Below are 57,671 nucleotides of genomic sequence, written 5' to 3' on the forward strand. Positions count from 1 at the left end.
TATTCGCTGGCCATGGAGGCCGCGCGCACCGGCACAGGCCTCGAGGCATTGATCGAGCGCAAGGGCTATGGCGAGACGGTCGATCTCGATGCCGTCTATAAGAGGGGCAGGCTGGTCTCGCCGATCAACCATCCGGATCCCGCGCACCTGCATCTCACCGGCACGGGGCTGACGCATCTCGGCTCCGCGGCAACGCGCGATTCCATGCACAAGAAGCTCAGCGAGGGCGGCGAGGCGGAACTCACCGATTCCATGAAGATGTTCCGCATGGGTCTCGAAGGTGGCAAGCCGGCCAAAGGCCAGGTCGGCGTGCAGCCGGAATGGTTCTACAAGGGCAACGGCACGATGGCGGTGGCGCCGGGCGCGCCGCTGATGTCTCCGGCCTTCGCGCAAGACGGCGGCGAGGAGCCCGAGATCGCCGGCATCTATGTGATCGGCGATGACGGCGCGCCGTTCCGCGTCGGCTTCACGCTGTCGAACGAGTTCTCCGATCACGTCACCGAGCGGGTGAATTATCTGTTCCTCGCCCATTCCAAGCTGCGCAATGCCTCGTTCGGCCCTGAAATCTTGATCGGCGACCTGCCCGCCGACATCCGCGGCGCCTCGCGCATCTGGCGCGACGGCAAGCTGCTCTGGGAAAAGCCGTTCCTGTCGGGCGAGGCGAACATGTCGCACACCATTGCCAATCTCGAGCACCACCATTTCAAATATTCGGCGTTCCGGCAGCCGGGCGACGTGCATGTGCATATGTTCGGCACCGCGACGCTCTCCTTCGCTGACGGCATCAAGACGGAGGCCGGCGATACGTTCGAGATCGAGGCGCCGGATTTCGGCCTGCCGCTGCGCAATCCGCTGGAGATCGAGAAGCCGGTGAAGGTGGCGGTGAAGGCGCTGTAGCGCCAAGGCCTGGGAGGAAATGGACCGGAAGCGGATCGGCGCTGTGTTGGTGGGCTTGATGCTTGCCCTCGCCTGCATGTCTTCCACGGCTCACAGCGCCGCCAAATGCAGCCCGAAGTCCTACAGCCAAGCCCGATCGGGGATGACGAGCCAGCTTCTCGCCACCGGCTATTCGAAACCGCAAGTGACCTTTTTGATGCGCAATGCGGATCGGATAACGTCCGCGCTGCGCGCCGACAAACTGAACGACAAGGCCAAGGCCTGCGGCATAGACTCCGCGCGAGCCTATGTCCTCGGATGCCTCGACAAGCAGTTGTTCCCCCTGCGGGCGGGCTCAAGCTCCCAGCTTGATGAGACCAAGCAAACCGAAGGGTTTTGGGGCAGGAAGCGCCTGGCTGAGCGCGAGCTGCTCTACATCGGCCACTTTCACGCCTGTCTGGGCGCAGCTCAACGATTTCTGTTTCGCGGCTGACTGCCAACCGAACTCAGCGGCGCTCACCGCGCTGCCCTGAAATGCTTGGAAAGCTTCAGGCCCTGCGCCTGATAGTTCGAGCCGAGATCGGTGCCGTAAAGCGCCTGCGGGCGCTTCAGCATATGCTCGTAGACTAGGCGGCCGACGATCTGGCCGTGATCGAGGATAAAAGGCACCTCGTGGCTGCGCACTTCGAGCACCGCGCGGCTGCCGCTGCCGCCGGCGGCGGAATGGCCGAAGCCCGGATCGAAGAAGCCGGCATAGTGGACGCGGAACTCGCCGACCAGCGGATCGAACGGCGTCATCTCGGCAGCGTAGAGCGGCGGTACATGCACTGCTTCGCGTGAGACCAGGATGTAGAATTCGTCGGGATCGAGCACCAGTTCGCCGGCGCCGCTCTTGTAGATCGGCTCCCAGAAATCGACGACATCCTGGGCGGCGCGCTTGTCGACGTCGACCAGGCCGGTGTGGTGCTTGCCGCGATAACCGACGAGACCGTCCTTGTCGCCGTCGAGATCGATCGACAGCGCGATGCCGCCGCCGGAAATATTGGGAGGCTCGGTGGCGACCAGCATCTCGGCGCGGTGAAGGTCGCGCAGCTCACTCTCCGACAGCACCGCATTGCCGGTGCGGAAGCGTATCTGCGAAAGGCGAGAGCCGGCGCGCACGACGATCGGGAAGGTGCGCGGGCTGACCTCGAGATAGAGTGGCCCGTGATAGCCGGCGGCGATCTTGTCGAACTCGTGGCCGCGATCGGTCATCACCCGGGTGAAAATGTCGAGACGCCCGGTCGAGCTCTTCGGATTGGCCGAGGCCGACACGTTCGAAGGCAGCGCCAGGCTTTCGAGCAGCGGCACGATGTAGACGCAGCCTGTTTCCAGCACCGCCCCCTCGGCGAGGCCGATCTCATGCAGCTTCAACCGGTCGAGCTTGTCGGCGACCAGATGATCAGGCCCCGGCAGAAAGGAAGCGCGCACGCGAAACGCCTTGTCGCCGAGCCTCAGATCAAGGCTGGCCGGCTGTATCTGGTCCGAGTCCAGCGCGCGCGGCGACTTCAGCGCGCCGGATTGAAACAGCGCCGCGATGTCCTGATCCGGAAGAATGCCTGTCTGCCGCAAAGGCTGGCTCCGTTCACAAGGCCGGGCGAGGATCTAAGCTGGCTCTTGCCGCCCGGCTGGTACAAACCTCTTAATGAAGCCGGCAATTGACGCAAGCACGGCGCGGGTCTAAAGGGTCGTTATCCCGTGGTGATTTGGCCGGTCGGCTTGCAGCCACGTTAAACAAGTCGCTAAAGGACCGTCGAGCCGCAAGGCTATATGGACCCGGTTGCGACTTCGCGGCCGGTTTTTTTGTGTCTGAAAGCAGGGCTATGAGCATCAAGAAGCGCAATTGGAAACCTCAGACGGCACTCGTGCATGGCGGAACGTTGCGTTCCGGCTTCGGCGAGACCTCCGAGGCGATGTATCTCACCCAAGGCTATGTCTATGAGACGGCGCAGGCTGCGGAGGCTCGCTTCAAGGGCGAGGAGCCGGGCTTCATCTATTCGCGCTACGCCAACCCGACCGTCGACATGTTCGAAAAGCGCATGTGCGCTCTGGAAGACGCCGAGGATGCCCGCGCCACCGCCTCCGGCATGGCCGCCGTTTCCGCCGCGCTGCTGTGCAGCGTGAAGGCCGGCGACCACATCGTTGCGGCGCGGGCGCTGTTCGGTTCCTGTCGCTGGGTGGTCGAGACGCTGGCACCGCGCTACGGCATCCAGGCGACGCTGGTCGACGGCACCGACATCGCCAATTGGGAAAAAGCGGTAAGGCCGAACACCAAGCTGTTCTTCCTGGAAAGCCCCACCAATCCGACGCTGGAGGTGGTCGACATCGCCGCGGTCGCCAAGCTCGCCAATTCGATCGGGGCGCGGGTGATCGTCGACAATGTCTTCGCCACGCCGCTGCAGCAGAAGCCCTTGCTGCTCGGCGCCCATATCGTCGTCTATTCGGCGACCAAGCATATAGACGGCCAGGGCCGCTGCCTGGGCGGCGTCATTCTGTCGGACAAGAAGTGGATCGACGAGAACCTGCACGACTATTTCCGCCACACCGGCCCGAGCCTGTCGCCCTTCAACGCCTGGACGCTGCTCAAAGGCCTGGAGACGCTGCCGCTGCGCGTGCGCCAGCAGACGGAGAGCGCCGGCAAGATCGCCGATTTCCTGGCCGAGCGGCCGGAGATTGCCCGCGTCATCTACCCGGGCCGGGCGGATCACCCGCAGGCGGACGTCGTCAAGAAGCAGATGTCTGGCGGCTCGACGTTGATCTGCCTCGACGTCAAGGGTGGCAAGCAGGCGGCCTTCGCCTTCCAGAACGCGCTCGACATCGTGCTGATCTCGAACAATCTCGGCGACGCCAAGAGCCTGATCACTCATCCGGCGACGACGACGCACAAGAACCTCAGCGACGAGGCGCGCGCCGAGCTCGGCATCGGCCCCGGCACGCTCAGGCTCTCCGTCGGTCTGGAGGACACGGACGATCTGCTGGAAGACGTCGAACAGGCGCTCAAGGCGGCAAAATAGAAGGCTGAGACCGCCGCGGCCGGAGCTTCAGGCGAGCTCCTCCAGCTCGGTCATCGCCTTGGTGCGGATGGTCATGGCATTGCCGCGCCATTCGACGGCACCGCCGAACCAGGCGCGCGCCCAGATGGCGGGCAGCATGAAGTCGCGCACGATCATCGCGGTGATGCTGCGCGGCGACAGGTACCAACCCTTGGCGGAGGCCAGCAGGCACTCCGGCAGGTAGGCGACCGCCAGCACGCACAAGGCCGTTGTGGGCAGGCTGACGCCGGCGCCTGCCGCGGCAAGCAGCGCCAGCAGCAGCGGCATCGCCGCGCCGGTCAGAATCTCCGGCGCGAAGAACAGTGCGAATGTAACCCGCCGAAGCCGCGCCCAGCGCGTCTGGCGCGACCAGATCTCGGCGAGCTTGCGCTGGCCGAGCGGCTGAGGCGACGAGATTGACGCGAAGGCCAAGCCCATTGACCAGCTTGGTGGCCGCCGCATCCTCGGCGATCTCGGCGGCCAAAGCCTGGATGCCGCCATTGGCGTCGAGCATCGGCTTGTTCCACAGCATGCTCTTGCCTTGGGCGAAGCCGAGGCCGAGCGCCTCGCCGGCATACTGCCAGCGCGCCTGCAGCGTGTTGAGGAAGGCGCACTCGACTTCCGCCCAAAAACCGTCCGGCCGCGAGCCGATCGGCGTCGAGCAGACGAGGCCGTTGTCCGGCCGCCATGCCGCCATCAGGTGCTGGACATAGTCCCGCGGCATCAGCACGTTGGAATCGGCGAGGATCACCCAATCGTGCCGCGCCGCCTGCCAGCCCTTGACGCAATTGTTGAGCTTGGGATTGGCGCTGATGCGGTCATCGCCGATCAGGAGCCGCGCCGGAACCGTGGGGTGGCGCGCGATCGCCGCATTGATGAGCCTCACTACCGGGTCGTCGGCATGCGCGACACAGAAGATCAGCTCATAACGCGGCCAGTCGAGCGAGAAGGCGCGCTGCAGGGTCTCCTGCGTGAACGGCTCGGCGCCGCGCGAAGGAACAATGATCGAGACCGGCTCCGCGCCAACGGGCGACGCAATGACATGCCGCCGTTTCAGCCGCGACGACGCGAGCAGGATGCTGGCGAGATTGAAGAGAAGAAGGGCTGACGAAGCCAGGCCGGCTGCGATAGTCAGTTCCATCGAGATCTGGTCACTCCCGATAGAGAGTTTCACCGTTTCACGGAAACGGCGAACCACTCTATCTCTTTGTTTTCACGCAATTCCGGACGGAAAACCGCTCACACTCTTTCTGGAATTCCTCTAGGCCGCATGCCGCCGTTTCATCAGTTGCAGAGCGCCCGAGTCGTCCGGCACGGTCTGTGCACACCAACATTGTCGTATGTCACTTAAATGACATTGTTTTTTGGCACCTGCGCTTACAAGGCTGGCAGGATGGTCGGCGCTACGTCTATAGGAGCGGAGCGTGACATATATTCCGCGGCGGCAACCGGAGTGGCCCATGTATCGCGCAGTGACGCGCAACATCGAAGTGCTGGTCAGGCCCTTCTATCTGGAGGACCGTTCCGATCCGTCCGAGAACCGCTATGTCTGGGGCTATCAGGTGACGATCGACAACCGCTCCGACGAATTCGTGCAGCTTCTGTCGCGCTATTGGCACATCACGGACGGCCAGGGCCGGGTCGAGGAGGTCCGCGGCGCCGGCGTCGTCGGCGATCAGCCGGAACTCAATCCCGGCGACAGCTATCAATACACTTCAGGCTGCCCGCTCTCGACGCCGTCGGGCATCATGGTCGGCCATTACACGATGCGCAACGGCCGCGGCGAGACGTTCGACATCGCCATTCCGGCGTTTTCGCTGGATATGCCGGGGACAAGGCGGACGGTGAATTAGCGTTTTTCTTCCCGTCTCTATACGGGGAGAAATGCCCGGCAGGGCAATGAGGGGCAGCGCCGGGCTTCTGAGATTTCCTTGAGGCGGAGAACAGCTTCGCCACGGCGGACGTATCACCGCCAACCTTGGCGCCGCCCCTCGTCCGCCCTTCGGGCACCTTCTCCCCGTAGAACGGGGAGAAAGTAAAGACGCTACTTCGCGAACTCGGCCGGATCGAAGTCGTATTGCGTCGAGCAGAACTCGCAGGCGACGTGGATGCCGCCGTCCTCGGTCGAGTCCTTGATCTCCTCGGCCGAAAACCCTTCCAGAATGCCGCGGATCTTTTCGCGCGAGCAGGAGCACTGATCGGCGACCGGCACACTGCTGAAAACGCGCACGCCATGCTCATGGAACAGCCGGTAGAGCAGCCGCTCGGCGCCCACCGTCGGGTCGATCAGCTCCGTCGGCTCGATGGTGCCGAGCAGCGCCAGCAATTCCTGCCAGGAATTGTCGGCCGGATGATCCGTCAGCTCACGGTCGTCGCCGTCGCCGCCCGAAATATCGGGAACGCGCATGCGCTCCGGCGCCTGCGGCAGGAACTGCGCAAGGATGCCGCCGGCGCGCCACTGCTCGCGCGCGCCGGCCGGTCCGGGCGTCACCAGCTTGGCGACCGACATCTTGATCTCCGTCGGGATCTGCTCCGACTGGCGGAAATAGGTGCGCGCGGCGTCCTCCAGCGAGGTGCCGTCGAGCTGGACGATACCCTGGTAGCGCTGCATATGCGCGCCCTGGTCGATGGTCAGAGCCAGCACGCCATTGCCAAGCAGCGTCTGCTGCGAGGTCTCGCCGGCGGCGGTCAGCGCCTGCAGCCGGTCAGCGTCGAAGCGCGCATAGGCGCGCAGCGCATGCGGCGTGGCGAAATCGGCCACCAGCATGTCGACCGGACCGTCGGTGCGGGTCTGCAGGATGAACTTGCCTTCGAACTTCAGCGAGGTGCCGAGCAGCACGGTGAGCACGCAGGCCTCCGCCAGCAGGCGGGCGACCGGCTCAGGATAATTATGGCGGCTCAAGATGGCGTCGAGCATCGGCCCAAGCTGCACGGTGCGGCCGCGCACATCGAGCGGCGCGACCTCGTAAGGCACGACGTGATCGTCGCCGGCGAAGCCGAATTCACCGAGTTGGGGTTTGTGCTCAACCAAGGTATGGGTTTCCAACATGACAAAACTCCGGGGCGCAGCCATGCCGCCCGATGAGCCGCATGCGTCGAAGCGCGTTCAATTTACGTGATGGCCCGCAGATAGGCATCACATATTCCCAGATCAAGTTGACCCCGATCGGACCGGAAGCTTTCAGGTCCGCCTCTATCAAGCGCCCAGACACCAGGCCAGTACCGCTTTCTGGGCGTGCAGCCGGTTCTCGGCCTCGTCGAAGACCACCGAATGCGGCCCGTCGATCACCTCGTCGGTGACTTCCTCACCGCGATGCGCCGGCAGGCAGTGCATGAACAACGCATCGGGCTTAGCCTTTGCCATCAGCGCCGCATTCACCTGATAGGGCAGGAAGACGTTGTGGCCACGGGCGCGGTGCTCCTGGCCCATCGACACCCAGCTGTCGGTGACGACGCAGTCGGCTTGGTCGACGGCTTCCTCGGCCGACTTGGCAAACCGGACCTTGCCGCCATTGGCTTTCGACCAGTCAACATATTTCTCGAAAGGCTCGCTGCCCTCCGGCACCGCGACATTGAGGTTGAAGCGGAACCGCGCCGAGGCTTCGAGCAGCGAATGCAGCACATTGTTGCCGTCGCCGGTCCAGGCAAAGGTCTTGCCGGCCACCGGACCGCGATGCTCCTCATAGGTCATGATGTCGGCCATGAGCTGGCAGGGATGTGTGTCGTCGGTCAGCCCGTTGATGACCGGAACGGTGGCGTGCTCGGTGAGCTCCAGCAGCCGGTCATGCGAGGTGGTGCGGATCATGATGGCGTCGACATAGCGCGACAGCACTTTTGCCGTGTCGGCAATGGTCTCCGAGCGGCCGAGCTGCATCTCGGTGCCGGTCAGCATGATGGTTTCGCCGCCGAGCTGGCGCATGCCGACATCGAAGGACACGCGCGTGCGCGTCGACGGCTTGTCAAAGATCATGGCCAGCACCTTGCCGTCGAGCGGTTTTGAACGCTCGCCCGCCTTCAGCCTGGTCTTTCGCGCCACCGCGTCATCCAGCATGATGCGCAGGTCGCCCGCCGAAACGGCGGACAGATCGGTGAAGTGGCGAACACTCATCGGCAGGTTCCAGAAATTATTTCGCGGCTTCGGCGACAATCGCGTCGGTCAGGCCCTTGGCGCCGGCGCGAATGCGCTCCAGCGCTTCGCCGATCTCCTCGTCGGTGACGGTGAGGGGCGGCAGGAGGCGGATGACGTTGTCGCCCGCCGGCACGGCAAGCAGGTGCTGGTCGCGCAGCGCCATGTTCACCTTGGTGTTGGGCATAGCGCATTTCAGGCCGAGCATCAGGCCGGTTCCCCTGATGCCCTCGATGACCTCGGGAAATTCATCCGCGACGCCGGCCAGCCCCTGCTTCAGAAGCAGCGCCTTGCGCTGCACGTCCTCGAGGAAGCCGTCGGCCAGCACCACGTCGAGCACGGCGTTGCCGACGGCCATCGCCAGCGGATTGCCGCCGAAGGTGGTGCCGTGCACGCCGGCCGTCATGCCGGTCGCCGCCTCGTCGGTGGCAAGGCAGGCACCCATCGGAAAGCCGCCGCCGATGCCCTTGGCGATCGCCATCAGATCGGGCGTGACGCCTGACCATTCATGCGCGAACAGCTTGCCGGTGCGACCGATGCCGCACTGGACCTCGTCGAAGATCAAAAGCAGGCCGTGCTTGTCGCAGAGCTGACGCAGCCGCTTCAGCGATTGCGTCGGCACCGGGCGTATGCCGCCCTCGCCTTGCACCGGCTCGATCAGGATCGCCGCGGTCTCCGGCGTGATCGCCTTTTCAGCGGCGTCGATATCGTCGAAAGCCACCTGGTCGAATCCCTCGACCTTCGGGCCGAAGCCTTCGAGGTATTTGTACTGGCCGCCGGCGGCGATCGTCGCCAGCGTGCGGCCGTGAAAGGCACCCTCGAAGGTGATGATGCGGAAGCGCTCGGGACGGCCCTTGACGAATTGATAGCGCCTGGCCGTCTTGATGGCGCATTCCAGTGCCTCGGCACCGGAATTGGTGAAGAACACCTTGTCTGCAAAGGTCGCCTCAGTCAGCCGCTCGCCCAGCCGGCGCTGTTCCGGGATCTCATAGAGGTTGGAGACGTGCCACAGCTTGGCGGCCTGCCCGGTGAGCGCCGCGACCAGATGCGGATGGCTGTGGCCCAGCGAATTCACCGCGATGCCGCCGGCGAAGTCGAGATATCGCTCGCCCTTGTCGGTGACCAGCCAGGTCCCCTCCCCACGGTCGAACGCCAGGGGTGCGCGGGCAAAGGTCTCGTAAAGCGCCGAACCGCTCATTATATGCGTCTCCGGAACCGGAAATCAAAAAAGCCGCCAATGCGGCGGCCTTTGCGGCTTATCATGTTTTTCGGCCATGAAGTCAACGAAAACGTCACGCAGAAGCGCGTGGCAAGCCCCTGACGCCACGCCGGTTCATAAGTAGGCCGGCAAGTTGGGGAAAACCGAAAAAACCGAATCGTGTTGCCCTGGGGACTCTTGTCACCGAGTCAGCGCATAAGGTATTTGTAGTCGAGAAATAACTAGATTTCGTGCGGCGGACCTAATCACCCGGTATATGTGGTGTTGTTTGCCCGGCGAGAGCCGGGGGCGGGAAAGGATTCTGACTGCCGTACGCCTCAGCAGGAGCGCGGTCTCATGAACTGGACTGACGAGCGGGTCGAACTTCTCAGGAAATTGTGGTCGGAGGGTCTGAGCGCCAGCCAGATCGCCGCACAGCTCGGCGGGGTGAGCCGCAACGCCGTCATCGGCAAGGTGCATCGCCTGAAGCTGTCGGGCCGCGGCCGCGCAACGGCCGCTCCGGCGCGCCAGAAGAAGGCGACGCAAGGCGCCTCGATGCAGAAATCGGTGACCCGCGCCGCGAGTGCCACGCGTCACGTGACCACCACCATCGGCGCCACCGCGCTGCAGGTGCAGTTCGACGCCGAGCCGGTCGCGCGCCACTACATCCGACCGGTCGAGAACGTGGTCGTGCCGATCTCGCGGCATCTGCAGCTCGTCGAGCTGACCGAACGCACCTGCAAATGGCCGAACGGCGATCCGCTGTCGGAAGACTTCAACTTCTGCGGCAACGACGCCGCCGAAACGGGACCCTATTGCAAGTATCATTCCCGGGTGGCGTTCCAGCCGGCAGGGGAGCGGCGCAGGGCGCGTTGAGCGAATAGCGAATAGCGAATAGCGAATAGCGAATAGCGAATAGAACTGGATAGAGTTTCGCGAAAAGGGCAACTTATTTCCCCTACTCGCTACTCCCTATTCGCTACTCGCTCCCTATTCCCTTACTGCCCTACTTCCCTATTTCACAGCCATCCATTCTTCTTGAACCGCCAGTACAGGAACGCGCAGATGAGCGCGATCGCCACCAGGACGGCCGGATAGCCGTATTCCATCTTCAGTTCCGGCATGTCGGAGAAGTTCATGCCGTAGATGCCGGCGAAGGCCGTGGGCACCGCCAGGATGGCGGCCCATGAGGCGAGCTTCTTGGATATTGCGGTTTCCTGGCTCTGCCCGACCAGCAGACTGGCTTCGAAAGCGAAGGCCAGAACCTCGCGCAGCGAGTCGATCTTTTCCTGCACGGTGCGGATGTGGTCGGTCACGTCGCGAAACAGCGGATGCATGGCGGCATGTATCTGCGGCAGGTCGGCGCTTGTCAGCCGACGGCAGACCTCGACCAGCGGCAGCGCCGCATTGCGCAGCCGCAGCAGATCGCGGCGCAGCATGTAAAGCCGCTCGATATCGGAACCGGTCATCGGCTTCAGAAGCACCTTGTCCTCGATCGCCTCGACCTCGTCCTCGATCTGCTCCAGCACCGGCATGTAGTTGTCGACGATGAAGTCGAGGATGGCGTAGAGGACGAAATCCTCGCCTTTGGCGAGCGAATGCGGGCAGCTCTCCCAGTGCTGGCGCACGGCGGCGTAAGAGGTCGACGGGCCGTGCCGGACGCTGACAATATAGCCGGCGCCGACGAACAGATGCGTCTCGCCGAAAGTGACACGGCCGTCGATCAATTGCGCGGTGCGGGCAACGATGAAGAGGGCGTCGCCATATTGCTCGATCTTCGGGCGCGCATGCGGATGCTCGGCATCCTCGATCGCCAAATCATGCAAGTGAAATTGCGCCTGCACCCGGAGCAGCAGGTTGCGATCGGGCTCGAGCAGGCCGATCCAGACGACATGACCGGGTTTTGCCGCCCATTCGCCGGCCTGTTCGATGGCGATGTCGGCGATGCGCTTGCCGCCCGAATAGACGCTGGATGCAATGATGCCCGACATAGGGGCCGGGGTCAGGTTTCGAACTTGTTCCATCGCAAACCTCCCGAGACTGCGACTGACAAAATCGCTGTCCCTGGAGGAGCTTATCCTAAATCAGGAAGCCATTCGAGAGGCGCCGGTTCACTTAGCCGGCACCGGGCCGGGAAGCACGACCTTGTCGGTCTTGTCGCCTTTCGGCCGGTCGGCTGGCATCTGGTCGCCCGTGACGATGTAATAGATCGTCTCGGCGATATTGGTCGCGTGGTCGCCGATGCGCTCGATGTTCTTGGCGCAGAACAGAAGATGCGTGCAGGGCGTGATGTTGCGCGGATCTTCCATCATGTAGGTCAAGAGCTCGCGGAACAGCGAGGTGTACATGGCGTCGATCTGGTCATCCCGGTCGCGCACGAGACCAATCCTCTCGACCGAGCGCGAGGCGTAGACGTCGAGCACTTCCTTGAGCTGCGTCAGCGCCAGATTGGCAAGCGCCTCGATACCGCGGAAAAGGCTATTCGGCTGGCGGCCGTCCACCGAGGCCACGCGCTTGGCGACGTTCTTGCCCAAGTCGCCGACACGCTCGATATCGGCCGAGATACGGATCGCGCCGACGATCTCGCGAAGATCCGTCGCCATCGGCTGGCGCCTGGCGATGATGATGATGGCCTTGTCGTCGATCTCGCGCTGTCCTTCGTCGAGGACGAGATCGTCCTGGATGACCTTCTGCGCGAGGCCATGGTCGACATTCACCAGGGCCGCGACCGCCTGTTCGACCATGCGCTCGGCATGGCCGCCCATCGCGGCGATGCGCTTCGACAGGAACTTCAGCTCTTCATCATAGGCACTGGCGATATGAACGGACTGCATGGATATGCCTTCCCGGCTTGTGCCGGCTGGTGCGTTCCCTCAATCCGTCGCTGATACGTGAACCGCATGACAGAAAGAAGAAAATCCCGGTTGGTAACCGATATACGATCAGCGAGCCGGCAAATGAACCGTGAACGCCGCGCCCTTGCCGACTTCCGACTTGATGGACAATCTTGCGTTATGACGGGTCAATATATGCTTGACGATCGAAAGGCCAAGCCCGGTGCCTTTCTGGGCGCGGCTGTTTTCAACATCGACGCGGTAGAAGCGCTCGGTGATGCGCGGGATGTGCTCTTCGGCAATGCCCGGACCATAATCCCTTATCGTGACGTCGAAGCCCGGCTGTTGGCCATCCTCGCCGCCGGCGACCGATACGGTGACGCGCCCGCCTGACTGGCCGTATTTGCAGGCATTCTCGAGGAGATTCTCGAAGACCTGGAACAGCTCGTCGCGATCGCCGGGGACGACAAGCGGCGCGTTGGCGAACTCCCGCTCGATGACGACGCCGTTCTCACTGGCCAGCGGCCCCAGCGAATCGATGACGCTGTCGATCGTCTGGCGAAGATCGACTTCCGTGCCCGGTCCCAGATAGGGTTTCATCTCCAACCGCGACAGTGAGAGCAGATCGTCGATCAGGCGGGCCATCCGGCCGGTCTGGTTCTGCATGATCTGCAGGAACTGGTCGCGCGCCGCCGGATCGTTGCGGGCCGGCCCGCGCAGCGTCTCGATGAAGCCGGCGATCGAGGCAAGCGGCGTGCGCAGCTCATGGCTGGCATTGGCGATGAAGTCGGCGCGCATGCGATCGATGCGACGCGTCTCGCTTTGATCCTTGAACACCAGCACGTAAAGGCCTGTAGCATGACCGACCGTGGACGCGCTGACCCGATATGTGCGTTCCACCGGCAGCTTTTCGGTGTAGTCGACCGCATCGGAAGCGACTTCCCCGGCAAGGATGCCGTCGAGCAGCGCCTGCATTTCCGGGGCGCGGAACTTGAGCGACAGCGACATACCGGGCGCCAGTCCGCCAAAGGCGGCGAAGGCGGCAGCGTTGGCGTGAACGATGGTGGCGGAATGGTCGAAGATGATCAGCGGGTCGGCGACCGCGGCGGCCAGATATTCGCCGGAGAGCCTCTGCAGCCCGCTGGCCTCGATCGCTGCCCCCGCATCGGCCGGCTGGCGTTCGGCATCTGCCGGCAGCATCGCCGCGGCCGCCAGCGCGGCCAGGGCCAGCAGCAGCACATAGGCGGATGAGCCGGCGAAAAAATAAACGGCAAGGACCGCGAGAACGCCTGCGCCAAGCAGCCAGCGGTTGCGCGCCAGCCGCCCGGCCAAGGCTTGCCCCTTGTTGTCTTGTCCCGCGCCCGTCTCTGCCATAGGCCCGCGCCACCCCGCATCCCGTTCGACCGGTCAGCCGGCTCGCTGGACCGGCCTGACGCATGGGCCCCTGGAAATCAGGATCGATTTTCGCGAAGGTTCATGCGCAAGATCAAAATGCTGCAGCGTCTTTGCGCTGCACAGGCTCCATAGCATGAGTCCGCAAACTGGAAAGGTTCGTCCGGATGAAAAAAGCCAAGGAAACGGCCGAAGCGGTGCCGGCCACGGCGCCGATCAAGATCAAGATCGGCGGCAAGGAGCGCGAGTTCGACATCGACAATCCGGTGCTGCCCGACTGGATCGAGGACAACAAGCTTACCGCAGGCGGCTATCCTTACGACAAGAAGATGAAAAGCGAGGACTACGAAAAGGAGCTCGAGGAGCTGCAGATCGAACTGGTCAAGGCGCAGGCTTGGCTGCAAGCCACCGGCAAGCGGGTGATGGCGCTTTTCGAGGGTAGAGACGCGGCCGGCAAGGGAGGCACGATCTTCGTGCTGCGGCAATATATGAACCCGCGCACGGCCCGCAACGTCGCGCTGCCCAAGCCGACGCCGACCGAGGCGGGGCAATGGTATTATCAGCGCTATGTCGACCATTTCCCGACTTCGGGCGAATTCGTCACCTTCGACCGCTCCTGGTACAACCGCGCCGGCGTCGAGCCGGTCATGGGGTTCTGCACGCCGGAGCAGCATGAGAAATTCCTCGACGAGACGCCGCATTTCGAGCGGATGATCTGCAACGAAGGTATGCATTTCTTCAAATTCTGGCTGAATATCGGCCGCGAAACGCAGCTCGAACGGTTCCATGACCGCCGCTGGTCGCCGCTGAAGAACTGGAAGTTCTCGCCGATCGACATCGCCGGCGTCGGCAAGTGGGACGACTACACCAGGGCGCGCGACCAGATGATCGAGCGCACACATAAGGAGTTCTCGCCCTGGGTCGTCGTGCGGGCCAATGACAAGCGACGCGCCCGGCTCGCGGTGATCCAGCGTATCCTGCTTTCCCTGCCTTATGACGGAAGGGACCTCGACGCCGTCGGCAAGCCCGACAAGAAGATCATCGGCGAGGGGCCGGAATTCCTTAAAGACTAGTTGTTGTTCTTCGTCTGGAACCGCTGGCCTGCCCTACCCGCGGGGGTAACGCGGTTCCGGACGAGTTACAGCGCCGCGCGCCTTTCGGCTCGCGCGGCGCTGAGGTTTCATGCCGGGCGCTCAGGCGGCCAGGCGAGCAATCCGCTGCAGCCGCTTCAGCGTGGTGTCATCCTGAAGCGCCTGCTGGAACAGCGTGATCTCGTGGTCGATGCGGTCGCACAACACGTCCGTATCTCCCTTGAGCAGGCTGCGCGTCTGCAGCAATGCCGCAACAGGCTTCTTGGCCAGCTGTTTGGCCCTCGCCAGCGTTGCTTCCTCGGCGCTGCCTTGCGTCACGATCTCGCCGACCAGGCCCAGCGCCTTGGCGTCTTCGACGCCCAGCGTATCGCCCAGGCAGAAGAAGCGGAATGCACCGGCATAGCCAAGCTTCTGGGGCGCCAGAATGCTGGTCGCCGCGTCCGGCACCAGGCCAAAATCGACGAACGGCACCCTGAAGGTGCTGCCCCTGGAAGCGATCACCATGTCGCAATGGAACAGGATGGTGCAGCCAACGCCGACGGCATCGCCGTCGACGCAGGCAAGGACCGGCTTGGGGAAGGTCGCCAACATGCGGAACATGTCGGTGACGGCGGCGATCAGCTCTCGGTGCTTGGTGGCGTCGAGGAACTCCGAGAAGTCGCCGCCAAGGCAGAAGCATCCGGCAAGGCCGCGCAGCATGACGACGCGGACCTCGTCGTTGACCGCCGCATCGCGCAAGGTCCTGGCAAGGCTCGCATAGGCGTGCCTGTCGAGCACCGGCCGGCCGTCATGCGAGGACACGGTGACGACCAGCGTATGGCCGCGCAGTTCCGGTTCGGGATGGAAACTCATGACCGCCTCCATCACGAAGCCTGCTTGAGGCCGAGCAGACCGGGATAGCCCCTATTCAGCACCGGCAGGTGGTGGTTGCGGCGGGCCCGCACGACATCGAGCGTATGCTCGGTGAAGGTGAGCAGCGTCGCCACGACCTGCTGGTTGCCATAGGTGCGCTGGTAACCGAGCGGCGTCGCCAGGAAGTGCAGTTGCAGGGCGCGCAGCACCCACATCGGCTCGAACTCGATGATGACCTGGTTGACGTTGCGCTTCAGGCCCCATTCGACGAAGCCGGCGATCAGCTCGGTGCCGACTGTCGAGACGCCGCGTTTGCCGTCGCGAAAACCCGGAGCCACCGCGTAGCGGGTCAGTTCCCAGACATTCGGCCCCGAAGGGGACGGTCCTTCGCAGAGATCCGACAGAACGTCCGTCAGAAGATGCGGCCGTGTGGTCGGCAGCATGCGCTGGTAACCAGCCAGTTCGCCGTTGCGGATGACGAGGTGGTGTTCGGCCTCGTCATGATCGAACTGGTCGATCTCGAGCTGGTCCGGACGGTCGAGATCGGTCCAACCCATCTCCTCGACGAAGATCTTGTAGCGCAAGCGATGGACCGCCTCCCAAAGGTCGGGGCGTTCCATCAGTTCCTGAGTGGTAAGGGCAAAGAGCATTAGCCGTCTCCTGGGCTTAAGAGGAAGATACGGCCGTGATGTCCCTTAAAATATTGCGCGAAGGCGCAGGCAAGAATTTCCAGGTCGGCACGGCCGACCTAGCTAATATAACCGCGCCTAATCGCCTCCGCGACCGCCTGCACCCGGTTGGCTGCGCCGAGTTTGCTCTTGGCGTTAAGAAGGTGTTTCTCGGAAGTGTGTTCCGAGATGCCGAGGATTTGCGAGATCTCCCATTCGGACTTGCCGACGGCGGCCCATTGCAGGCACTCCCGCTCACGCGCCGTCAATTCTATGTGATCGATGACGCTGTCGGCCTTGGTGTGCAGTTGCATGGCGCGGCCTATCGCATAGGTCGACGCGAGCGAGACCATTCCGAATTCCGCATCCGACAGTTCAACGGATTCGCCGCCCAGCGAGACCATCACGATCTGGCCGTCGAGCGTGACCAGCGGAAACGCCAGGCCGTCGCGCAGCTTGAACTCGCGCGCGTCGCCCATGACTTCGTCGCTGTTCTTGTCGATCAGGGCGTTCTTGGAAGCGTCCCGCCATTGGAACGGCGCCTGAAGCTGCTTCATGTGGCTGACGACCGGGTCGTGGTCGACATAGTTGCGCGCCACATAGCGCTCCAGCCATTCGCCGGGCCAATCGCAAAGCATCACATGCTGTTTCTGCCGGCCGCGCGGCGTGCCCGGCTGCGGCACGGTTCCCGCCATCAGTGCGGTCAGGCCGAAGCTCGAGGTGATGCCGAGCAGCCTCTCGCAGACCGCGGCCGCGGTGCCAGCATGCTGCAACTGGTCTATGTATTCCAGAGTTCTGTCGAACAGGCCCATCGCAACATCTACCCCATGTTGCTTCTGCTTTTTCATTACCGACGGTAGATGCCCGAACCCCCCTTCGTCATCAACCCCCGCGTCGCAATCTCCTCAGCAAAACCGGCAGTTCCCCCCTTCCGGCACGCAAGGTCACTTGCACACGTGCTAAAGCATACGCTGAATTTGGCGGCTTGAAATCAAAAACCGTTGTGCCTGCCCCCTTTTCATACGAAAAGCCAAGAAAGCTGTCTGGGCGGAGCCTTATCGTGAAATTGCGGTGGATATTTCTGGCCCTGATATCGGCACTGACCGGCGCGCAGCCCCTTGCCGGACCGACTCAGGCGGCGGAGCCGCAGGTGCCGGTGCTGTGGGACGCCAAGGAACGGCTGCCGAAGCCTGATCTTTCTGCGCTGCCGCGGCTCAGATTCCTCACCACCACCGATTTTCCGCCGTTCAACTTCCTCGACGGCGCCGGCCGCCTGTCGGGTTTCCACATCGATCTGGCGCGGGCGATCTGCGCGGAACTGGGCGTCGCCGAAAAATGCCAGGTCCAGGCTTTGCCGTGGAACGAACTGGACGATGCTCTGCAGAAAGGCGAAGGCGAGGCGATCATCGCCGGCATCGCCGCGACGCCGGACAGCCGCGAGAAATACGCCTTCTCGCGCTCCTACATGCAATTTCCGGCGCGCTTCATCATGCCCAAGGCGAAGGCCTTCGCCGAGCCGATCCTCGACAAGCTGCGAAGCAAGCGGGTCGGCGTCGTCGCCGGCTCGGCGCATGAGAAAATGCTGCGGGACTACTTCAACACCGTGCAGGTGGTGACCTTCGACACACCGGAAGACCTCTATGCCGACCTCAAGGCCGGCAAGGTCGACGCCGCCTTCGGCGATGGCATGCGCTTTGCTTTCTGGCTGGGCGGCTCGGACGCCGCCGGCTGCTGCCGCTTCGCCGGCGGTCCGTATCTGGCGCCGGAATATCTGGGCTCGGGCATGGCGATCGCCACCCGCAAGAACGACACAGCGCTTGCCGCCGCCTTCGACTACGCGCTGCAGGAAATCTCGATCAAGGGCACCTTCGCCGAGTTCTATCTGCGCTATTTCCCGGTGAGTTTTTTCTAACTGGTTATCCAGCAATTCCGAACAGAAGGCTGCGGCGAAGTCGCCGAGCCTAACCGCTCACACTTTTCCCGGATTGCTTCATGTCAGCGAGCGCAAGCGCGCCTTGGCCGCGCGGGCGATCGCGGCGACGGTCAGCGTGTCGAGGTCGAGCTTGAGGCGGATGAGCTGCAGGACGCGCACTTCCTCCATGCGCATTTCGAGATCGACTGCGGCAACCTCGAAAGCAGCCGCATAAGCCGTGTCGCGCAGCCGCTCCGGCAGCGCCTCGGCGACGCGCGCCAGCACGCCTTCCAGCCCGTCCTTCTCATGCAGCGCCTTCTGGCAGGCCTGTGCCACCGCAACCAGCCTGTCCTGGTTGAAGTCGACGAACACCGGCCAGGAGCGGACGACGTCGCCGATCCGCTGCAGCTCGACATCGGTCATGTCGCGATCGGAGGCCGATGTGATGACCATCAGGTGGATCAGGGCTTCGTGCGGCGTCAATGAAGGCATTCAAAACTCCTGAAGGCGGCGCGCATGTCATCTTTCCAAAACCGTGACACACTTTTGGATGACATGCACTGGATGATGGGCCCGAACGTAGGAGCGCTATCGCGGCGTCGCAAGGAAAAGCGCCGCAAATCGTTGACGCTCCAGCCTGTCACGCCTAGAGACCGGTCGACAAAACCTTATCCGCCGCGAAGACGGCCATGACTGGAACTTTGACATGACGGGATCAAACATCATCGATCTCACTCCCGAGATGCTTGCCGCGGCGGCCGAGAGCAAGGCCTGGCCGTTCGAGGAAGCGAAAAAAGTCATCGCCCGCTACAAGGGCAAGGACTTTCCCGAGACCGTCCTGTTCGAGACCGGCTATGGCCCGTCCGGCCTGCCGCATATCGGCACCTTCGGCGAGGTGGCGCGCACGACCATGGTGCGGCATGCCTTCCGGGTGCTGACGCAAGATAAGGTCAAGACCAAGCTTCTGTGCTTCTCCGACGACATGGACGGCATGCGCAAGATCCCGGAGAGCGTGCCGGACCGCGCCGCGCTTGAGCCCTATCTGCATATGCCGCTTACCTCGGTGCCCAATCCGTTCGGCGGCGACTATGCGAGCTTCGCCGACCACAATAATGCGATGCTGTGCCGCTTCCTCGATACGTTCGGCTTCGACTACGAGTTCGCCAGCGCGACGCAGTACTACAAGGCCGGCCGTTTCGACGAGGTGCTGCTGCGCGCCGCCGAACGCTATGACGAGATCATGGGCGTGATGCTGCCGACGCTCGGGCCGGAGCGCCAGGCGACCTATAGCCCGTTCCTGCCGATCTCGCCGAAGAGCGGCCGCGTGCTCTACGTGCCGATGATAAATGTCGACGCAAAGGCCGGCACCATCACCTTCGACGACGAAGGCACCGAGACGACGCTGCCTGTCACCGGCGGCCGTGTGAAGCTGCAATGGAAGCCGGATTTCGGCATGCGCTGGGCGGCGCTCGGCGTCGATTTCGAGATGTTCGGCAAGGACCACCAGACCAACGCGGCGATCTACGACCGCATCTGCAACATCCTCGGCGGACGCGCGCCGGAGCATTTCGTCTACGAGCTGTTCCTCGACGAGGAAGGCCAGAAGATTTCGAAGTCGAAGGGCAACGGCCTGACCATCGACGAATGGCTGACCTACGCGCCGACGGAGAGCCTCGGCCTCTACATGTACCAGCGGCCGCGGCAGGCGAAGAAGCTCTATTTCGACGTCATCCCGAAGGCGGTGGACGAGTATTACGCATTCCTTGGCGCCTATCCGCGCCAGGACTGGAAGGAGCGGCTCGGCAACCCGGTCTGGCACATGCATGACGGCAACCCGCCGGCCATCGACCTGCCTGTGCCTTTCGCGCTGCTGCTCAATCTGGTCAGCGCCTCCAACGCGCACGACAAGGCGGTGCTGTGGGGCTTCATCTCGCGGCATGCGCCGGGCGTGACGCCGAAGACGCATCCGGAGCTCGACCGCCTGACCGGCTACGCGATCCGCTATTTCGACGACTTCGTGAAGCCGACCAAGGTCTACCGCGCCGCCGACGAGGTGGAGCGCGAGGCGCTGGCCAAGCTCTCCGACGCGCTCGGCGCGCTGCCGCAGGGCGCCGATGGCGAGGCGATCCAGAACGCCGCGCTCAATGTCGCGCGTAAGATCGAGCGCTACCAGGATCATTCCAAGCAGAGCCCGGAAGGCGGACCCGGCGTGTCGGTCGCCTTCTTCCAGATGATCTACCAGGTGCTGATCGGCCAGGAACGCGGGCCGCGCTTCGGTTCCTTCGCGGCGCTTTACGGCATCGCCGAGACGCGCGCGCTCATTGAGCGGGCGCTGGCTGGTCAACTGGCGGCGTAACCGCGCCGCCATCAGCCGGCAGGATCGAATCCGGCGCGACCGGCGCCGGCCCTGACGCGGCCGGCAGCGCCGGCAGGCCGTCAAGCTTCGGCGCCGGGCCGAAAATACCTTTCCTTGCGGCGCGGGCCTTGTCCCCGGCCTCGACATAGGGACCGCCTTGCGCCGCGCGCGCCCAGCCATTCTCGACCAACCACTGGCCGATGTCCTGGTTGCCGATATGGCATTCGGCGGTAATGATGTCGCGGCCGCCGTCCGGCGGCACCGTGCAGGCGACCGCACGGCCACGCAGGAAGGCGCGGAAGGCTGTTCTGGCACGCGTGCCGCAGGCCCAGCTCTTGCCCGCGTCGCTACAGGTTTCGTCGGCCTTGACGACATCCACGCCGGACACGGCGACCGCGTAGCCCTTCGACTCGATGAGCCCGGCGGCGGTGGCGACCGGCTGGAACAATTTTGTGCCGTTCCAGTCGCCCGGCATCTTCGTTTTGGGCGGCTTGGGCGGCCCGGCCAGCGCCAGATCACTGAGCGGTGCGCGCGGTTCCACCCGTTCGAGTTCCTGGTCAGACAGGTCCGGCGGCGCCACGACGTCGGGATCGATGGCCCTCGAACGAGCGGCGGGCTTCGGCGGGCGCGGAGCGGCCGGCGCCGGGATGGCCGAGGTCGCGGGCTCTTGCGCGGCATCAGAAGCGGAAGGGGTGTCGCCGCCGGTGGGAAGCGCATCGGCGATGGGATCGATCTGATCGACCGTGATGCCGCTTTCGTGGCCCTTGACCGTGCGTCCGCCGGCAACAACGAGAGCCGCCATCACGGGAAGTGCCAGAATCGTCAGGGCTGTTTGAAGAAGCCGCACCGGCCCCTGCCCTACTGGCTCGCCCAGACGATGCGCGCCATCCATTCGATGTCGCGCGTCGGAATGTCACGGTCCGGATGGGCAGGGTTGAGCGAAACCAGCACGATCGATTTCACCGTTTGCCGGTCGAGCACCTTGGCCATCACCTCGCCGGCGGTGGTCTTGACGACGACACGGTCGCCCTTGCGCGTCGGCGCGCCCGGTTCGACGATCAGCACATCGCCATTGCGGTAGAGCGGCAGCATGGAATCGCCCTGCACCTGCAGCGCGTAGGACGTCTCGGTCGCCCGCGCCGGAAGCTCGACCAGATCCCAGCCCTGCCCTGCCGGATAGCCGGCATCGTCGAAGAAGCCTCCCGCGCCGGCCTGGGCGAAACCAAGCAACGGAACGGCGCTGCGCTGTTGGGCTATGGCGGCGCCGCCGCGCCCTTCGACCAGTCCAGTGAATTCCTCGAGCGACGCACCGGTGGCCTCGATGATCTTGGCCAGCGATTCGGTCGAGGGCCAGCGCGGCCGGCCGTCGGAAGACAGGCGCTTCGACTTGTTGAAGGCAGTCGAATCGAGGCCCGCGCGCCGGGCAAGACCGGAAGCCGATAGCGAATAGCGCTCGGCGAGAGCGTCAATGGCGGCCCATACGCGGTCGTGTGAGAGCACGCGCGCACTCCTTCAAACAGGAAAAAATGCCTCAAGTCTGTCTAGCGCGCGACCACACCATTGTCCACCGGTAGCGGTGGACCGGGATGGAAAGTGATACGCAGGCACGGATGTGCCTGGTTCCGCACACTAATCGAGCCGGCTTTCGTCGCCGACCCTGTAGGGGCCACGGCTGGACGCCGTGGCCATGGTGCGGGCCATTCGCCCCCAGACATACATCTTGGGTTGATCAGGCCGCCTCTCGGACCTCGCCCTTCCGGTAAGGGTCGAAGCGCTCGTAGAAGGTCTCGCCCTTCTCGGCCATGTCGAGCAGAAGCTTCGGCGCCTTGAACTCGGCGCCATACTTCTTCTGCAGCCCCTTGGCGATCTTGACGAAACGCTTGGCGCCGATGCCATCGATGTAGGACAGCGCGCCGCCGGTGAAGGGCGCGAAGCCGAAGGCAAGGATCGAGCCGACATCGGCCTCGCGCGGATCGGTGACGATGCCCTCTTCCATCACCCGCGCCGCTTCCAGCGCGATGGTGACCAGCAGGCGCTGCTTCAGCTCCTCATAGTCGACTTTTTCGGCCTTCAGTTGCGGATAGAGGTCCTTCAGGCCCGGCCACAGCTTCTTCTTGGCGGGCTTTGCCGGATAGTCGTAGAAACCCTTGCCGTTCTTGCGGCCGAAGCGGCCATGCGTGTCGACCATGGTGTTGATCAGCGCCATCTGTCTGGGGTCGACAGCCTTCTCGCCCAGATCCCTGATGGTCTGCTTCATGATTTTCTGGGCAAGGTCGACGGCCGTCTCATCGGTCAGCGCCAGCGGGCCAACTGGCATGCCGGCAGCCTTGGCGGCGTTCTCGATCATCGGTGCAGGCACACCTTCGATCAGCATCTTATAGGCTTCCGACATGTAGCGCAGCACGCAGCGGTTGACGTAGAAGCCGCGCGTGTCGTTGACGACGATCGGCGTCTTCTTGATGGCGCGCACGAAGTCGAAGGCGACGGCCAAGGCCTTGTCGCCCGTCTTCTTGCCGAGGATGATCTCGACCAGCATCATCTTGTCGACCGGCGAGAAGAAGTGGATGCCAATGAAGTTCTTCGGCCGCGCCGAATTCTTCGCCAGCGCCGTGATCGGGATGGTGGACGTGTTGGAAGCGAAGATCGCGGACGATTTCAGCACCGCTTCCGCCTTCTCCGTGGCTTCCTTTTTGACGCTCGAATCTTCGAAGACCGCTTCGACGACGAGATCGCAGCCGGCAAGGTCGGCATAGTCCGCCGTCGGGGTGATCAACGACAGAAGCTTGTCCTTGTCCTCGGGTTTGGCGCGGCCCTTCTTGACCTGATCGGCCATCAGGCTGTCGGAATGCGCCTTGCCCTTCTCGGCCGACGGCAGATCGCGGTCGAGCAGCACCACGGGAATGCCGGCTCGTGCGGTGACATAGGCGATGCCGGCGCCCATGAAGCCGGCGCCGAGAATGCCGATCTTCTTGAATTTGGTCTCCGGCAGGCCGGCCGGCCGGCGCGCGCCCTTGTTCAGTTCCTGCAGCGAGACGAACAGCGAGCGGATCATCGCCGCCGCTTCCTTCGACTGCATGATTTCGGTGAAATAGCGCTGCTCGATCCTGAGCGCCGTGTCGAAGGGCACCAGCAGGCCTTCGTAGACACATTTCAGGATCGCGGCCGCGGCCGGATAGTTGCCGTAGGTCTCGCGACGCAGGATGGCGATCGCCGGCGGCCAGAGATTGGCGCCGGCCGCCGAATAGATCGGCCCGCCCGGCAGCTTGAAACCCTTCTCGTCCCAGGGCGCGACCGGTTTCAGGCCGTTCCTGATCATCGCCTTGGCGGTCTCGACCAGTTTCGAAGGCTCGGCGATCTCGTGGATCAGGCCCATCTGCTTCGCCTTCTGCGGCGATAGGTTCTGGCCGGTGGTCAGCATCTGCAATGCCTGCTGCTGGTCGGTCAGCCGCGGCACGCGCTGGGTGCCGCCGGCGCCGGGAAAGATACCGATCTTCACCTCGGGAAGCGCCATCTTCACCTTGTCGCTGTCGGCGGCGACGCGGCCGTGGCAGGCGAGCGACATCTCGAAGGCGCCGCCCATGCAGGTGCCGTTGATCGCCGACACCCAAGGCTTGCCGGAAGTCTCGATCTTGCGGAACAGGCCGGTCATATAGCCGGCATTCTCGAACAGCGCCTTGGTCGCCTTCTCGAGATCCTTCTCCTTGTCGGCGGCGAAGGTGGCGAGCATCTTCTGCAGCATGCTGATGTCGGCGCCGCCGGAGAAGGTGTCCTTGCCCGAGGTGATGACGACGCCCTTGACAGCTGCATCGCCGGTCACCTTCTCGACGATGGCGTTCAACTCGCGCATCACCTCCTCGGTGAAGACGTTCATCGAGCGGTCCGGCATGTCCCAGGTGACCAGCGCAATGCCGTCGGCGTCGACGTCGAGGGTGAAATTGGTGTAGCTCATCGTCTCTCTCCCTCAGACGCGTTCGATGATGGTTGCGGTGCCCATGCCGGCGCCGATGCAGAGCGTGACCAGCGCGGTGTTCAAGTCGCGGCGCTCCAGCTCGTCCAGCACCGTGCCCAGGATCATCGCGCCGGTGGCGCCGAGCGGATGACCCATGGCGATCGCGCCGCCATTGACGTTGATCTGGTCATGCGGGATGTCGAAAGCCTGCATGTAGCGCAGCACGACCGAAGCGAAGGCCTCGTTGAGCTCGAACAGGTCGATGTCCGACTGCTTCATCTTGGCGCGCTTCAGAAGCTTCCCAGTGACGTCGACCGGACCGGTCAGCATCAGCACCGGTTCGGAACCGATATTGGCGAAGGCGCGGATGCGGGCGCGCGGCTTCAGCCCCATCGCCTTGCCGGCCTTCTTGGAGCCGAGCAGCACGGCGGCGGCGCCGTCGACGATGCCGGAGGAATTGCCGGCATGGTGGACGTGGTTGACCTCCTCGACTTCGGGATGCTTCTGCACGGCGACCGCGTCGAAGCCGCCCATTTCGCCGGGCATGACGAAGGATGGATTGAGCGAAGCCAGCGACTGCATGTCGGTCGTGGGCCGCATGTGCTCGTCATGATCGAGGATGGTGAGACCATTCTGGTCCTTGATCGGGATGACCGAATTCTTGAAACGGCCCTCACTCCAGGCCTTGGCGGCGCGCTTCTGGCTCTCGACGGCGTAGGCATCGACGTCATCGCGGGAAAACCCGTATTTGGTGGCGATCAGGTCGGCCGAGATGCCCTGCGGCACGAACCAGCCGGGCAGGCCAACGGAGGGGTCCATGAACCAGGCGCCGCCCGACATGCCCATGCCGACGCGCGACATGGATTCGACGCCGCCGGCAATCACGATCTCGTCCGCCCCTTGCGCGATCTTGGCGGCGCCGAAATTGATGGCGTCGAGACCCGAGGCGCAGAAGCGCGAGATCTGCATGCCGGGCGCCTTGGTGTCGTAGCCGGCCTCGAAGGCGGCGGCGCGCGGAATGACGGAGCCAGCCTCGCCGACCGGATCGACGCAACCGAAGATGATGTCGTCGACATTGCCGGTGTCGAGCCCGTTGCGGTCGCGCAGCGCTTCGAGCGTCCTTGCGGCGAGCCGCACCGCCGGCACCTCATGCAGCGAGCCATCCTTCTTGCCCCTGCCGCGCGGCGTGCGCACGGCGTCATAGACGTAAGCCTCAGTCATTTTCGTGCTCCTTGGCTTTGCCGGCCGCCGCGCTCAGAGAGAGCGCCCGATCAGCAATTTCATGATTTCGTTGGTGCCGCCGTAGATGCGCTGGACGCGGGCGTCGCGGTACATGCGGGCGATCGGGTATTCATTCATGTAGCCATAGCCGCCATGCAGTTGAAGGCATTCGTCGACGACTTTGCCCTGCAGGTCGCTGAGCCAGTATTTGGCCATCGAGGCGGTGACCGGATCGAGGCCGCCGTCGATATGGCGGGCGACGCAATCATTGTAGAAGACGCGGCCGATCGTGGCCTCGGTCTTCAATTCGGCCAGCTTGAACTGGGTGTTCTGGAAATCGATGACCGCCTTGCCGAAGGCCTTGCGTTCCTTGACGTAGTCGATGGTCAGCGCCAGCGCCCGCTCGATCATGGCGATCGCCCCGGTGCCGATCTGCAGCCGCTCCTGCGGCAGTTGCTGCATCAGCTGGACGAAGCCCTTGCCTTCCTCGTCGCCGAGCAGATTGGAGGTCGGCACGCGCACGTCGTTGAAGAACAGCTCCGAGGTGTCGTTCGACTTCAGACCTATCTTGTCGAGGTTGCGGCCGCGTTCGAAGCCCTCGACCTCGTCGGTCTCGACGACGATCAGCGAGGTGCCCTTGGCGCCCTTGTCGGGATCGGTCTTGGTGACGACGATGATCAGATTGGCAAGCTGGCCGTTGGTGATGAAGGTCTTCGAGCCGCTGATCTTGTAATGGTTGCCGTCCTTCTCGGCGCGGGTCTTGACGCCCTGCAGGTCGGAACCGGCGCCGGGCTCGGTCATGGCGATGGCGCCGATCAGCTCGCCGGTCGCGAGCTTGGGGAGCCATTTCTGTTTCTGCTCTTCCGAACCGTAATGCAGGATGTAGGGTGCTACGATCGAATTGTGCAGGCCGATGCCGAAGCCGTCGACGCCGACGTGGCCGATTGCCTCGATGATGGCGCTCTCATGCGCGAAGGTGCCGCCCGAGCCGCCATATTCCTCCGGCATGGAAGCACAGAGCAGTCCGGCAGCACCCGCCTTCAGCCAGCTCTCGCGGTCGAACATCTCGTTCTTCTCGAACTCGTCGTAACGTGGCGCGATCTCCTCTGCCATGAAGCGGGACGCCATGTCGTAGAGCATGCCAACCTCGTCCGCCGCCCAGGCGGGCTTCGGAAGACCAAGAATTTCGGCTGGATTTGTCGCCACGATTTCCTCCGCGTTCCGACATTTGTGGGCCGGCGAAGCCGGCCCGCCAAACCTAGAACGCTTCCGCCGGCAGCGCCATTAGCGTGTCCGCGCCACTCGAAATGCGGGCGAGACGCGTCGCCGTTTCCGGCATGACCCGCTCCATGAAAAAGCGGGCCGTCGTGAGTTTGGCTTCATAGAACGCGCCGGCGCCATTGGCGCCTTCCGCGAGCTTCGCCTGCGCGCACTCCGCCATCTGCGCCCACATATAGCCCAGCGCCACCAGGCCGAAGAGATGCATGTAGTCGGTCGAGGCAGCACCCGCATTGTCGGGTTTGGCCATGGCGTTCTGCACCAGCCACATGGTGGCCGCCTGCAGGTCGTTGAGGCCTTTCTTCAGCGCCTTGGTGAAGGGCGCCATCTTCTCGTCGGCGCGGTTTTCTTCGCAGAACTCGCCGACCTCCTTGAAGAAGGCCTGCACGGCGCGGCCGCCATTCTGCGCCAGCTTGCGGCCGACGAGGTCGAGCGCCTGGATGCCGTTGGCGCCCTCATAGATCATGGCGATGCGGGCATCGCGCACGAACTGGCTCATGCCGTGCTCCTCGATATAGCCGTGGCCGCCGAACACCTGCTGGGCCATGACCGCATGGTCGAAACCCTTGTCGGTGAGCACGCCCTTGACCACCGGCGTCATCAGCCCGGTGTAGTCGTCGGCCGCCTGACGATCTTTGTCGTCACCGGAACGATGCGCGACATCGGACTTGATCGCCGTCCACAGCGCCAGCGCCCGGCCACCCTCGTTGAACGCCTTCATGGTCATCAGCGAGCGGCGGATGTCGGGATGGACGATGATTGGATCGGCCTTCTTGTCCGGCGCCTTGGCGCCCGACAACGAGCGACCCTGCAGCCGGTCCTTCGCGTAAGAAACGGCGTTCTGATAGGCGATCTCGGAGACCGAAAGCCCCTGCAGGCCAACGCCGAGGCGGGCCTCGTTCATCATCGTGAACATGGCCTTCAGGCCGCCGTTCAACTCGCCGAGCAGCGTGCCCTCGGCCTCGTCATAGTTCATGACGCAGGTCGAGTTGCCGTGGATGCCCATCTTCTCCTCGATCGAGCCGCAGGAGAGCGTGTTGCGTTCACCGGGATTGCCCGAGCCATCGAGCTTGAACTTCGGCACAATGAACAGCGAGATGCCCTTCACGCCTTCCGGCGCACCCTCGGCGCGGGCAAGCACCAGGTGGACGATGTTGTCCGACATGTCGTGCTCGCCGGCGGAGATGAAGATCTTCTGGCCGGAAATCCTGTAGGTGCTGTCGCCATTGGGAACGGCCTTGGTGCGCAGCAGGCCGAGATCGGTGCCGCAATGCGGCTCGGTCAGGTTCATGGTGCCGGTCCAGGTGCCCTCGATCAGCCTGGGCAGCCAGGTCGCCTTCTGCTCGTCGGTGCCGTGGGTGACGATCGCCGCGATCGCGCCTTGCGTCAGGCCGGGATACATCATCAGCGCCATGTTGGCGGAAACCATATATTCGGAAACAGCCTGGTGCACCGTGTAGGGCAGGCCTTGGCCGCCGAACTCGACGGGTGCCGCAAGCCCCATCCAGCCGCCTTCTCGATACTGGTCAAAGGCCTCCTTGAACCCCTTGGGCGTGGTCACCGAGCCGTCGTCATGGCGCACGCAGCCTTCCATGTCGCCAACGCGGTTCAGCGGATGCATGACGTTCTCGGCGAGCTTTGCGCCTTCGGCGAGGATCGCCTCGACCACGTCAGGTGTCGCGTCCGAGAAGCCCGGAAGATTGGAATAGCGCTGATAGCCCAGCACGTCGTTGAGCACGAACAGCGTGTCCTGGATCGGCGCCCTGTAGATCGTCATGCCTTCCTCCGCCCTTACGATCCCGGCCAGCCAGCAAGTCGCCTGTCCATGTCCTGGACAGAAGGCCGGGCCAATGTCGATGCCCGATAGCAAATATTGACGTTTGCGTAAACGTCAACTTGGTCGCAACCAAAAATTTTTGTGAGCGGTCAGGGATTGTGGCGATAAAAAAGCCGCGCGGCTACAGCCACGCGGCTTTCTACGTCCGGAGTATTTCCTGACAGCGGGCGATCAGCCGGCGGCGCTTGCTTGCGGCGCAGCTGTGCGCTCGCTGAGCATCTGGCGCACGATGGACATCGAATTGCTCAACTCGCCGATGGCGTCGTCGATCAGCGCGCGCTGCTTCTGCAACCGGGCGAGCTGCTTCTCGGACTTGTCGAGCGCCAGCCGCAACTGCTTGGTGTTGGTGCCGGTCGGATCGTAGAGATCCATCATCTGCTTGACGTCGCGCAGCGAGAACCCAACCTTGCGCCCGAGCAGGATAAGCTTCAGCCGGGCCTTGTCGCGGCGTGTGTAGAGACGGGTCGAGCCGTCGCGATGCGGATTGAGAAGGCCCTTGTCTTCGTAGAAACGCAGCGTGCGCAGCGTCACGCCGTATTTCTTGGCCATCTCGCCGATGCGGACGAATTCCTCGCCGGCCTCGGCCGGAATGTCATTGGTATTGGCCGCGGCTTCGCCGGGCGAAACAAGTTTCATGGTCACTGGCTTTCCCCTGATGGCGTCGCGGTCGCGGACCAAGCGTCGCCTGAATGGAAGCGGGGGCATGCTTCCAATCGTGGTTGGAACAAATCAATCGCAAGAGGCACGGCTTCGCACCTTTTACGTTTACGTCAATTCTATATCGATAGCCGCCGGGTGACGCAAGGGCGTTATCGAACCGGAACTTTATGCCGCACCCGGACGCCGACTGATGATTATGCGACTTCTTAAGCTTGGTTAACGCCTTGTTTACTACGTTGGGCGAAATGTGCGCATGTCGGTCACCCGTGTTTATCCTGTAGCGAATTTTTCACGGTTTTTCGAAGCGCGGGTGAAAACCCGGGAAGCCCATCTTCCTCCGCAGCAGAACCGCTCGGCTCGCTTCGTTCCCGGCAGGCTACTGGAGAAACCGGCCTCAAGCCGGCCATTCTGAACACGGGCGCATCGATGAACAGCAAGCGGTCCTATCTCGATACACTCAATGCCGGCAGGCAGCGCCGGCCTCACGCATCGCTCGAGGAACTGAACCGCTCGCTCGAAACGCTGGAGCAGCGGCTGGACCGGACGCGCGCCGACATGCCCGACCGCCCCGATCTGCGGCGGCCGCCGGTCGAGCCGCGTTATCCAAGCACGCAGCCTTACGGCCAGCCGCGCTGGTACGAAGATACCTATTCCGCGCAAAGACCTTTGGACCGGCCTCCACAAAGCCCGGCAGCGCAGTATCCCGGCACGCAGAGCCAGCGGCCGCAAGCTCGCGCTCCACAAAATCCGACGCCCGGCGCCGCGCAAGCCTTCGGGCAGAACTATCAGGCGATCGCGCGTGACATCGATCGGGTGCGCGGCCAGGAAGACAGTGTCGCCATGGTCGGCAAGATCGCCGTCGAATTGCGCGGGCTGCGCGAGGAACTGCGCCATCAGATGACCGCCGGCCTGCAGCGCGAATTCGAAGCGTTTCGCCAGGACATCGACCGCGCCCTGCAGGTGAACAGCCAGCGCGGCACCGGCGGCATACCGGACAAGAGCAGCGCCGAGCTCAGCCTCGAATTCGAGCGGCTTTCGGGCGCCATCCAGGCGCTTGCCGACAAGAGCGACGACCGCAGCGTCAATCTGCTGCGGCTGGAACTGGAGCAAGTGAAAGGCGCGCTCGACACGCTGGCGCGCGAGGAAAGCGTGCAGAAGGTCGACCGCCGCTGGGACGATTTCAACCGCCGCTGGAGCGCTTTCGAGGATCGCGTCGACGCCGACCAGCGCAAGCGCGCGGAAGGCCCGAGCCTTTCAGTGCTGACAGAGCGGCTCGAGCAAATCAGCAGCGCCGTCAACAACCTGCCGGAATCGCTTTCGCTACGCTCGCTGGAGGAAAAGGTGCGCACGCTCGCCGGCGCGATCGACCGTTTCGCCAGCCAGCAGACCGCGCGCGGCGGCGAAACGCTCGCCATGATCGACGAACGGCTGGACGAGATTTCCCGCGCCATCGTCGCCTCGACGGTCGCCGCGCAGGCCAATGTCTTCGACCCCGAAACCTTCGGCCGGATCGAGAAGCGCATGGCATCGCTGGCGGCGCAGATCGAAGAGGTCGCGCAGTCGCGACCCGGCGCCGAGGTCATCGATCGCCTCAACCTCCTCACCAGCCGCGTGGACCAGTTGGCCGGCCGCGCCGATCTTCCCGAACAGGCCATGGAACGGCTCGGCATGCAGATCGCCTCCATCACGGAGAAGATGGACCGCACGCCGGCGTTTCCCGACGCCGACCAGATCTTCCAGGGTCTGGAGCAGCGCTTCGACGCGCTGTCCATGCTGCTCGAGCGTCGCCAGGGCGATGCGATCGAACAGGGCAATATGCTGTTTCGCGACCTCGAGCGACGGCTGGACGAGGTCGCGGACAGGCTCGACCAGCGCATGCACCAGGACGACGGCGCCGGCATCATGGAAGCACTCGACGCCCGCTTCGCCGCGCTTGCCAAGCGCATCGAGACACGCACATCCGATCCTGCCAACGAGATGGCTATCCGCGGACTGGAAAGCCGGCTCGAGGACATTTCCAGCCGGCTGGAATGGTCCGCGCAGCAGGTCGCGGGCATCGATCCGGCGCTGATCCGCAGCCTGGAAGCGCAAGTCGCCGGCCTGTCGGCACATCTTTCCAAGCCCAGCACGCCGTTGCCCGAATTCGAGGACATCAGCCCGCGCCTGAACGAGATCGAGAAGTCGCTGGCCGGCACGCGCGATTCCATCCTGAGCGTGGCGCGCGAGGCGGCCGAGAGCGCCGTCAAATCGCTGGCCGAGTCGACGTCCAGCACGGCCCAGACCAACGCGACGGCGGTGGCCGGCCTCGCCCAGGACCTGAAGACGCTCGAAGCGCTCACCCGGCGCTCCGACGAGCGCAACTCGCGGACATTCGAGGCGATCCACGACACGCTGCTCAAGATCGTCGACCGGCTGGGCTCGCTGGAATCGGGCGAGACCAGCGAAGCGGTCAGCGAACTGGTCGATCCGCAGCCGGCCGGGAAGCGCGGCGGCCGCGGCGGCAAGATCGCGGTGCAGGACGCGCCTTCGATGGACATCGACCAGCCGCTGCCGCTCACGGGAGACATGGCCAGCCTTGAAGGCCGCGCCGCAGCAATCATGCGCGACGAGCCGAGCGCACAACGTACGCCTGCCGAGGCCGCAGCAGCGGCGGCCATGGCAGCCCTCGGACCGGATGCGATCGGCGACAAGAGCGAGACGGCCGGCCGCAGAAAATCGATGCTCAGCGGCCTGGCGCGCGCCTTCAAGGGCAAGAAGGAAGCAGACACGCAGCTGCTTGCCGGCGCTGCGCCGGCCGGCGACGTGCCAAGCGTCGATATCGACGAACCGCTCGATCCCAAGGCCGCCAACCGGCCATTGGAACCCGGTTCCGGCGCGCCGGACCTCAACGCGATCATGAAGCGCGTGCGCGACGAGCGCGGCGGCCAGCCGGTCAGGCGCACCGAGAGCGATGCCGCGAAGTCCGATTTCATCGCTGCCGCCCGCCGCGCTGCCCAGGCGGCCGCAGCCGAAGCCGACACGCTGAAGCGGCAGTCGACCATGACCGGCCCGGTGAAGGCGCTGAGGATAGGCGACCTGCTCAAGGCGCGGCGCAAGCCGATCTTGATGGCGGCTGCCGCGATCATGATGGCGCTGGCCGGCCTGCAGTTGGGCAAGGCCTTCCTGTCCGATCCTGTCGAAACGGCCAACAACCAGCCCGCGCCGATCGTCTCCTCACAGACGGTCGATACGGCTTCGCTCAACGCGACCGCCGCGCCGCAAGCCGATACGCAAAAAACCGACATAGGGACCGCACAGGCCGAAAACGCCCCTGCCCGTCCCATCAGGCAGGCGGAGCCCCTCAAGGAGGCCGCCCCGACCGCTTCTATTCCTTCCGGTCCCGAAACTGCCGCCGCCATGCCGGCCGAACCGGCGCCCGCGCCGGTGGCGCTTGCGGCGCCTGCCGAGCCGATGCCGATTTCGGCGATGCCGCCCGAACCTGCCGCCGCAGCCGCCTCCGCGACGGATATGGATGGCGACATGCAGCCGATGGCCAAGGAAGCTGTGGCGGTCAGTCCGGCGGCCGAGGGTGCCGCGGCCAGCGCGTCGGCGCCCGCCAGCGCAGCAACCGGCGCGCCGGCTGCCACCTCCGCCGACACGACAGGCGCCGTGCCGCCGGCCGGAAGCCAGGCGGCCGCGGCCAAATTCGACATTCCTACGGAAATCGGTCCGGTGGCGCTGCGCGACGCCGCCGCCGGCGGCGACGCCAAGGCGCTGTTCGAGGTCGGCTCGCGCTACGCGGAATCGCGCGGCGTCAAGGAAGACATGAAGGCGGCCGCCAAATGGTATGAGCAGTCGGCCGAGCTCGGCTTCGCGCCGGCCGAATACCGCATCGGCAATTTCTACGAAAAAGGCATCGGCGTCGCGCGCGACATCAAGAAGGCCAAGACCTACTACCAGCTCGCCGCCGAACAGGGCAACGCCAGCGCCATGCACAATCTGGCGGTGCTGTTCGCCATGGCGGCGGACGGCGTGACCGACAATGAATCGGCCACGCACTGGTTCCAGGAAGCCGCCGACCTCGGCGTCAAGGACAGCCAGTTCAACCTCGGCATCCTGGCCGCCAAGGGTGTCGGCATGAAGCAGAACCTGGAAGAATCCTACAAGTGGTTCGCGCTCGTCGCCAAGACCGGCGACAAGGATGCCGCCGCCAAGCGCGACGAGATCGCCAATGCGCTCAGGCCAGAGCAGCTCGAGCGGGCGCGGGCCGCCGCGGAATTGTGGAAGGCCAAGCCGCTCAACGCAGCCGCCAATTCGGCCGATGTTCCGGAATCCTGGCAGGACAGCACGCCACAGACCACCGCCGGCATCGACATGAAAAAGGCGGTGAAGAACATCCAGCTGATCCTCAACAAGAACGGCTACGATGCCGGTGGCGCCGACGGCGTGATGGGCGGCAAGACCAAGAACGCCATTATGGCCTTCCAGACCGACAACAAGATGAAGCCGACCGGCGAGATCGACGCGCCGCTCGTCAAGGCGCTCCTGGCGCACAAATAACGGCAGACGCGTCGCATACGCGACGCCCTGCCACACATTTGCCTGTTAACTGATTGAGATGGTTTTTGTTTCGGCGCGGCGGCGGGGTTTGGATACGCCGCCGCGTCGTCGCAAGAAAAAATTGGCTTTTCGGTGCTTTACTGTCCGGGGACGGCACTATGCGCCGACAGACAAACTGATCGAGACAGACGGGTGGGCATCTATCTCCCGATCGCGGAAATTTCCGTCAACGTCTTCGTGCTGCTGGCGATGGGCGCGGCGGTGGGTTTCCTGTCGGGCATGTTCGGGGTCGGCGGCGGCTTCCTGATCACGCCGCTCTTGATCTTCTACAACATCCCGCCGGCGATCGCCGTCGCCACGGGCGCCAACCAGGTCATCGCCTCCTCTTTCTCCGGCGCGCTGTCGCATTTCAAGCGCGGCACGCTCGACTTCAAGCTGGGCGGCGTGCTCCTGGCCGGCGGCATCGTCGGCTCGACGGCCGGTATCTTCGTCTTTGCGCTCTTGCGCCGGCTTGGCCAGTTGGACCTGTTCATCTCGCTGCTCTATGTCGTGCTGCTCGGCACGGTCGGAGGGCTGATGCTGGTCGAAAGCGTCAACGCGCTGCGCGCCAGCCGCAGCGGCGCCGCACCCGTGCTCAAGAAATCCGGACAGCACAACTGGATCCACCGGCTGCCGTTCAAGATGCGCTTCCGCGCCTCGAAGCTGTTCGTCAGCGTCATCCCGGTGCTCGGGCTCGGCGCCGGGATCGGCTTCCTGTCGTCGATCATGGGCGTCGGCGGCGGCTTCATCATGGTGCCGGCGCTGATCTACCTGCTCAAGGTGCCCACCAATGTCGTTATCGGCACCTCGCTGTTCCAGATCATCTTCACCTCGGCCTACACCACGCTGGTGCATGCCACGACCAACCAGACCGTCGACGTGATCCTGGCCTTCCTGCTGATGGCCGGCGGCGTCGCCGGCGCGCAGTATGGCGCCAAGGCCGGCCAGAGGCTGCGCGGCGAACAGCTGCGCGCGCTTTTGGCGATGCTGGTGCTGGCCGTCGCCATCCGCCTTGCCGCCGATCTCTTCGTGACGCCGCCCAATCTCTATTCGCTGTCCGCCGCGGGGCTCAACTGATGGCGGCACGACGAGCATTTGCAGCCGCCGTCTCGTTGTCGATGCTCTTTGCCCTTTCCCCGGCGACGGCGCAGACGCCGCCCGCCGAAAGCATTCAGATCGGCCTGTCGACCGACGCCATTTCCATCACGGCGGGTTTCTCGGGCGCCGACCTGACGATCTTCGGATCGCTGGAAAATCCCGACCCGCTGATCGCGCGCCAAGGGCGCTACGACGTAATCGTCGTGCTCGAAGGGCCGCCAAGGCCGGTCGTCGTCCGGCGCAAGGACAGGGTGCTCGGCGTCTGGATCAATCTGGATTCGGAGACGTTCGAGAACGTGCCGGTTTCCTATTCCGTTGCGACGACGCGGCCGCTGCAGGACATCGCCGAGCCTGCCAAATACAAGCAGCTGTCGCTCGGTGCGCAGAACCTCTACATGAAGCCCGCCGACGAGACCGACAGCCCGGCGACGATCGAGGAATTCACCGCCGCGCTCCGCGACCGCAAGGCGGCCACGGGCCTCTACAGCGAAAATGTCGGCGGCGTGCAATTCCTGTCGCAGAACCTTTTTCGCGCCACCGTGCGGCTCGCGCCCAACGTGCCGGTCGGAACCCATAAAGCCCGCGCGTTCCTGTTCAAGAGCGGCATGTTCGTCAAGGAAAGCTCGGCCCAGCTCGAAATCCGCAAATCCGGCTTCGAGCAGTCGGTCTTCCGCGTCGCGCATGACGATTCGTTCCTCTACGGCGTGTTTGCGATATCGCTGGCCATGCTGACCGGCTGGCTGGGCCGGCTCATCTTCCGCAAGGATTGACGCTTCGGGAAGAATCGGAAGACCCGTTTTCCGTTCAAAACAGGGTTTCCCTTTTCCCCGTTTTGCGATACATCGCCGCCTCCCAGCCCCTAGGGACAAGCACACATTTCGATTTCGGCAGAGCGGTCCGGCAATCCGGATGACGGCGCCCAACGCGTCCCCGACGATCTGCCGGCATAAGCAAAGACAGGAGGCTGCGATGCGATCGGCATTCGGCGGCATCGATTTCGGCACGTCCAATTCCACCGTGGGCGTGATCCGCGACGGCCGGGCGCGGCTGGTGGCGCTGGAAGGCGAGCAGCCCACTCTGCCCAGCGCCGTGTTCTTCAACTTCGAGGACGGCTACACCTATTTCGGCCGCCGTGCGATCAGCGACTACACCGACAGTATCGAAGGCCGGCTGATGCGCTCGCTGAAGAGCGTGCTCGGCAGTTCTCTTGCCAACGAGAAGACGCGCATCAAGGCGCGCCAGATCGGCTTCATCGACATTATCGGCCTGTTCATAGACCACCTCAAGAAACGGCTGGAAGAAGATGCCGGCGGTCCGGTCGACAACGTCGTGCTGGGCCGGCCCGTGCAGTTCGTCGACGACGACGCGGCTGCCGATGCGAAGGCGCAGGGCGAACTGGAAAAGGCGGCGCGCGCGCAAGGCTTCAAGCACATCGCCTTCCAGTTCGAGCCGATCGCGGCGGCGCTCGATTACGAGCAGAAGGTTTCCCGCGAAGAGCTGGCGCTGATCGTCGATATGGGCGGCGGCACATCCGACTTCTCGATCGTGAGGGTTTCGCCGGAGCGCGCCCGCTCGACCGACCGCAAGTCCGACATCCTCGCCAACCGGGGCGTCCATATCGGCGGCACCGATTTCGACCGGCTGCTCAGCATTGCCCATGTCATGCCTGAGCTCGGCTATCTGACGCGGACCAAGGACCACAAGCGCAACCTGCCCGCGGCCTACTTCATCGATCTCGCGACCTGGCAGCGCATCAATCTGGTCTACACCGCCAAGGCAATGAACGACCTGCGACAGATCCGCTACGAGGCCGAGCGGGCCGACCTCGTCGACCGCTTCGTCCACGTTGTCGAACATCGCTACGGCCATGCGATGGCGGGCTTGGTCGAAAGGGCGAAGATCGCGCTCACTGACCAATCCTCGGCCGAAGTGAAGGTGTCGCTGCCCGGCGCGCGCTTCGCGGCACAGATCACGCGCGCCGGCCTTGAGGAAACGATCAGCGGCGACATCGAACGCGTGGCCGCGACGGTCAAACACACGATCGCCGACGCCGGCATCCCTGCCTCGGCCATCACCGCCGTGTTCCTCACCGGCGGTTCGACCGCCATCCCGCTGGCGAAGCGGCAGATCCTGTCGTTGGTGCAGCACGCCTCGGTTATCGAAGGCGACATGTTCGGCTCGGTCGGTCTGGGCCTCGCGCTCGACGCGCAGCGCAAATACGCGTGAGCGTTTTGCCGCAACGTAGCTGCGGGGGTTGTCCATCGGGTAGCGACGGCATGCCCGGAAGGTTGGTCGAAACGCCCGTGACGTCGTCATCCACGGGCGGAGCAAGGAGCGAAGCGAGGCGGCGCAGACCCGAGGATCCATTCCGTGAGTTTGAAGCGTTGCTCCGGTGCAGAATTCTGCTCCGTTGTACTCCCTGGCCGATGTAACGGAATGGATTCTAGGTCTCCGCAACGTCGCTTCGCGACTGCTTCGCCCTAGAATGACGAAGTTCGGAGGGGCTTCGGCCAATCGCGAGCGTTTGTGATGATTCCTCATCCTGGATGCAGCCCTGATGCCGCCTGGGCATCAGCTTACCTTTCCACCAAGATGCGCCTTCAGCGCCATCTGCGCGAGGCTCGCTTGGCGGTCGCGATGCGTGATCATGGCGAAATCGCGCTTCGGCAATTCGACCGGCACGGCCCTAAGGCTGCCCTCCGCCAAGGAGCGCGCGACCACCAGTTCCGAGATGATCGTCGCCCCCGCGCCGGCCTCGACCGCCTGACGCACGGCCTCGTTGCTGGGCAGGACGAGGAAAATCTGCAGCTCGGCCGGTGGGACCCCCTGGCTGAGCGCGAAATCCTCCAGCGCCTCCCGCGTGCCCGACCCGCCTTCCCTGATGATCCAGCGCAGCGCCCTGATATCGAGGTTCCCCGCGCGCGTCGTCGTCATTTCGGGATGCGCGCGCGCAACCACCAGCATCGGACGGTCTTCGTCGACCGTGGCGCGACGCAGGATGTCGGACTCGGTACGGCCCTCGACCAGTCCGAAATCGGCCCTGCCGTCCAGCACATTGGTCTCGACCTGCCTGGTGTTGCCGATCGTCACGCTCAGCTTCACGGCGGGATAGGCCTCATGGAAGGACGCCAGGCGACGCGGCAGCCAGTAGCTGGCGATGGTCTGGCTGGCTGCGATCGACAGGCTGCCGGCGACGGTCTGCGAAACATCCTCCAGAACGCCGCGGGCGGCGGCGGCGCGATCCAGGACAGCCTTCGCCTCCGGCAGGAAGCGGTGACCGGTCTGGGCCAGTTCGATGTTGCGGCCGACCCGGTTGAACAGGCGCACGCCATGCTGGCTTTCGAGCGCGCGAATGGCAGCCGACGCGGCCGACTGCGAGATGCCGAGCCGCTCGGCGGCTTTGGTCATGTGGCCGTGCTCGGCGACGGCGACGAAGATGCGCAACTGATCGAGAGTCATGGGCCAACTAAGAAGCAAAGCCGATCGGAATTACAAGAGCTGCTTGTTAGACGGATCAATTGCTTTGTTCTAAGTTTTTGCCTGAAGTTGGAAAAAATTGGTCGTTAGAGGCCAAGAGTGGGAATGGCAGGGCGGTTCAAATCCCTTTTCGCGCATTGGAGCCGTCGGCTGAAGCGGCAGCTCGCCGGCGAGCGTTATCATCCCGAGCTCCATTACATGCGCGGGCCGGGACCCAAGACGAAGGCCAAGATGGCGAGCGGCAAGGGCGTGCGCGGATCATGAGCAAAGCCGCGCCCCGCGGCGCCAATTCCGCACCCTCGCAGCGGCCGCTGGCGGACAGCCGAGCACCGAACGAGGGCGATGGCGTCGAGACCTCGCCTGAAGTCTCCGACCGCATCGCCAAGACCACCTGCTACATGTGCGCCTGCCGTTGCGGTATCGACGTCCACATCAAGGACGGCAAGGTGCGCTACATCAACGGCAACAAAGACCACCCGGTGAACCGCGGCGTGATCTGCGGCAAGGGCAGCGCCGGCATCATGCAGCATTACAGCCCCGCGCGGCTGAAGAAGCCATTGCTGCGCACAGGTCCGCGCGGCTCGGGCGAATTCCGCGAGATCGAGTGGGAGGAAGCGCTGACCATCGCCACCGAGAGGCTGTCGGCGATCAGGCGCACCGATCCGAGGAAGCTTGCCTTCTTCACCGGGCGCGACCAATCGCAATCGCTGACCGGCTGGTGGGCTTCGAAATTCGGCACACCCAATTTCGCCGCGCATGGCGGTTTCTGCTCCTTGAACATGGCGGCCGGCGGGCTCTATACGATCGGCGGCTCGTTCTGGGAATTCGGCGAACCCGACTGGGACAACAGCAGATATTTCATGCTGTTCGGCGTCGCCGAGGACCATGATTCCAATCCGATCAAGATCGGCCTCGGCAAGCTCAAGGCGCGCGGGGCCAAGGTGGTTTCGATCAATCCCTGCCGCACGGGCTACAATGCCATCGCCGACGACTGGATCGGCATCAGGCCAGGCACGGACGGCCTGTTCGTGCTGGCGCTCGTCCACGAATTGCTCAAGGCCGGACGCGTCGATCTCGACTATCTGCTGCGCTACACCAACGCGCCCGTGCTGGTCGTGCAGGAGCCGGGGGCCGCCGACGATGGACTGTTCGTGCGCGGCGTGGACGACAACCCGCTTGCCTGGGATAGAGTGGCGAAGCGGCCGGTCAATGCAGCCGACCCCGAAGCCAAGCCTGCGCTGACCGGCAGCTATGAGATCGGCGGGCGGCGTTGCGTGCCTGTCTTCCAGCTCATCGCCAAACGCTATCTCGACGAGAGGTACTCGCCGGACGCCGTGGCAGAGCGCTGCGGCGTCACCGCCGACACGATCCGGCGGATCGCGGCGGAGCTGGCGCATGTCGCCTTCGAGCAGACGATCGAGTTGCCGATCGCCTGGACTGACTGGGCCGGCCGGCGACACGAGACGATCAAGGGGCGGCCGGTCTCGATGCATGCCATGCGCGGCATCTCGGCCCATTCCAACGGTTTTCACACCTGCCGCGCCATCCACCTCCTGCAGGTGCTGCTTGGCACGGTGGATGTTCCGGGCGGTTTCCGCTTCAAGCCGCCCTATCCGCGCTCGGCGCCGCCGGGGCCGAAGCCATGCGGAAAAAACGCCCAGCCGATGACGCCGCTGGACGGTATGCCGCTCGGCTTCGTCTGCGACCCGGACGATCTTCTCGTCGACGAGGCCGGCCGGCCTACCCGCATCGACAAGGCCTATTCCTGGGAAGCACCCCTGGCCGCGCACGGGCTGATGCACTCGGTGATCCGCAATGCCTGGGCCGGCGATCCTTATCCGATCGACACGTTGCTGATGTACATGTCGAACATGGCATGGAACTCCTCGATGAACACGGTCGAGACGATTGCCATGCTGACCGACAAGGACGCGGCGGGCGCCTACAAGATCCCCTTCATCATCTATTCCGACGCCTATTATTCCGAGACGGTGGGGTTCGCCGACCTGGTGCTGCCAGACACCACCTATCTCGAGCGGCATGACTGCATCAGCCTGCTCGACCGGCCGATCAGCCATGCCGACGGCGCCGCCGACGCCATCCGCCATCCGGTGGTGCAGCCGGACCGCGACGTGCGGCCATTCCAGTCGGTGCTGATCGAGCTCGGCGCGCGACTTGGCCTACCCGGCTTCGTCGACGAGGACGGCTTAGCGAAATACCGCGACTATGCCGACTATATCGTCAACCACGAACGCACCCCCGGCATCGGCCCTTTAGCCGGCTGGCGTGGCGAGAATGGCGACGCGATCGGCAGGGGCGATGTCAACCCCGACCAGCTGCAGCGCTACATCGACAATGGCGGCTTCTGGCACCACGATTTTTCCGACGAGCAGCGCTATTACAAGATGGGCAACCGCGCCTATCTCGACTTCGCGGTGGAGATGGGTTTTATCGCCAAAGCAGAGCCTATTGTTTTCCAGCTTTATTCAGAGCCGATCCAACGCTTCCGGCTGGCGGCGCGCGGGCATGGGAAAGTGCAGCCGCCGGACGCCGAGCGCGGGCGCATGGAAGCCTATATGGACCCGCTGCCGTTCTGGTACGCGCCTCTCGAGGAGGACACCGTCGATCTCGCAAAATATCCGCTGCATGCGCTGACGCAGCGGCCGATGCACATGTACCATTCCTGGGGTTCGCAAAATGCGTGGCTGAGGCAGATCACCAGCCAGAACCGGCTGTTCGTGCATACGCAGACCGCCACCGGCCTTGGCCTTTCCGACGACGACTGGGTGTGGATCGAAAGCATCAATGGCCGGGTGAAGGGCCAGATCAAGCTGATCGACGGCGTGAACCCGGACACGGTGTGGACCTGGAACGCGGTCGGCAAACGGCGCGGCAGCTGGGGGCTGAAGGACGATGCGGCGGAGAGCAATCGCGGCTTCCTGCTCAACCACATCATCGGCGACCAGACCGCAGCCGACGCCAACGGCAAGCGCTATTCGAATTCCGATCCGGTCACAGGACAGGCCGCGTGGTTCGATGTGCGCGTGCGGATCGTGAAATGCGCGCCGCAAGAAGCCGGCTTCACCGAGCCGCAATTCGAGCGTTTCGCCCAGCCGCCGCATTTCGGGCCTTCGCCGGACGTGCTTCGCTTCGGCACGCAATTCCGCATGAAGAGGGAAGCCGCCGAATGACCTGTCTACCCGTGCAAACCGATAAGAAACTCGGCCTCGTCATCGACCTCGACACTTGCGTCGGCTGCCAGGCCTGCGTCACCGCCTGCAAGGAGTGGAACACCGGCGGCCACATGGCGCCGCTGACCGACATCGACCCCTTTGGCGGACATGTCGACGGCGTCTGGTTCAACCGCGTGCACGCCTACGAGCACACGACGGAGCTGGGCGGCCGCACGGTGAACTTCCCGCGCTCCTGCCTACATTGCGAGCAGCCGGCCTGCGTCACCGTCTGCCCGACCGGCGCCTCCTACAAGCGTGCCTCGGACGGCATCGTGCTGGTCGACGAAGATAAATGCATCGGCTGCAAATTGTGCAGCTGGGCCTGTCCTTATGGCGCGCGTGAATTCGACACCGATGTCGGCGTGATGAAGAAATGCACGCTCTGCGTCGACCGGATCTACAACGACAATCTGGCGGAAGACGATCGCGTGCCGGCCTGCGTTGCCGCTTGCCCGACCAGCGCCCGACATTTCGGCGATCTCGGCGATCCTACATCGGCGATTTCGCAACTTGTCGAGGAGCGTGGGGGTGTGGCGCTGATGCCGGAGCTTGGCTACCAGCCGACCAACAGATATTTGCCGCCGCGCGCCCGCAGCCAACGTGCGGCGAAGGTCGACGCGCCTGCGCTGGTGCCGATCAAGGCCGAGGGCGGCTTCCTCGGCTGGATCGACCGCATGCTTTCGAACTAGTCGATCATGCATCCCGCTTTCTCGGTCGTCTTCTTCACCACCGCCACCGGGGCCGGCTACGGCCTGCTGGCGCTCCTCGGCTTGCTCGGCGGGTTAGGGTTCATTCCCGCCGACTTCTGGCTTGGCCTTGTCGGCATGGCGCTGGCGCTCGGCGTGATCGCGGCAGGGCTGTTGTCCTCCACCGGTCACCTCGGCCGACCCGAGCGCGCCTGGCGCGCCTTCTCGCAATGGCGCAGCTCGTGGCTGTCGCGCGAAGGCGTGGCGTCGGTCGCAACTTTCATTCCGGCTGGCTTGTTCGGCATCGGCTGGGTGCTTCTCGGCAAGAGCAGCGGCTGGGTGGCGGCCGCCGGGCTGCTGGCGGCGGCAGGCGCGGTAATGACGGTCTGCACGACAGGCATGATCTATGCGTCGCTGAAGCCGATCGCGCAGTGGCACAGCCGCTATACTTTGCCTGCTTATCTCACCTTCGCAGCGATGACCGGAAGCGTTCTCGCCAACGCCTTGCTCCAAGGCTTCAGGCAAGGTTCGAGGGCGATGCTGGCCTGGGCTCTGCTTGCCACGCTCGCCGGCTGGGGCTGGAAGCTTGCGACCTGGCGCTACAATGACCGGCTGGAAATCCCGACCACCGCCAACACAGCGACCGGTCTTTCCGGCGGCACGGTGCGTTCGATCGAGTGGCCGCACACGGAAGAAAACTATCTGCTGAAGGAAATGGGCTTCCGCATCGCACGCAAGCACAGCGCCAAGCTGCGGCGGATCACGCAGGCGCTGGCCTTTGCCGTGCCTGCGATCCTGCTGGCGATCGCTTTCTTCCTGCCGTGGCCTTTGGGCGCGATCGCATCCATGTTTGCGGCCGGCGCGCAGTTCGCCGGCATGCTGGTCGAGCGCTGGCTGTTCTTCGCCGAGGCGAAGCACACGGTCACCCTCTATTATGGGAGGGAGTAAGCTTCAGCCCGGCCGCAGCATCCAGCCGGAGATAGCAAAAATGCGCTCGGCGCCGAGCATATAGGCCACCAGCGTTTCCAGCCGGAACAGGCCGGCATAGGCGCGGTCGAGCACGTTGAGCGAGCCGGTGTAGGCGCCGAAGGCCGGCATGATCATGCGGCCGCCGTCGCTGGCAAAGCAGCGCCGCCGGACCGAGCGCCCGCGCTGGACGATGCGCGCGCAGGGGTGGAGATGGCCGGCGATCTCGCCTTCGACCCGCAGCTTTGACGGCTCATGGCGGAAGAGCAGCGAGCCGATGGCAAGTTCCTTCACCGTCTCGCCCGGCAGGTCGGCTGGCGCATCCGGGTCGTGATTGCCGGCGACCCAGAACCAGTCGCGGCCGGCCATCATCGCTTCCAGGCGCTCGCGGAAGCTCTGGTGCATGCGCCCGGCACCGCCGCCGTCATGGAAGGAATCACCCAGGCTGAGGACGATCCGCGGCTCGTAGTCGGCGATGACCGCCTGAAGCCGCAGCAAGGTGGCGCCGGTGTCGTAGGGTGGGATCAGCGTGCCGCGCCGGGCGAAGGACGAGCCCTTTTCGAGATGCAGGTCGGAGACGGCAAGCAGTCGCAGATCTGGGAAATAAAGAACGCCGCGCCGATCGCAGACCGCACGTTCGCCGGCGATGCCGACGATGTCGGCCTCGGCGATCAGCGTTGCCCGCGATAGCGAAAAATTCATCCCCTCTCGGCTCTTTCTTTCAGTCCGCCATGTCCGGCCCCATGGCCTCTTCGACGAGGGTGGCGGCATCCATCAGCAATGTTTCGTCCGCCTCGCCATTCACCGGCATCTTGCCGATTTCAAGCATGATCGGCACGGCCAACGGCGATATCTGCTCAAGGTTCTTATGCGTGATACGACCTCGGATGCGCGAGAGCATCTCGGCAAGTCTGCTGACATCGAGCAACCCGGTCGCGGCATCCGTACGGGTGGCCTGCAGCAGAATATGGTCGGGTTCATGGCTGCGCAACACGTCATAGATCAGGTCGGTCGACACGGTGACCTGGCGACCGCTTTTCTCCTTGCCGGGGTGACGCTTTTCGATCAGTCCGGAAATCAGCGCGCAGTTGCGGAAGGTGCGCTTCAGTAGCCAGCTATCGGCAAACCAAGCCTCGAGATCATCGCCCAGCATGTCTTGATCGAACAGCGTGGCCAGCGACGGTTTCCTGTTCTTGAACATCCAGCCCATGTCGGCCAGCGACCAGATGGCAAGCGCATAATCGGTGGCCACGAACCCGACCGGCTTGGCGCCTGCCCGATCCAGTCGGCGGGTGAGCAGCATGCCGAGCGTCTGATGCGCAAGCCTGCCCTCGAAGGGATAGGCCACGAGATAATACCGGTTGCCGCGTGGGAAAGTCTCGATCAACAGGTCGTCGCGTTTCGGCAGGACGGACTTGTCCGCCTGAAACCGCAGCCAATCCGCCACCTGCTCGGGCAGCTTCTTCCAGCGTTGCGGGTCGTCGAGCATGGCCCGCACCTGCTCGGCGAGGTAAGTCGAAAGCGGGAATTTGCCGCCGCCGTAATAGGGCACTTTCGCGTCGCTGCCGGGCGCGTTCGAGACGAAGCACTCGTTCTCGCGAATGCCTTCGAAGCGCAGGATCTTGCCACCGAACATAAAGGTGTCGCCGTGGGTCAAGGTCTCCAGGAATGCTTCCTCGATCTTTCCCAACACCCTGCCGCCGCGCGAGGCTGCCCCTCTGCTGCCGGCCTGGACGTAACGCACATTGAGCGCCGGCACTTCTATGATGGTGCCGACATTGAGCCTGTATTGCTGGGCGACGGCCGGGTTTGAAACCCGCCATAAGCCTTCCTTGGTTTGCCGGATGCGGGCATAGCGCTCGTAATTTCTCAGCGCGTAGCCGCCGGTGGCGACGAAATCGATGACCCGGTCGAATGTCGGCCTGTCCAGGCTGGTATAAGGTGCGGCCGTCCTTACTTCATCGAACAGCACATCGGCATGGAAAGGCGCCCCGCAGGCGCAGCCCAGCACGTGTTGAGCCAAGACGTCCAGCCCGCCATTGACCAGCGGCGGCGTGTCCTGCGCGCCGAGATAATTGGCATCGAGCGCCGCGCGGCATTCCAGCACTTCGAATCGGTTCGCGGGAATGAGAATCGCCTTGGACGGCTCGTCCATGCGGTGGTTGGCGCGGCCGATACGCTGCGCCAAGCGACTGGCACCCTTGGGGGCGCCGACATGAACCACCAGATCGACATCGCCCCAGTCGATGCCGAGATCGAGCGTCGAGGTGGCGACGATGGCGCGCAACGCGTTTTCCCCCATGGCCTTCTCGACGCGGCGGCGCTGCGCGACATCCAGCGATCCGTGATGGAGCGCGATCGGCAGCGTGTCTTCATTGACGCGCCATAGCTCCTGGAACAGCAACTCGGCCTGGCTGCGCGTGTTGACGAAGAGCAGCGTGGTCTTGTGCCGCTTGATCTCGCGGTAGATCTCAGGCGTGGCGTAGCGGGCGGAGTGCCCGGCCCAGGGCACCCGCTCTTCGGAGTCGAGGATCGATATCTCGGGCTTCGCGCCGCCCGTGACGACGATGAGCTCGGACATCGCGCCGGGAGACGCCTGACTGACCAGCCAGCGCCGCAACTCGTCGGGCTCGGCCACCGTGGCCGACAGGCCAATGGTCTGCAACGCGGGAACAAAAGCGCGCAGCCGGGCCAGGCCGAGCGCCAGCAGATGTCCGCGCTTTGACGTGACCAACGAATGCAATTCGTCGAGCACGACATAGCGCAGGTCCTCGAAGAAGCGCCTTGCATCGTTCGAGGCGATCAGCAGCGCGAGTTGCTCAGGCGTGGTCAGCAGTATGTCGGGCGGCGCCAGTTTCTGCCGCTGGCGCTTGTGCGAAGGCGTGTCGCCGGTGCGCGTCTCGATGGTGACAGGCAGGCCGATCTCCTCGACCGGCTTGCCGAGATTGCGCTCGATGTCGACGGCCAACGCTTTCAGCGGCGAGATGTAGAGCGTGTGGATACCGCGGCGGGCTTCGCCCGGCCTTCGCCTGGGACGGTTGGCCAGCTCCGTCAGCGACGGCAGAAAGCCGGCCAGCGTCTTGCCGGCGCCGGTCGGCGCGATCAGCAGCACCGACTGGCCGCTTTGAGCCTGCGCCAGCAGCTCGAGCTGATGGACGCGCGGCGACCAGCCCTTTTCGCCGAACCATTTGACGAATGGCTCAGGCAGCAGGACGGCGGCATTCTGTTCGGCAAGGCGCGGCTGCTCGGTCACGAGCAAGAGGTAGCGCGGCGGCAAACAATCGCCAAGGAAAATCGGAACAAAAAGGGATCAACGTTCTTGCCCCGTTTACGGGGAGAGGGCGCCGGCAGGCAGGTGAGGGGCAGCGCCGGCAATCATAGTTTGGCTATCGGCGCAAACCGCCGCACGGTTCGCGCCGCTCCTCATCCGCCCTTCGGGCACCTTCTCCCGTATAGCGACGGGAGAAGGAAGGCTACGGTCTCCTGAACCCCGTCGGGGCGCCATAGAGATAGCCGATGCGCTCGACCGCTTCCTTCAGCCCCTCGCGCGAGACCAGCATGGTGTGGCCGTTGGCGTGGATCATGTCTCTTTCGTCGGTCATGATCGCGACATGGCCTTTCCAGAAGACGAGGTCGCCGCGCCCGAGACCTGAATAGTCCGGACCCGGCTCGAACGGCATGCCGATCGATGCCGCCTGCATATCGGCGTCGCGCAGCACATCCTTGCCCGTCATGCGCATTGCCAACTGCACGAGGCCGGAGCAGTCGATGCCGAAGCCGGAGACACCGCCCCAGAGATAAGGCGTGCCGAGGAAGCTCTCGGCGACCGTGACATAGTCCTCCGCCGGCTCGGCGATCGGCCGCAAATGGCGGGCGATGATCGCCTGGCCGGAGGGCAGCAGCGCATAATGCGTGCCGCGCGTCTCGGCCGAGCCGGTCACCGTCACGGTCGAGCCCATCGACAGCTGCCCGTTGATCGGAAAGCGCAGATCCGGTCCGGGATAAAGGAAGGTGCGCGGCACGGAAACGATATGCGTGGGCGCATGCTCGCGCGCCCCAATCAGATTGTCGGCCACATAGCCGACATAGCCGTCGCGCTCGGCCTGTACCCAGGCCCAGCCTTCCGCGTCCTCGAAGACGAGCACATCGTCGCCGAACAGCGCCTGCGTGTTGACGCCCGCATCGGGGCGCGGCGCCTTGCGCAGATCGGCGACAGCGGCCGTGATCCGCGCCGGGCGGCCGGTGACGAAGCGGTCGGCGGCGACCTCGCCCTTCAGCCTCGCATCGGCAAGGTCGGAGCGGAAAGCATGAAGGCGGGCATCCCTGGCGGTCAAATCGATAATCCAGTCAAATCAGCAATGAACTCAGATGGGGCAATGAGGTCAAATGGGCAGCTCGTGCGCCCTGGCAACGATACCATCGCCGAAGCGCTCGACAAAGAGCGCGCCTTCCACCGTGCGCCGGATCAGCACGTTGCGCTTGTCGAGCTCGTCGCGATGGCGCGAGACCAGCTTCAGCGCGCCCATTGTGTCCAGCGCGCGGGTGATAACCGGCTTGGTGACGTTAAGCCTGGCGGCCAGCCCGCGCACCGTATGGGGTGGCGGATCGAGATAGATGGTGAACAGGATCGCCGTCTGGCGCATGGTGAGATCGGGCTCGCCGTTCCGCACCTGGGCCAGCATCACCTGCTGCCACAGTCGCAAGGCCTGGCTCGGGCGCATCGAGATCGACATCGCCCAAGCATGCCGGCAAATTGTTTCGGTTCCGTTTCAGTGGCGGCGTTTTGCAGCTACGCCCCGAAACGCTCGGCGATTACCCGCTCCAGCGCGCGAATGCCCTGCGCTTCGCCGCCGGTCAGGCCGTAGGGACGATCGGCCGGATTCCAAGCGAAGATGTCGAAATGCGCCCAGCTGTGAGTCTTCTCGACGAAGCGCTTGAGGAAAAGCGCCGCAGTGATCGATCCGGCAAAACCGTCGGTGGTGACATTGTTGATGTCGGCGACCTTCGAGGAAAGCTTAGCATCATAGGGACGCCATAGCGGCATTCGCCACAGTGGATCCTCGACCGCGACGGACGCGGCTGCAAGGTCGGCGGCAAGCGTCTCGTCGGCGGTGTAGAAGGGCGCCAGATCCGGCCCCAGCGCGACCCGGGCGGCTCCGGTCAGCGTCGCCATGTCGACCAGCAAAGCGGGCTGTTCCTCGTCGGCCAGCGCCAGCGCATCGGCCAGGATCAGCCTGCCTTCGGCGTCGGTGTTGCCGATCTCGACCGTGATGCCCTTGCGGCTCCTGAGCACGTCGCCGGGCCGGAAGGCGTTGCCGGCGATCGAATTCTCGACGGCGGGGATCAGCACACGCAGCCGGACGTTCAATCTCGCCGCCATCATCATGGAGGCGAGACCCAACACATTGGCGGCGCCGCCCATGTCCTTCTTCATCAAAAGCATGCCGGACGAAGGCTTGATGTCGAGGCCGCCGGTGTCGAAGCAGACGCCCTTGCCGACCAGCGTCACCTTCGGCGCATCGCCCGGTCCCCAAATCATGTCGATCAGCCGCGGCGCGCCGGTGGAGGCACGGCCGACGGCATGGATCATTGGGAAGTTCCCCGCCAGGAGATCGTCGCCATGGATCACTGAGATATCGGCACCATGAGCGGCCGCCAGTTTCCGGGCGGCTTCTTCCAGTTCGAGCGGCCCCAGGTCGCTGGTCGGCGTGTTGACGAGGTCGCGTGTCAGGAACACGCTGTCGGCCACGCGGCGGACATGTGCGGCGTCGGCGCCCTCCGGTAGCGCAAAGCGCAAGGCCTTGCCGGGCTTCTTGCCGTAGCGGGTGAAGACATAGCCCCCAAGGACCAGCGCGAGCGCGGCGAGATCGGGCTGCGCGAGGCCCGACGCGAAATGCCAATCGCCTTCCGGCAACGACCTTGCCAGCGCGCCGAGCGCAAGAACGCTTTCGCCGTCGCCTGTGCCGAACAGCGCGCCGGCAAGGCTGCCGCCCTCGCCCGGCAGGACCAGCGTGCGCCCTGCCTCGCCGGAAAACCCGTTGGCTCTCGCCCAGGCGATAGCGGGCGGCGGCAGCGCAGCGGCTTCAAGGGCATCCTTTGGCACTAGATAGACAGGCAAGACGGCTTCCGGCTTCTGCTCAACGAGTTCGACAGGCATGCGATGATCTCCGGCCGAACAGTTCGAGTCGGCGCTTCTTAACGGTCCGTTAGGGTTAACAGAATATTTCTGCGGGAGGGAAGACGGCCAGCCAATGGCCGCACAGGAATGGAGACCGGGCGCCGATGCCGACCGAAGTGTTGAACCTTACAGCCAAGCGTCTGATCACCACGGTCTTCATGGCCGCGCTGGCGACAAGCATGGCCGGTTGCGGCAGCACCAGCAAGTTCACCACGGGCTCCATCTCCCGCTCCGACAGCAGGCCGCTGGAAACGATGTCGGCCGGCGAATTGCGCACCGCCACGTCCAGGCTCGGCCAATCCTATGCCCGCAATCCGAACGACAAGCGCATCGCGATGAATTTCGCGGCGGCGCTGCAGATGGACGGCGATGCCGATCAGTCGCTGGCGGTGATGCGCAAGCTGGCGATCGCCTATCCCAAGGATCGCGAGGTGCTTGCGGCCTATGGGAAGGCGCTTGCCGCCAACGGCCAGTTCGAGCCGGCTCTCGATGCCGTGCGGCGCGCGCAGACGCCCGAATATCCGGACTGGAAGCTGGTCTCGGCGGAAGCCGCCATTCTCGACCAGATGGGACAGAAGGACGAAGCGCGGCAGGACTATCGCAAGGCGCTGGAACTGAAGCCGAACGAGCCTTCGGTGCTGTCCAATCTCGGCATGTCCTATGTGCTCGAGGGCGACTTGCGCACGGCAGAAACCTATATGCGTTCCGCCGCGCAGCAGCCCGGCGCCGATAGCAGGGTGCGCCAGAATCTCGCGCTGGTCGTAGGCCTGCAGGGCCGTTTCGACGAGGCAGAGAAGATCGCTTCGCAGGAGCTGTCGCCCGAGCAGGCGCAGGCCAACGTCGCTTATCTGCGCCAGATGCTTGCCCAGCAGAACGCCTGGAGCCAGCTGAAGGATCAGGACAAGGACAAGGCGAAAGTCGCCACGAACTGACCGCTGCGGATGGCGCTAAGCCGATCGCCTCTGAAAAATTGAAAGCCGCGCGGACCCCGCGCGGTTTTTGATTGATGCGTACGGCCCGCCTATTGGCTCGAGGAGCTGTGCTGGTCGCCGAAGATGCCGCGCTGACTGACCTGGATGCCGGCCGGCCCAAGAATGATGGCGAATAGAACCGGCAGGAAGAACAGGATCATCGGCACGGTGAGCTTCGGCGGAAGCGCTGCGGCCTTCTTTTCGGCGGCATTCATGCGCATGTCGCGGCTTTCCGAGGCGAGCACGCGCAGCGCGTGCGCCACCGGCGTGCCGTAGCGTTCGGCCTGGACCAAGGCCTGGGACACCGACCTCACCGATTCCAGGCCGGTGCGGCTTGCCAGGTTCTCATAGGCGATCTTGCGGTCCTGCAGATAGGACAGCTCGGCATTGGTGAGCACAAATTCCTCGGCAAGCGCCACCGACTGCGCGCCGATTTCGTCGGCAACCCTGCGCAAGGCCGCTTCCACCGACATGCCGGATTCCACACAGATCAGCATCAGGTCGAGCGCGTCCGGCCACGCCAGCTGGATCGACTGCTTGCGCTTGGTCGCGCGGTTGTTGACGTAGACGATCGGCGCATAGAAGCCGCCATAGGCGACAACGACACAGACGAACAGCCTGATGAAAGTCGGCTGCTGCGGCAAGCCGCCGAGCACGAACAGATAGATGGCCGCCAAGGCAAAACCGACGAATGGCAGGACGAGGCGGAAGAAGAGGAAACGCGTCAGCGGGTTCTCGCCGCGGAAGCCCGCGACCTTGAGCTTCTGGATCGTGTTTTCATCTGCGAGCGCGCGCCTGAGATCGAGGCGGTCGACGACGTTGCGCATGCCGATGGACTGTTCCTCGCGCAGGCCTTTGCGACGGCGGTCGGCCTCGCTGGCCAGCCGCGCACGCTGCTCGGCGCGCAATTTGTCGCGTTCAAGGGCCACGCTTTTCATGCGCGACCTGAGCGACGTGCCGCCGAACGCCGGCATGAGCGTGAAGACGGTCGCGAACACGGCAATGCCGACCAGCATCGCGATCAGGAAAGAAGGATCGGTGAGTGTTTTGACGACCTGCTCTGTCACTGGATCCGCGCCTCTACACTTCGAAGTTCATCATCTTGCGCATCACCAGGATCCCGATCGACATCCACACACCCGCGCAGCCGAGGATCAGGTTGCCGACGTTGGTGGTGAACAGCGGCATGATATAGTTCGGGCTCGACAGATAGACGAGGAAGGCGACGACGAAAGGCAAGGCGCCGATAATGGCGGCGGATGCCTTGGCTTCCATCGACAGCGCCTGGACCTTGGCTTTCATCTTCTTGCGGTCGCGCAGCACGCGCGAAAGGTTGCCCAGCGCCTCGGACAAGTTGCCGCCGGCCTGCGACTGGATCTGGATGACGATGCCGAAGAAGCCGGCCTCGCTGCACGGCATGGTCTCGGACATGCGCATGGCGGCGTCCGGCACCGACATGCCCATCTGCTGGGAATCGACGATGCGGCGGAATTCGGAGCGGACCGGTTCAGGCGATTCATTGGCGATCAGGCGGATCGCATCGTTGAGCGGCAAGCCGGACTTGACCGCGCGCACGATGATGTCGAGCGCGTTCGGGAACTCTTCCAAGAAGGCCTTGACGCGGCGTGTGCGGCGAAAGGAGACAAACCAGCGCGGCAGGCCGAGGCCGCCCGCCAGCAGGGCGCCGGGCAGAGCCCACAAAGGCGCGCCGACGAAAAAGAGAAGGCCCGTGAGCACGATCCCGCAGACAGCCGAATACATGTAGAAGCGCTCGATCGGAACCTGCATGCCGGCCTGGCGGATCTGGACCTTCAGCGGCGGTTTCTTGACGTTGCGATCGTTGGTCTTCTGCTTCTCGTCGAGCTGCTTCAGCGAGTCCTGGACGTTTTTTCGCCGCTTGACCGCTTCCGCGGCGCGGTCGCGCGTCGCTTTCACCACAGACCGGTCGGTTTCGGCGGTCTTGACGGTCTGAAGCCGCTTGCCGGCCTGCTTCTCGTTGTCGATGCGCGTGAACAGGAAAGCATAGGCCACCGCGCCGGCGCTGAAGCCGGCGAGCACGACGAAAGCCAATACGGTGGTATCAATTCCGAACATCGACCAGGGTCCTTCGGGCATTTCGCCGTTCCAAGAAACCGGCGAACCGCCCTATCTCTTTGTTTTGACGCAATTCCGGACGGAAAGCCGCTTCACCTTTTCCTGGAATTGCTTCCAACCTCCAGATGCCTCAGTCAGCGCGTTTCTCCATCGCCTCGAGCGCGTTGGCGAGGCGCTGTTCCTCGCCATAATAGCGGGCGCGGTCCCAGAAATGCGGACGGCCGATGCCCGTCGACACATGCTCGCCGACCAGGCGGCCGCTCGAGTCCTCGCCCTTGATGTTGTAGAGGACAAGGTCCTGGGTGATGATGACATCGCCTTCCATGCCGACCACCTCGGTGATGTGGGTGATGCGGCGCGAGCCGTCGCGCAGGCGGGCCGCCTGGATGATCACGTCGATCGAGCCGACGACGATCTCGCGCACTGTGCGCTGCGGCAGCGAATAGCCACCCATGGCGATCATCGATTCGATGCGGTTGAGGCATTCGCGCGGGCTGTTCGAGTGGATCGTCCCCATGGAGCCGTCGTGACCGGTGTTCATCGCCTGCAGCAGGTCGAACACTTCCGGTCCGCGCACTTCGCCGACGATGATCCGCTCCGGCCGCATGCGCAGGCAGTTCTTGACCAGGTCGCGCATGGTCACCTCGCCCTCGCCCTCCAGATTGGGCGGCCGGGTTTCGAGACGGACCACATGCGGCTGCTGCAGCTGCAGCTCCGCCGAATCCTCGCAAGTAATGACGCGCTCCTCGCGGTCGATATAGTTGGTCAGGCAATTGAGCAGCGTGGTTTTGCCCGAACCCGTGCCGCCCGAAATGACGACATTGCAGCGGACGCGGCCTATGATCTTGAGGATTTCCGCCGCTTGCGGCGAGATGGCGCCGAACTTGACCAGCTGGTCCAGCGTCAGCTTGTCCTTCTTGAATTTGCGGATGGTGAGCGCGGTGCCGTCGATCGACAGCGGCGGCGCGATGACGTTGACGCGCGAGCCGTCGGGCAGGCGCGCGTCGCAGATCGGACTCGATTCGTCGACGCGGCGGCCGACCTGGCTGACGATGCGCTGGCAAATGTTGAGCAGCTGCTGGTTGTCGCGGAAACGGACGCCGGTCTGTTCGACCTTGCCATTAACTTCGATGTAGACGTTCTTGGAGCCGTTGACCATGATGTCGGCGATGTCGTCACGCGCAAGCAAGGGCTCCAGCGGTCCATAGCCCAGAATGTCGTTGCAGATGTCCTCGAGCAGCTCTTCCTGCTCGGAGATCGACATCGCAAAGTTCTTGATCGCGATGATGTCGTTGACAATGTCGCGGATTTCCTCGCGCGCGCTCTCGGGATCGAGCTTGGCGAGCTGCGACAGATCGATCGTGTCGATGAGCGCGGAGAAAACCTGGCTCTTGGTGTCGTAATAGGTCTCCGAGCGCTCGCGCTGGGGCCTTCTTGGCGGGTCCGGCGCCATGGGCGGCGCCTCGACAGGGCGGCGCGCGGGCGATGCGGCCGGCGTGCCGGACGGTGGCGCGACCGGTCGTTCGGCCGTCACCGTTCCCGTTGGAGGGGCGGCGGGAGCGGATGCCGGCGGACGGAATTCGGGCGTTGCCCGGCTGCCGTCGTCTTTGCCTCTTTTACCAAACATGATCGACTACCCGATGCCGCTCAATCAGCGTCACTTCTTGTTGCGCGAGAGCTTGCCGAGGATCGAGCCCAGGCCTGCCTTCTTCCTTGCCTTGATTTCGCTGCGTCCGGTCAGCACATGCGCTATTTCATTGATGGTCACGACGACCGGGCTCTTGGCGTCCATCTCGGAGAGCATGCGGCCGTTGTTGGCGGCGTTGCCGAACAGCAGCGGTTCGAAGTTGATCACCGCCATCGGCGTGATGCCGAGCGGTTCGGCGAAGTCGGAAGCCGCGATCTCCGGCCGCTTCGGTACGCCCGCCTGGTTGATGATCAGCTTCGGCGGCGGATCGTTCGGACGCAGCCGCTTCAGCATGTCCACCATGTTCTTCGTGTTGCGAAGATTTGCGAGCTCGGGCGTGGCGGTGATGACGATTTCGTCCGCCTTGATCAGCGTGCTCTTGGTCCACCCGCTCCAGACGTGAGGGACGTCGAGGACCAGCAAAGGCGCGCTGCGCTGCGCCGTCTCGATGATCTGCGCGAAGGCTTCGGAGTCGAAATCATAGACGCGCTCGAGCGTGGAGGGAGCCGCGAGCAGCGACAGATGCTCGGCGCATTGCGCGAGCAGGCGGTCGAGATAGACCTCGTCCACCCGCTCGGGCGAAAACACCGCCTCGGCGATGCCTTGCGGCGGATCCTGGTCGAAATTGATATTGGCGGTGCCGAAGGCGAGATCGAGATCGGCGATGACGACTTCGGACTTGAACAGGGAAGACATCGCCCAGGCGACATTGTGAGCGATGGTCGAGGAGCCCACGCCGCCCTTGGCGCCGATGAAAGCGATCGAGCGGCCGATCGGCTCCGAATCCGGATCGACGAAGATTGACGATACGACGCTGACGATGTCGGACATCGAGACCGGCGCGATGACATATTCGGAGATGCCTGAGCGGATAAGCTCGCGGTAGAGCCCGACATCATTGTAGTGACCAATGACCACGACCTTGGAGGACGGATCGCAATATTCCGCGAGCCGGCCCAGTTGTTCGAGCAACTGCTGCGGTTCGCTGCGCGATTCCAGCAAGATCAGGTTCGGTGTCGGCGCGGACTGGTAGAACTCGATCGCGGTCGGAATGCCGCCCATATGGACCTTGAGATGGGCCTTGGCCATCCGGCGATCCTCGCCGGCACGCGCGACGGGATTGGCGACTCCCTCGGTCTCGCAGAAGGCCTGGATCGAAATGCGCGGCACGGGACGCAGCGCCTGCATGGCGGCGATGTCCTGCTGCGAAAGGTCGCCGGTTTCCGCAGGCGTGTCGTAGGCAAGATTGCTCATCGTCATGCTCTTTCCGTGACTGCTCTCTTTGTCGTCCGGCGCGGCTTAGTAGGTTACTTCCGAATTGCCGAGGAACTCTTCCGAGATGCCCCTCTCGCGGTATTTGTCGATCACCGCGCCACGATTTTCGGCGTCGATGTCGGACTGCTTGCGCGGCCCGATCAGATCGTTGGGATTGGCGACTTGAGCCGCGAGGTTGTTTTGGTAGGAGCAGCCAAAGTCGGCATAGTGCTTGTTCTCAGAGGTCTCCAGGATATCGTCCGGCCAACGGCCGCATTTGTCGGTTTGGGCCCGCACCGCGACGAAGGCGACGCGCACCGGCGCGGACGCTTCCGGCACCGCCGACTGGTAGGATGTCATGATGATGCGGTTGCGCTTTACGCCCGCCGCCATGGCGAGCCTGGCAAAATCGCGGCCGGCGGCCCGGGCGGCAACCTCGTTGGCGGACCCGACCGGCATGGCGATCGTGAGAGCCGGCGCGGCGCTCTTGTCATAGCCGTCGAGAAAGCCCAGCAGCGTATCGCGCTGCGCGCCGGTCATGCCGCGATCGCCGGCGCCGACCGGTAGGTCGATCTTCTGGTTCTTCTCGGCGATGACGATCGGATGGGTCGTGCGGTAATCGTCCGGAACCGACCCAACCGTGACGCTGTCACGGTTGGCGCAACCTGCGAGCAACGATGCCAACATAACCGCCAGTACCGGGACCACCTGCCGACGGAGCCTTGCGATGCCGGGTGCTGTCCGGACCGTCATGATCTTCGATGCTGACTTGGACATATCCGCATTCCCACTCATTTGTAGATGAAGCCGACGACGCCGTGGTAGCGACCCGGCGGTCTGTCGGTCTGCATAGTGCCGTAGACGCGGTTGACGCGGCCGAGGAACATGCCGGCGCCGTCGCTCGCAGGATTGAAATTGTCATCCGGCTTCGCCAGATCGTTGCGTGCGACAGGCTTGACCAGGTAAGGCGTGATGATGATGACGAGCTCGCTTTCGTTGCGCACAAAATCGCGGCTGCGGAACAGCGTGCCGAGGACGGGGATCTTGGCAAGGCCAGGCAATCCAGCGACAGCCTGGCGAACGTCATCCCGAACGAGCCCCGCAATCATCATCGACCCGCCCGACGGCAACTCGACGGTGGTGTCGGCCAGTCGTTTGCGGAGCGACAAAAGCGTCGTTCCGGGCATGCCTATAGCGGTCTTACCCCCTCCTTCGAGAGTCCCGGCACCTTCGGTGGTCGGCTCCGAAACTGCCGTTCTGACCTTGAGGCTGATGCGCCCGGCCGACAGCACGACGGGCTGGAACTCGAGACCAATGCCATACTCTATTTTGTCGAAAGCATATGTGGTCTGACCTGTCTGATTATCAGTCGACACGTTGCTTGAGCGTCCGCCGACCAGATTGAATTCACCGCCGACCTTGAATGTAGCCTTTTCGCCAGAAACGGCGGTAAGGGTGGGCTCTGCCAACGTCTTCATGACGCCGCTTTGTTCCATTGCGTTGATGTAAGCCTGGATGCCGTTTCCGATACCATCGCCCAGCAACAAGCCGGAAGTCTGCGAAATCGGCTTGCCCAAACCGAAGGCTGGCGAACTTTGCGCGCCGTAGGAAATGCCATTGGAGCTGCCGGCGCCGATCATGTTGACGCCGAGCTGCTTCATCACCGAGCGGCTGACTTCGGCGACGGTCACCTTCAGCGTCACCTGATCGTCGCCGATGATCTGCAACAGGTTGACGATCTTGGAGGTCCGGCGCTCCTGGTCGGGGTTGTTGATGTCGACGCCACCATTGACCGAGCCGCCGGCAGCGGTCTGCGAATATTGACCCGTCGTCGCTTCACCGCCGGACACGAAGATGGTTGCCAAGTCGACGGCGCGCTTGGCATCGAGGGGCGTGTCGACCGTGCCCGTCAAGACGACGTTGTCATTGAGAAGCTCGACCTTGATCTGCGAGGACGGGATGAAGCGCTTCAGATAGTCCTCCAGCCCGGCGACGTCGCGCTCGACGGCCAGATCCAGGCTGACGATCTGCTCGCCATTGGGACCGAAAACGAAGATGTTGGTTTCGCCGACCGCCTTGCCGAACAGGTAGATGCGCCGCGCCGTGCGCGTCACGGCATCGGCAACGG

Annotated in this window: 47 protein-coding genes, 1 pseudogene and 1 riboswitch (2 of these 49 only partly in view); of the genes and pseudogenes, 17 read left to right on the forward strand and 31 right to left on the reverse strand. The window is 64.0% G+C overall.

What is annotated here, in order from left to right:
• Both araD1 and LB553_RS10615 read left to right on the forward strand, forming a co-directional pair.
• Positions 1–897 carry the 3' portion of an AraD1 family protein gene (araD1, locus tag LB553_RS10610; protein WP_224512962.1) on the forward strand. The gene continues 99 nt to the left of window position 1, outside the view, so 897 of the gene's 996 nt are visible here — the last part of the coding sequence; the start codon falls outside the window, past its left edge; its stop codon occupies positions 895–897.
• 19 nt (positions 898–916) lie between these two features.
• On the forward strand, positions 917–1,369 hold the full coding sequence (locus tag LB553_RS10615; RefSeq protein WP_224512964.1) for a hypothetical protein: 453 nt from the start codon (positions 917–919) through the stop codon (positions 1,367–1,369).
• 23 nt (positions 1,370–1,392) lie between these two features.
• Here LB553_RS10615 and LB553_RS10620 read toward each other — a convergent pair whose 3' ends face one another.
• Positions 1,393–2,487 carry a 2'-deoxycytidine 5'-triphosphate deaminase gene (locus LB553_RS10620; protein ID WP_224512966.1) on the reverse strand — a complete coding sequence of 365 codons (1,095 nt, stop codon included), beginning with the start codon at positions 2,485–2,487 and terminating at the stop codon, positions 1,393–1,395.
• Between the two features lie 116 nt (positions 2,488–2,603).
• A riboswitch (SAM riboswitch) is annotated at positions 2,604–2,681 on the forward strand.
• 57 nt (positions 2,682–2,738) lie between these two features.
• On the opposite strand from LB553_RS10620, the gene LB553_RS10625 reads away from it, so the two are divergent.
• Entirely contained in the window at positions 2,739–3,929 is a 1,191-nt protein-coding gene (locus tag LB553_RS10625) for an O-succinylhomoserine sulfhydrylase (RefSeq protein WP_224512968.1), read from the forward strand.
• Between the two features lie 27 nt (positions 3,930–3,956).
• Here the strand turns inward: LB553_RS10625 and LB553_RS10630 are convergent.
• Positions 3,957–5,088, reverse strand: a pseudogene (locus LB553_RS10630) (ceramide glucosyltransferase).
• A 319-nt stretch (positions 5,089–5,407) separates the two neighbouring features.
• Between LB553_RS10630 and apaG the strand changes: the two are divergent.
• Positions 5,408–5,800 (forward strand): Co2+/Mg2+ efflux protein ApaG, encoded by a 393-nt coding sequence (gene apaG, locus LB553_RS10635; protein WP_112127899.1) that lies wholly within the window; start codon positions 5,408–5,410, stop codon positions 5,798–5,800.
• Positions 5,801–5,991: 191 nt separating this feature from the next.
• On the opposite strand, the gene LB553_RS10640 is transcribed toward apaG, so the two are convergent.
• From LB553_RS10640 to LB553_RS10650, 3 genes are all read right to left on the reverse strand, one after another.
• On the reverse strand, positions 5,992–7,020 hold the full coding sequence (locus LB553_RS10640) for an Hsp33 family molecular chaperone (RefSeq protein WP_224512970.1): 1,029 nt from the start codon (positions 7,018–7,020) through the stop codon (positions 5,992–5,994).
• 123 nt (positions 7,021–7,143) lie between these two features.
• On the reverse strand, positions 7,144–8,055 hold the full coding sequence (gene argF, locus LB553_RS10645; protein WP_224512972.1) for an ornithine carbamoyltransferase: 912 nt from the start codon (positions 8,053–8,055) through the stop codon (positions 7,144–7,146).
• A gap of 16 nt (positions 8,056–8,071) precedes the next feature.
• Positions 8,072–9,271 (reverse strand): aspartate aminotransferase family protein, encoded by a 1,200-nt coding sequence (locus LB553_RS10650; RefSeq protein ID WP_224512974.1) that lies wholly within the window; start codon positions 9,269–9,271, stop codon positions 8,072–8,074.
• A gap of 357 nt (positions 9,272–9,628) precedes the next feature.
• Between LB553_RS10650 and LB553_RS10655 the strand changes: the two genes are divergently transcribed.
• Positions 9,629–10,147 carry a GcrA family cell cycle regulator gene (locus tag LB553_RS10655; RefSeq protein WP_095765897.1) on the forward strand — a complete coding sequence of 173 codons (519 nt, stop codon included), beginning with the start codon at positions 9,629–9,631 and terminating at the stop codon, positions 10,145–10,147.
• A gap of 143 nt (positions 10,148–10,290) precedes the next feature.
• Here the strand turns inward: LB553_RS10655 and LB553_RS10660 are convergent, their stop codons facing one another.
• From LB553_RS10660 to LB553_RS10670, 3 genes are all read right to left on the reverse strand, one after another.
• Positions 10,291–11,295 (reverse strand): magnesium and cobalt transport protein CorA, encoded by a 1,005-nt coding sequence (locus LB553_RS10660; RefSeq protein WP_095765898.1) that lies wholly within the window; start codon positions 11,293–11,295, stop codon positions 10,291–10,293.
• 87 nt (positions 11,296–11,382) lie between these two features.
• Complete coding sequence (phoU, locus tag LB553_RS10665) at positions 11,383–12,105, reverse strand: phosphate signaling complex protein PhoU (RefSeq protein WP_095765899.1); 723 nt, start codon at positions 12,103–12,105, stop codon at positions 11,383–11,385.
• A gap of 108 nt (positions 12,106–12,213) precedes the next feature.
• Positions 12,214–13,479 carry an ATP-binding protein gene (locus tag LB553_RS10670; RefSeq protein ID WP_224512975.1) on the reverse strand — a complete coding sequence of 422 codons (1,266 nt, stop codon included), beginning with the start codon at positions 13,477–13,479 and terminating at the stop codon, positions 12,214–12,216.
• A gap of 185 nt (positions 13,480–13,664) precedes the next feature.
• Here LB553_RS10670 and ppk2 point away from each other — a divergent pair, with 185 nt between their 5' ends.
• Positions 13,665–14,570 carry a polyphosphate kinase 2 gene (gene ppk2, locus LB553_RS10675; protein ID WP_224512977.1) on the forward strand — a complete coding sequence of 302 codons (906 nt, stop codon included), beginning with the start codon at positions 13,665–13,667 and terminating at the stop codon, positions 14,568–14,570.
• A 120-nt stretch (positions 14,571–14,690) separates the two neighbouring features.
• On the opposite strand, the gene LB553_RS10680 is transcribed toward ppk2, so the two are convergent.
• From LB553_RS10680 to LB553_RS10690, 3 genes are all read right to left on the reverse strand, one after another.
• Positions 14,691–15,440: an enoyl-CoA hydratase-related protein gene (locus tag LB553_RS10680; protein ID WP_140845695.1), complete on the reverse strand. Its 750-nt coding sequence runs from the start codon at positions 15,438–15,440 to the stop codon at positions 14,691–14,693.
• 11 nt (positions 15,441–15,451) lie between these two features.
• Positions 15,452–16,090 (reverse strand): acyl-homoserine-lactone synthase, encoded by a 639-nt coding sequence (locus tag LB553_RS10685; RefSeq protein ID WP_095765902.1) that lies wholly within the window; start codon positions 16,088–16,090, stop codon positions 15,452–15,454.
• Positions 16,091–16,188: 98 nt separating this feature from the next.
• Positions 16,189–16,920 carry a LuxR family transcriptional regulator gene (locus LB553_RS10690; protein ID WP_095765903.1) on the reverse strand — a complete coding sequence of 244 codons (732 nt, stop codon included), beginning with the start codon at positions 16,918–16,920 and terminating at the stop codon, positions 16,189–16,191.
• Positions 16,921–17,198: 278 nt separating this feature from the next.
• Between LB553_RS10690 and LB553_RS10695 the strand changes: the two genes are divergently transcribed.
• Positions 17,199–18,020, forward strand: a complete 822-nt coding sequence (locus LB553_RS10695; protein ID WP_412033329.1) for a transporter substrate-binding domain-containing protein — start codon at positions 17,199–17,201, stop codon at positions 18,018–18,020.
• Between the two features lie 78 nt (positions 18,021–18,098).
• Here LB553_RS10695 and LB553_RS10700 read toward each other — a convergent pair whose 3' ends face one another.
• Positions 18,099–18,512, reverse strand: a complete 414-nt coding sequence (locus LB553_RS10700; RefSeq protein WP_140845694.1) for a tellurite resistance TerB family protein — start codon at positions 18,510–18,512, stop codon at positions 18,099–18,101.
• A gap of 214 nt (positions 18,513–18,726) precedes the next feature.
• Between LB553_RS10700 and LB553_RS10705 the strand changes: the two genes are divergently transcribed.
• Positions 18,727–20,376, forward strand: coding sequence for a lysine--tRNA ligase (locus LB553_RS10705; RefSeq protein WP_140845693.1), 1,650 nt, complete (start codon positions 18,727–18,729; stop codon positions 20,374–20,376).
• Here LB553_RS10705 and LB553_RS10710 read toward each other — a convergent pair.
• The 7 genes from LB553_RS10710 to LB553_RS10740 all read right to left on the reverse strand — a co-directional run bounded on the left by LB553_RS10710 (position 20,339) and on the right by LB553_RS10740 (position 29,297).
• On the reverse strand, positions 20,339–21,223 hold the full coding sequence (locus LB553_RS10710; RefSeq protein ID WP_412033330.1) for a thermonuclease family protein: 885 nt from the start codon (positions 21,221–21,223) through the stop codon (positions 20,339–20,341). The genes LB553_RS10705 and LB553_RS10710 overlap by 38 nt on opposite strands.
• Positions 21,224–21,234: 11 nt before the next feature.
• A complete protein-coding gene (locus LB553_RS10715; protein WP_140845691.1) occupies positions 21,235–21,876 on the reverse strand; it encodes a helix-turn-helix transcriptional regulator in 642 nt (213 codons plus the stop codon).
• A gap of 229 nt (positions 21,877–22,105) precedes the next feature.
• On the reverse strand, positions 22,106–24,325 hold the full coding sequence (locus LB553_RS10720; RefSeq protein ID WP_224512978.1) for a 3-hydroxyacyl-CoA dehydrogenase NAD-binding domain-containing protein: 2,220 nt from the start codon (positions 24,323–24,325) through the stop codon (positions 22,106–22,108).
• Between the two features lie 12 nt (positions 24,326–24,337).
• Positions 24,338–25,546: an acetyl-CoA C-acetyltransferase gene (locus LB553_RS10725; RefSeq protein WP_224512981.1), complete on the reverse strand. Its 1,209-nt coding sequence runs from the start codon at positions 25,544–25,546 to the stop codon at positions 24,338–24,340.
• Positions 25,547–25,579: 33 nt separating this feature from the next.
• Positions 25,580–26,752, reverse strand: a complete 1,173-nt coding sequence (locus LB553_RS10730; protein ID WP_224512982.1) for an acyl-CoA dehydrogenase family protein — start codon at positions 26,750–26,752, stop codon at positions 25,580–25,582.
• Positions 26,753–26,804: 52 nt separating this feature from the next.
• On the reverse strand, positions 26,805–28,601 hold the full coding sequence (locus tag LB553_RS10735) for an acyl-CoA dehydrogenase (protein WP_224512985.1): 1,797 nt from the start codon (positions 28,599–28,601) through the stop codon (positions 26,805–26,807).
• A gap of 231 nt (positions 28,602–28,832) precedes the next feature.
• Complete coding sequence (locus LB553_RS10740; RefSeq protein ID WP_224513044.1) at positions 28,833–29,297, reverse strand: MerR family transcriptional regulator; 465 nt, start codon at positions 29,295–29,297, stop codon at positions 28,833–28,835.
• 450 nt (positions 29,298–29,747) lie between these two features.
• Here LB553_RS10740 and LB553_RS10745 point away from each other — a divergent pair, with 450 nt between their 5' ends.
• From LB553_RS10745 to LB553_RS10760, 4 genes are all read left to right on the forward strand, one after another.
• Entirely contained in the window at positions 29,748–33,860 is a 4,113-nt protein-coding gene (locus LB553_RS10745) for a peptidoglycan-binding protein (RefSeq protein ID WP_224512986.1), read from the forward strand.
• 192 nt (positions 33,861–34,052) lie between these two features.
• Positions 34,053–34,976, forward strand: a complete 924-nt coding sequence (locus LB553_RS10750) for a sulfite exporter TauE/SafE family protein (protein ID WP_224512988.1) — start codon at positions 34,053–34,055, stop codon at positions 34,974–34,976.
• Entirely contained in the window at positions 34,976–35,767 is a 792-nt protein-coding gene (locus tag LB553_RS10755) for a TIGR02186 family protein (RefSeq protein ID WP_095765916.1), read from the forward strand. The genes LB553_RS10750 and LB553_RS10755 overlap by 1 nt, the downstream gene beginning before the upstream one ends.
• Positions 35,768–35,966: 199 nt before the next feature.
• Positions 35,967–37,223 (forward strand): Hsp70 family protein, encoded by a 1,257-nt coding sequence (locus tag LB553_RS10760; protein WP_224512989.1) that lies wholly within the window; start codon positions 35,967–35,969, stop codon positions 37,221–37,223.
• A 345-nt stretch (positions 37,224–37,568) separates the two neighbouring features.
• On the opposite strand, the gene LB553_RS10765 is transcribed toward LB553_RS10760, so the two are convergent.
• Positions 37,569–38,456, reverse strand: coding sequence for a LysR substrate-binding domain-containing protein (locus tag LB553_RS10765; protein WP_224512991.1), 888 nt, complete (start codon positions 38,454–38,456; stop codon positions 37,569–37,571).
• A gap of 123 nt (positions 38,457–38,579) precedes the next feature.
• On the opposite strand from LB553_RS10765, the gene LB553_RS10770 reads away from it, so the two are divergent.
• The 4 genes from LB553_RS10770 to LB553_RS10785 are packed head-to-tail and all read left to right on the forward strand — an operon-like array spanning position 38,580 to position 43,341.
• Positions 38,580–38,738, forward strand: coding sequence for a hypothetical protein (locus tag LB553_RS10770; RefSeq protein ID WP_224512993.1), 159 nt, complete (start codon positions 38,580–38,582; stop codon positions 38,736–38,738).
• Complete coding sequence (locus tag LB553_RS10775; protein WP_224512995.1) at positions 38,735–41,665, forward strand: molybdopterin oxidoreductase family protein; 2,931 nt, start codon at positions 38,735–38,737, stop codon at positions 41,663–41,665. Before LB553_RS10770 ends, LB553_RS10775 begins: the two co-directional genes overlap by 4 nt.
• Entirely contained in the window at positions 41,662–42,396 is a 735-nt protein-coding gene (locus tag LB553_RS10780) for a 4Fe-4S dicluster domain-containing protein (protein ID WP_224512996.1), read from the forward strand. Before LB553_RS10775 ends, LB553_RS10780 begins: the two co-directional genes overlap by 4 nt.
• A 6-nt stretch (positions 42,397–42,402) precedes the next feature.
• The gene (locus LB553_RS10785) at positions 42,403–43,341 is read left to right on the forward strand and encodes a dimethyl sulfoxide reductase anchor subunit family protein (RefSeq protein ID WP_224512999.1); all 939 of its coding nucleotides are present in this window, start codon (positions 42,403–42,405) and stop codon (positions 43,339–43,341) included.
• 3 nt (positions 43,342–43,344) lie between these two features.
• On the opposite strand, the gene pdeM is transcribed toward LB553_RS10785, so the two are convergent.
• The 5 genes from pdeM to LB553_RS10810 all read right to left on the reverse strand — a co-directional run bounded on the left by pdeM (position 43,345) and on the right by LB553_RS10810 (position 49,516).
• Positions 43,345–44,061 carry a ligase-associated DNA damage response endonuclease PdeM gene (gene pdeM, locus LB553_RS10790; protein WP_224513001.1) on the reverse strand — a complete coding sequence of 239 codons (717 nt, stop codon included), beginning with the start codon at positions 44,059–44,061 and terminating at the stop codon, positions 43,345–43,347.
• 19 nt (positions 44,062–44,080) lie between these two features.
• Positions 44,081–46,612 carry a ligase-associated DNA damage response DEXH box helicase gene (locus LB553_RS10795; protein WP_224513045.1) on the reverse strand — a complete coding sequence of 844 codons (2,532 nt, stop codon included), beginning with the start codon at positions 46,610–46,612 and terminating at the stop codon, positions 44,081–44,083.
• A 220-nt stretch (positions 46,613–46,832) separates the two neighbouring features.
• Positions 46,833–47,693: an NlpC/P60 family protein gene (locus LB553_RS10800; protein ID WP_224513003.1), complete on the reverse strand. Its 861-nt coding sequence runs from the start codon at positions 47,691–47,693 to the stop codon at positions 46,833–46,835.
• 48 nt (positions 47,694–47,741) lie between these two features.
• Positions 47,742–48,092 (reverse strand): MarR family winged helix-turn-helix transcriptional regulator, encoded by a 351-nt coding sequence (locus LB553_RS10805; RefSeq protein WP_224513005.1) that lies wholly within the window; start codon positions 48,090–48,092, stop codon positions 47,742–47,744.
• A gap of 56 nt (positions 48,093–48,148) precedes the next feature.
• The gene (locus tag LB553_RS10810) at positions 48,149–49,516 is read right to left on the reverse strand and encodes a leucyl aminopeptidase family protein (RefSeq protein ID WP_224513007.1); all 1,368 of its coding nucleotides are present in this window, start codon (positions 49,514–49,516) and stop codon (positions 48,149–48,151) included.
• A gap of 125 nt (positions 49,517–49,641) precedes the next feature.
• Between LB553_RS10810 and LB553_RS10815 the strand changes: the two genes are divergently transcribed.
• Positions 49,642–50,469, forward strand: a complete 828-nt coding sequence (locus LB553_RS10815; RefSeq protein ID WP_224513009.1) for a tetratricopeptide repeat protein — start codon at positions 49,642–49,644, stop codon at positions 50,467–50,469.
• 89 nt (positions 50,470–50,558) lie between these two features.
• Here the strand turns inward: LB553_RS10815 and LB553_RS10820 are convergent, their stop codons facing one another.
• The 6 genes from LB553_RS10820 to LB553_RS10845 all read right to left on the reverse strand — a co-directional run.
• Positions 50,559–51,575 carry a type II secretion system F family protein gene (locus LB553_RS10820; RefSeq protein WP_224513010.1) on the reverse strand — a complete coding sequence of 339 codons (1,017 nt, stop codon included), beginning with the start codon at positions 51,573–51,575 and terminating at the stop codon, positions 50,559–50,561.
• 13 nt (positions 51,576–51,588) lie between these two features.
• A complete protein-coding gene (locus tag LB553_RS10825; protein WP_224513011.1) occupies positions 51,589–52,602 on the reverse strand; it encodes a type II secretion system F family protein in 1,014 nt (337 codons plus the stop codon).
• A gap of 130 nt (positions 52,603–52,732) precedes the next feature.
• Positions 52,733–54,229 carry a CpaF family protein gene (locus LB553_RS10830; RefSeq protein WP_224513012.1) on the reverse strand — a complete coding sequence of 499 codons (1,497 nt, stop codon included), beginning with the start codon at positions 54,227–54,229 and terminating at the stop codon, positions 52,733–52,735.
• A gap of 30 nt (positions 54,230–54,259) precedes the next feature.
• Positions 54,260–55,543 (reverse strand): AAA family ATPase, encoded by a 1,284-nt coding sequence (locus LB553_RS10835; protein WP_224513013.1) that lies wholly within the window; start codon positions 55,541–55,543, stop codon positions 54,260–54,262.
• A gap of 45 nt (positions 55,544–55,588) precedes the next feature.
• On the reverse strand, positions 55,589–56,320 hold the full coding sequence (locus LB553_RS10840) for a CpaD family pilus assembly protein (RefSeq protein WP_224513014.1): 732 nt from the start codon (positions 56,318–56,320) through the stop codon (positions 55,589–55,591).
• A gap of 14 nt (positions 56,321–56,334) precedes the next feature.
• Positions 56,335–57,671, reverse strand: partial view of a type II and III secretion system protein family protein gene (locus tag LB553_RS10845; protein WP_224513015.1) — the 3' portion only. It continues 214 nt past the right edge of the window; only the last 1,337 of its 1,551 coding nucleotides appear in the window; the start codon falls outside the window, past its right edge — the gene reads right to left on this strand; it ends in the stop codon at positions 56,335–56,337.

The organism is Mesorhizobium sp. CA8, from assembly GCF_020164955.1.
In the GTDB taxonomy this organism is placed as follows: Bacteria; Pseudomonadota; Alphaproteobacteria; order Rhizobiales; family Rhizobiaceae; genus Mesorhizobium.

Bases quoted from the DNA above. Each gene is read 5' to 3' on its own strand.
- LB553_RS10615 (WP_224512964.1), top strand. From the start codon at position 917: ATGGACCGGAAGCGGATCGGCGCTGTGTTGGTGGGCTTGATGCTTGCC.
- LB553_RS10625 (WP_224512968.1), top strand. From the start codon at position 2,739: ATGAGCATCAAGAAGCGCAATTGGAAACCTCAGACGGCACTCGTGCAT.
- apaG (WP_112127899.1), top strand. From the start codon at position 5,408: ATGTATCGCGCAGTGACGCGCAACATCGAAGTGCTGGTCAGGCCCTTC.
- LB553_RS10640 (WP_224512970.1), bottom strand. From the start codon at position 7,020: ATGGCTGCGCCCCGGAGTTTTGTCATGTTGGAAACCCATACCTTGGTT.
- argF (WP_224512972.1), bottom strand. From the start codon at position 8,055: ATGAGTGTTCGCCACTTCACCGATCTGTCCGCCGTTTCGGCGGGCGAC.
- LB553_RS10650 (WP_224512974.1), bottom strand. From the start codon at position 9,271: ATGAGCGGTTCGGCGCTTTACGAGACCTTTGCCCGCGCACCCCTGGCG.
- LB553_RS10655 (WP_095765897.1), top strand. From the start codon at position 9,629: ATGAACTGGACTGACGAGCGGGTCGAACTTCTCAGGAAATTGTGGTCG.
- LB553_RS10660 (WP_095765898.1), bottom strand. From the start codon at position 11,295: ATGGAACAAGTTCGAAACCTGACCCCGGCCCCTATGTCGGGCATCATT.
- phoU (WP_095765899.1), bottom strand. From the start codon at position 12,105: ATGCAGTCCGTTCATATCGCCAGTGCCTATGATGAAGAGCTGAAGTTC.
- LB553_RS10670 (WP_224512975.1), bottom strand. From the start codon at position 13,479: ATGGCAGAGACGGGCGCGGGACAAGACAACAAGGGGCAAGCCTTGGCC.
- ppk2 (WP_224512977.1), top strand. From the start codon at position 13,665: ATGAAAAAAGCCAAGGAAACGGCCGAAGCGGTGCCGGCCACGGCGCCG.
- LB553_RS10680 (WP_140845695.1), bottom strand. From the start codon at position 15,440: ATGAGTTTCCATCCCGAACCGGAACTGCGCGGCCATACGCTGGTCGTC.
- LB553_RS10685 (WP_095765902.1), bottom strand. From the start codon at position 16,090: ATGCTCTTTGCCCTTACCACTCAGGAACTGATGGAACGCCCCGACCTT.
- LB553_RS10690 (WP_095765903.1), bottom strand. From the start codon at position 16,920: ATGGGCCTGTTCGACAGAACTCTGGAATACATAGACCAGTTGCAGCAT.
- LB553_RS10700 (WP_140845694.1), bottom strand. From the start codon at position 18,512: ATGCCTTCATTGACGCCGCACGAAGCCCTGATCCACCTGATGGTCATC.
- LB553_RS10705 (WP_140845693.1), top strand. From the start codon at position 18,727: ATGACGGGATCAAACATCATCGATCTCACTCCCGAGATGCTTGCCGCG.
- LB553_RS10720 (WP_224512978.1), bottom strand. From the start codon at position 24,325: ATGAGCTACACCAATTTCACCCTCGACGTCGACGCCGACGGCATTGCG.
- LB553_RS10725 (WP_224512981.1), bottom strand. From the start codon at position 25,546: ATGACTGAGGCTTACGTCTATGACGCCGTGCGCACGCCGCGCGGCAGG.
- LB553_RS10735 (WP_224512985.1), bottom strand. From the start codon at position 28,601: ATGACGATCTACAGGGCGCCGATCCAGGACACGCTGTTCGTGCTCAAC.
- LB553_RS10740 (WP_224513044.1), bottom strand. From the start codon at position 29,297: ATGAAACTTGTTTCGCCCGGCGAAGCCGCGGCCAATACCAATGACATT.
- LB553_RS10745 (WP_224512986.1), top strand. From the start codon at position 29,748: ATGAACAGCAAGCGGTCCTATCTCGATACACTCAATGCCGGCAGGCAG.
- LB553_RS10755 (WP_095765916.1), top strand. From the start codon at position 34,976: ATGGCGGCACGACGAGCATTTGCAGCCGCCGTCTCGTTGTCGATGCTC.
- LB553_RS10760 (WP_224512989.1), top strand. From the start codon at position 35,967: ATGCGATCGGCATTCGGCGGCATCGATTTCGGCACGTCCAATTCCACC.
- LB553_RS10765 (WP_224512991.1), bottom strand. From the start codon at position 38,456: ATGACTCTCGATCAGTTGCGCATCTTCGTCGCCGTCGCCGAGCACGGC.
- LB553_RS10770 (WP_224512993.1), top strand. From the start codon at position 38,580: ATGGCAGGGCGGTTCAAATCCCTTTTCGCGCATTGGAGCCGTCGGCTG.
- LB553_RS10775 (WP_224512995.1), top strand. From the start codon at position 38,735: ATGAGCAAAGCCGCGCCCCGCGGCGCCAATTCCGCACCCTCGCAGCGG.
- LB553_RS10780 (WP_224512996.1), top strand. From the start codon at position 41,662: ATGACCTGTCTACCCGTGCAAACCGATAAGAAACTCGGCCTCGTCATC.
- LB553_RS10785 (WP_224512999.1), top strand. From the start codon at position 42,403: ATGCATCCCGCTTTCTCGGTCGTCTTCTTCACCACCGCCACCGGGGCC.
- pdeM (WP_224513001.1), bottom strand. From the start codon at position 44,061: ATGAATTTTTCGCTATCGCGGGCAACGCTGATCGCCGAGGCCGACATC.
- LB553_RS10805 (WP_224513005.1), bottom strand. From the start codon at position 48,092: ATGTCGATCTCGATGCGCCCGAGCCAGGCCTTGCGACTGTGGCAGCAG.
- LB553_RS10810 (WP_224513007.1), bottom strand. From the start codon at position 49,516: ATGCCTGTCGAACTCGTTGAGCAGAAGCCGGAAGCCGTCTTGCCTGTC.
- LB553_RS10815 (WP_224513009.1), top strand. From the start codon at position 49,642: ATGCCGACCGAAGTGTTGAACCTTACAGCCAAGCGTCTGATCACCACG.
- LB553_RS10825 (WP_224513011.1), bottom strand. From the start codon at position 52,602: ATGTTCGGAATTGATACCACCGTATTGGCTTTCGTCGTGCTCGCCGGC.
- LB553_RS10830 (WP_224513012.1), bottom strand. From the start codon at position 54,229: ATGTTTGGTAAAAGAGGCAAAGACGACGGCAGCCGGGCAACGCCCGAA.
- LB553_RS10835 (WP_224513013.1), bottom strand. From the start codon at position 55,543: ATGAGCAATCTTGCCTACGACACGCCTGCGGAAACCGGCGACCTTTCG.
- LB553_RS10840 (WP_224513014.1), bottom strand. From the start codon at position 56,320: ATGTCCAAGTCAGCATCGAAGATCATGACGGTCCGGACAGCACCCGGC.